The sequence below is a fragment of the Streptomyces sp. CHD11 genome, assembly GCF_018638295.1.
GTDB lineage: Bacteria > Actinomycetota > Actinomycetes > Streptomycetales > Streptomycetaceae > Streptomyces.
Genome location: NZ_JABTTS010000011.1, coordinates 1 through 56547 on the forward strand (window position 1 = coordinate 1; position 56547 = coordinate 56547).

Consider the following 56547-nt stretch of genomic DNA (forward strand, 5'->3'; position numbering starts at 1 on the left):
GGGCCCGGCGGAAGACCGCCGGGCCCACCCGTATCTGTCCAGCGGATCACGCCGGTACGCGCTCGCTCTCGTCGTCCCGCGACCGCGGCGGCGCCTGCGCCGCCGCTTCCGGCGACTCGTCGTGGGTCAGGTCCGGCATCCGGTCAAGCCACTTCGGCAGGTACCAGTTGCGCTCGCCGAGCAGGGCCATCACCGCCGGCAGCAGCACACCCCGGATGATCGTGGCGTCGATCAGCACCGCCGCCGCCAGGCCGACGCCCATCTGCTTCATGGACTGCATGGACAGCGTCCCGAAGATGGCGAACACGGCGACCATGATGACCGCGGCGCTGGTGACCACTCCGGCGGTGGTGACCACACCGTGCTGGATCGCGTCCCGTGTCGTACGGCCCCGCATCCGGGCCTCGCGGATCCGGGAGACCACGAAGACGTGGTAGTCCATCGACAGACCGAAGAGGATCACGAACAGGAACAGCGGCAGCCAGGTGATGATCGCGCCGACCCCCTCCGCGCCGACCAGGGACGCGCCCCAGCCGTGCTGGAAGACCGCCACGAGGATGCCGTACGCGGCGCCCACCGACAGCAGGTTCAGCACGATCGAGGTGATCGCGATGGTGACCGAGCGGAACGACAGCAGCATGAGCAGGAAGGCGAAGACCACCACGAAGAGGAAGACCGGCACCACGGAGCCGACCAGCTGGTCGTTGAAGTCCTTGTTCCCGGCGACCTGCCCGGTGATGGGCGCCTCGACCCCCTCCACCTTGCCCAGCGTGGCGGGCCGTACCTCGTCGCGCAGCTTGTCCAGGCTCTCGCCCGCCCTGTCCTGGTCGGAGCCGCCCACCAGCGGCACATGGACGAGGGCGACGTTCTGCCGGTCGTGCAGCGTGATCTCGACCGGGCCGCGCGAGGCACCCGAATCGACCGCCTGCTCACGGAAGTCGGCGAGCGCGGCCTGCACCTCGGGCGCGCTGATGTCGTCCGCCCTGACGACCACCTCGGCCGGATCGGAGCCGCCCGGGAACGCCTCGTTGACGCGGTTGTACGTCTGCACGATCGGCAGCGAGTCGCCGAACTCCTGGTTCAGCGTGAGGTTCTCCGTCTTCATCCCGACCGCGGGAGCGGCCACGGCGAGCAGCGCGCCGGTCGCCACCACGGCGGCCAGGAGCGGCTTGGCGAGCACCCGCTTCAGTACGGCGGTCCAGAACCGGCTGTCGTTGCCACCGCTCGTGCGACGCTTGCGCAGGAACGGCAGACGGCCCTTGTCGACCCGCTCGCCCAGCAGCGAGAGGAGCGCGGGCAGGACGGTGACGGAGCCGACCATGGCGACCGCCACGACCATCAGCGAGGCCAGGCCCATCGCCTCGAACTCGGCGATCCCGGTGAACAGCATGCCGGCCATGGCCACGCACACCGTGACACCGGAGACGACGATCGCCCGGCCGCTGGTCGCCGAGGCGATCCGCAGCGCCGTCTGCGCGTCCCGTCCGGCCGCCCGCTCCTCGCGCTCGCGGCGCAGATAGAACAGGCAGTAGTCGACACCGACGGCCAGACCCACCAGCAGCATCACCGAGTTCGCGGTCTCGCTCATCGGCTGGAGGTGGCTGACCAGGCCCATCAGACCCAGCGTCGCCATGATCGCGGTGATCGCCAGCGCCACCGGCAGCAGCGCCGCCACCAGCGCGCCGAACGCGATCAGCAGGATGCCGAGGGCCACCGGCACCGCGGAGTACTCGGCCTTCTTGAAGTCGTCGCCGAACGCGTCGTCGAACGTCTTCGTGATGCTGGCGCCGCCGATCTCCTCGATCCGCAGCGACTCGTGGTCCCGCTGGACCTCCGCGACGGCGTCGAGCACCGGCTCGACCCGCTCACCCGCGGTGGCCGAGTCGCCGCGCATGTCGAACTGGATCAGCGCGCTGCGCCCGTCCTCGGAGATGGTGTCGCTCTCGTACGGCGAGGTCACGTTCGTGATCTCGCCGGTCTTCTCCACCGCCGTGACGACCGCCGTGACCGCCGACCGGAACTCCTGGTCCGTGGCGGTCAGGCCCCCGTCCTTCGCCTGGACGAGTACGGTCTCGCCGGCCGGGTCCTCGATGCCGGCCTCCTCGACGATGTGGGCGGCGGCGTTGGTCTCCCCCTTGAGCTGGTCGCTGTCGCCGACATCGACCCGGCCGGCGGCCGAACCGAGTCCCATCGCCAGAACGACGAACAGCATCCAGATTCCGACGGCCGCCCATCGGTGCCGGGCGCTCCAGCCACCCGCCCGGGCGGCCAGGCCCCGGACCCGCGTATCTCCGTTCCCCATGACGGGCTCGCTCCCTCGTGTGCGGCAGCGACCCCTGCCGCCACCTTCCGCTCTCGAAGGTATGGCCCGGACAAGCGGGTCTCGTCGTGCTGGCCGGTGAAGCTTCGGAGGCCGGAGTCATCCCATCGGCGTTCCGTCCCTCCGCACTGGGGAGGACGGCGGTCCCCTACACGTATCCGGGCGTATAAGGGGCGACGGTCAGGGCGCGGGGTGCCGCCACCGGTTTCACAACCTTGTTGAATAAGTCACAGGTGCGGGGAGCGGTTGATCCGGGCCGCGTCGTTCCGCCAGAGTTTCGCGCAGTCCGCCGTGCGCGGGCCCGGCTGTCGTGCCCACCCCCACGGGGCACGACAGCCGTCCTAGGGTGTGCGGCATGGCGACGAGATACGCGGCGCTGCTGCGCGGGATCAACGTGGGCGGCAGCAGGAAAGTCCCGATGGCCGAACTGCGCACGCTCATGGAGGACTTGGGGTATGAGGGCGTACGCACCCATCTGCAGAGCGGCCAGGCGGTGTTCACTCCCGACCACGGCGACGAGGAGTCACTGGCCGCGGAGCTCTCCGCGGCGATCGAAGCGCACTTCGGCTTCGCCGTGGACGTGATCGTGCGCGACCACGCCTACCTGAAGGCTGTCGTCGAGGCCTGCCCGTACCCGGCCGGCGAGCTGGAGCCCAGGCAGCTCCACGTCACCTACTTCTCCGCACCCGTCACTCCCGACCGCTTCTCCGGCATCGACCAGGTGGCCCACCGGCCCGAGGAGTTCCGCCTCGGTGACCGTGCCCTCTACCTGTACGCCCCGAACGGGCTGGGCCGCTCCGGACTCGCCGAGCAGTTGTCCAGGCCTCGCGTCACCAAGGACGTCGTCGTCACCACCCGCAACTGGAACACGGTGACGAAACTCGTGGAACTCACGGGGGACTGAGGCTTGCGGACGGCGCACCTGTCAACGCATGCACTCCTGCCCGTCCGTCCGTCCGCCCGCCGTCACCCGTCGAGCGCACGCGTCAGGCGCCGACCGCCGTGAGCAGGGGCACCCGCGCCTCGTCGTACCGCTGCAGCAGCACCCGCGCCACCTCCGGCGCCGGACCGAGCACATCGGCCAGGACCTCCGCCTCCGCCGCGCCGAGGGCGATCCGGTCCGGCAGGCGGCCGGGAGCCAGGACATACGGCGCGACGGCGACGCGAGCGCAGCCGAGGGCGCGCAGCTCGCGGACCGCCTGCTCGGTGCGGGGGAGGGATGCGGAGGCGAACGCAGGCCGCACGGCGCACCAACCGGTGTGCCGCCACTCCCGCGCGATTTCTGCGATCACTGCGATCGCCTCCGGGTCGGAGGACCCCGCCGAGGCCAGCACGACCCCGGTCGAGGACTTGTCGGCGGGCGTGAGGCCCGCCTCGTACAGCCGGCGCTCCAGGGCCGAGAGCAGCAGCGGGGACGGGCCGAGCACCCCGGCCTGCCGGATCCGCAGCCGCGGAGGGGCCTGTGCCAGCACCGCCGGGATGTCCGACTTGGCGTGGAAGGCGCGGGTCAGCAGCAGCGGAAGGGCCACCACGTCACGGACTCCTTCCGCGTCCAGGGACTCCAGCACCCCATTCACCGAGGGAAGGGTGAAGTCCAGGAACCCGGTCTCCACCCGCAGCCCCGGCCGCAGCGACCGCACCCGCCGCACCAGGTCGTGCACGGTCGCGGCGTGCCGCGGATCGCGGCTGCCGTGGGCGATGACGAGAAGTACCGGACGACGCATGAGGTGCCTCAGCTCTTCACCAGCAGGCCGCGGCTGCGGAGCACCCAGCGTTCCAGGGGGCTGAAGATGAGCAGGTCGATGGCGATGCCGACGGTCAGGATGAGCAGGATGGCTTCGAAGACCATGGCCATGTCGCTGGCGTTGCGGCCGTTCTCCAGGAGTTGTCCGAGGCCGATGCCGAGGTCGGGGAAGGAGGCGATGATCTCGGCGGCCATGAGGGAGCGCCAGGAGAAGGCCCAGCCCTGTTTGAGGCCGGCGACGTAGCCGGGGAGCGCGGCGGGCAGGACGATGTGCCAGGTGCCCTTGAGTCCGGTCGCGCCGAGGGTGCGGCCGGCGCGCAGGAACAGCGGGGGTACCTGGGAGACGCCGGAGACCAGGCCGTTGGCGATGGAGGGGACGGCGCCGAGGAGGATGACGGCGTACATCATGGAGTTGTTCAGGCCCAGCCAGATCACCGCGGGCGGTACCCATGCCACCGAGGGCAGGGACTGCAGGCCGGACAGGATCGGGCCGATCGCGGCGCGGATCACCTTCACCCGTGCGACCAGCAGCCCCAGTGGGGTGCCGATCAGCAGGGCGAAGAAGAAGCCGAGCAGGCCGCGCGAGACGCTGGTCCAGATGTAGCCGAGCAACTCGCCCTGCAGCCAGGCCTGGTGGAGGACGTCCCACACCGCACCGGGCGAGGGCAGCTTGGTCGGATCGTCGACGATCTCGAAGGAGACCAGGGCCTGCCACACCGCCAGCACCAGCGCGACGGCGACGAACGGCGGCAGGACCTTCTCCCTCAAGGTCTGCCGCAGCGGCCGGCGGCCGGTGTGCACCGTCTCCAGGGCGTCGAGGCCCGCCTCCAGACCGGCGAGGTCGCCCCCGTCGCTGTCCTTGGCGGTCGTCTCAGTGCTGGCCATGACGGCGGATCTCCCCACGGAGTTCTTCGGTGATCTCTACGGACAGCTCCGCCACGGCGGTGTCCTCGATGCGGCGCGGATGCGGGATGCCGACCGTCCACTGACGGGCGATCCGGCCCGGACGGGAGGACAGCAGCACCACCCGCTGTGCCAGCCGGACCGCCTCGCGCACGTTGTGCGTCACGAACAGCACCGACAGGTGCGTCTCGCGCCAGATGCGGGTCAGTTCGTCGTGCAGCACGTCGCGTGTGATGGCGTCCAGGGCCGCGAACGGCTCGTCCATCAGCAGCAGGTTGCTCTCCTGGGCGAGCGCGCGGGCCAGCGCGACCCGCTGGCGCATACCGCCGGACAGCTCGTGCACCCGCTTGCCGTACGCGCCCTTCAGCCGGACGAGCTCCAGCAGCTCCTCGGTCCGCCCTCGCCGCTCGCCCTTCGGCACGCCCCGCAGTTTCAGCGCGAGTTCGATGTTCTTGCCCGCGGTCAGCCACGGGAAGAGGGCGTGCTCCTGGAACATCAGGGCGGGGCGGCCGTCCGTGGTGATCGTGCCGGTGCTGGGCTTGTCGAGGCCCGCGACCAGGTTCAGCAGTGTCGATTTGCCGCAGCCGGAGGCACCCAGGAGGGTGACGAACTCACCGGGTGCGACATCGAGGGTGATGTCGTCCAGCACGAGCTGCTGTCCGGCCGGGCCTGCGAACGACTTCGAGACATGCCCGATCCGGGCGGCGTGGGTGGCCGCCTCGGTGCCGTCGGCGGCCTTGGCGAGAGTCGTGGCCATGGTCGTCACCTCCTGGGAACTCTTCGTGATCCGGACTCAGCCGACGCCGAGGCCGGCGTCGTCGACGGCGGGCTCACCGGCGGCCTCGAGGACCTTGTTGAGCAGGGTGAGGTCGTAGATACCGTCGAGGTCGGGCTCTTCCAGCAGGCCCGCCTTGACGGCGTGTTCGGCCTGGACGTCGAGCGTCGACGCCAGGGGGTCGTCGGTGAACCGGATCGACTTCCACGCCGGGTCGAGTTCCTCGGCCGGCAGTGCCTTGCCGGAGTCGGCCTCCAGCTGCTTGTTGGCGGCCGCCTTCGCCTCCTCCGGGTGGGCGTTGATCCACTGGTTGGCCTCGACGGACGCCTTCAACACCGCCTCGACCGCCTTCGGATGCTCCTCGAGGAACTGTTGGCGCACGATGATGTTCGTGATCACGAACTTCTCGTCCGGCCACAGGGAGGCCTCGTCCAGCAGCACCTTGCCGCCCTGCGAGACCAGCTTCGACGCGGTCGGCTCCGGCACCCAGGCACCGTCGACCGATCCGGCCCTGAAGGCGTCGGGGGTGACCTTGTTGGCGCTGCGGACCACCGTGACGTCGCCCGTGCCGCTCTGGGCGTCGACCTTCCAGCCCTGCTCGGCCGCCCAGTTGAGGAACGCGACGTCCTGGGTGTTGCCGAGCTGCGGGGTCGCGATCCGCTTGCCCCTGACGTCCTTCAGCGACTTCACCTTGTCCGGGTTCACCACCAGGCTCACCCCGCCGGACGCCGAACCGCCGATGATCCGCAGGTTCTTGCCGCCGGACTTGGCGTAGCCGTTCACGGACGGGGAGGGGCCGATGAAGCCGATGTCGATGGAGCCGGAGTTCAGCGCCTCGATCTCCGACGGACCCGCGTTGAAGACGGCGTACTTCGCCTCCGTGCCGCCCAGTTCCTTCTGGAAGAGGCCCGTCTGCTTGCCCACCAGGGCGGTGCCGTGGGTGAGGTTGCCGAAGTAGCCGATCCGGACGGAGTCGAGTCCGTCGATCTTCTTCGCTCCGGCGGCGACCTTCACGGAGTCGTCGTCCTTCGCCTCGGACCCGTAGCCGCAGGCGGCCAGGGTGAGCAGCGGTAGCGCGGCCATCACCGCGAGGATGCGGCGCAGGGCGGTTGTGGCAGGCACGGGAGGTGTTCCTCTCGGAGGCCCGGCGGTCACGTCCGGTCAGATCGTGGCCGGGAGGTCGGCGGGTTTTCGTCTACGGCGGCGGGGGGTGAGGGCGCGCGAGCGGTGCGCGTACGTCATCGCACACATCGGCCCACCCCGCCCGTCCCGCTGCCGAGGGCCCCGCTGCCGACGCGGCCGCCCTCCTTCGCGAACGTGGAGTAGATATCGGGGGAGTTCATGCTCAGAAGTCCCATCCGTCGTCCTCTGCCTCGTCCTTGACCGGTTCGGGTGCGGCGAAGGATTCGCCGGCCATGCCGGCGGTGAGGGTGGTGCCGTCGTCGGGGTCGATGAGGATGAAGGATCCGGTGCGGCGTGAGTCGGCGTAGGAGTCGGCGGGGAGGGGTTCGGCGGTGCGGATCTTGACCCGGCCGATGTCGTTGGCGGTCAGCCGGCCGGGGTGGGGGTGCAGGGAGAGGTCGGCGAGGGTGAGGCGGGAGGGGATGTCCTTCACGAGGGCTTTGACGGTGCGGGTGCCGTGTTTGAGCAGGACCCGGTGGCCGATGGTGAGGGGGGCGTCGGCGACGTGGCAGACGGTGGCTTCGATGTCCTGGGTGGTGGTGGGTGCGTCCTGGGTGGGGACGATGAGGTCGCCGCGGGAGATGTCGATGTCGTCGGCGAGCAGGAGGGTCACCGATTGCAGTGTCCAGGCCGCTTCGACGGGCCGGCCGAGCAGGTCGATGCCGGTGACCGTGGTCGTCCGTCCGGAGGGCAGGACGGTGACGTCGTCGCCGATGCGGAAGGTGCCGGCGGCGATCTGGCCGGCGTAGCCGCGGTAGTCGGGGTGTTCGGCGCTCTGCGGGCGGATGACGTACTGCACGGGCAGCCGGGCGTGGCAGTGTGCGAGGTCGTGGCTGACCGGGACGGTCTCGAGGTGTTCCAGGACGGTGGGGCCGCCGTACCAGTCCATGTGCGCGGAGGGTTCGACGACGTTGTCGCCGGCGAGGGCGGAGATGGGGATGGCGGTGACCTCGGGGATGCCGAGTTCGGTGGCGTAGGCGGTGAATTCCTCGGCGATGGCGGCGAAGACGGGCTCGTGGTAGTCGACGAGGTCCATCTTGTTGACGGCGAGGACGACGTGGGGGACGCGCAGCAGGGCGGCGATGGCGGCGTGCCGGCGGGTCTGTTCGACGACGCCGTTGCGGGCGTCGACGAGGATCACGGTCAGTTCGGCGGTGGAGGCGCCGGTGACCATGTTCCGCGTGTACTGCACATGGCCGGGGGTGTCGGCGAGGATGAAGCGGCGCCGGGGGGTGGCGAAGTAGCGGTAGGCGACGTCGATGGTGATGCCCTGTTCGCGTTCGGCGCGCAGGCCGTCGGTGAGCAGCGCGAGGTCGGGGACGTCCTGGCCCCGGGAGGCGGAGGCGCGTTCCACGGCCTCCAGCTGGTCGGTCAGGACCGACTTGGAGTCGTGCAGCAGCCGGCCCACCAGGGTGGACTTGCCGTCGTCGACCGAACCGGCGGTCGCGAACCGCAGCAGCGTGGTGGCCGCGAGTTCCTCGGTGGTGATGGTGCTCATGGCTAGAAGTACCCCTCGCGCTTGCGGTCTTCCATCGCGGCCTCGGACATCCGGTCGTCGGCGCGGGTGGCACCGCGTTCGGTGAGCCGGGAGGCGGCGATCTCGGTGATCACCTTCTCGATGGTGTCGGCGTCGGAGTCGACCGCGCCGGTGCAGGACATGTCACCGACGGTGCGGTAGCGCACCCGCCGCTTCTCGACGCTCTCGCCGTCCCTGGGGCCGCCCCACTCACCGGCGGTCAGCCACATGCCACCGCGGGCGAACACCTCACGCTCGTGGGCGTAGTAGATCCGGGGCAGTTCGATGTTCTCGCGGGCGATGTACTGCCACACGTCCAGCTCGGTCCAGTTCGACAGCGGGAACACACGGACGTGTTCACCGGGGGCGTGCCGGCCGTTGTAGAGGTTCCACAGCTCGGGGCGCTGGCGGCGCGGGTCCCACTGGGAGAACTCGTCCCGCAGCGAGAACACCCGCTCCTTCGCCCGCGCCTTCTCCTCGTCCCGCCGCCCGCCGCCGAACACGGCGTCGAACCCCTCGCTCTGGATCTTCTCGGTGAGCGGCACGGTCTGCAGCGGGTTACGGGTGCCGTCCGGGCGCTCCCGGAGCTCCCCGCGGTCGATGTAGTCCTGCACGGAGGCGACATGCAGCCGCAGCCCGTGCCGGGCGACGGTGCGGTCCCGGTAGGCGAGGACCTCGGGGAAGTTGTGCCCGGTGTCCACGTGCAGCAGCGAGAACGGCACCGGCGCGGGCGTGAACGCCTTCAGCGCCAGGTGCAGCATCAGGATGGAGTCCTTGCCGCCGGAGAACAGGATCACCGGCTTCTCGAACTCACCCGCCACCTCACGGAAGATGTGCACCGCCTCGGACTCCAGGGCGTCCAGGTGGGAGAGGGCGTACGGGCTGGCCGTGCCCTCCTCGGCAGTGGCGACGGTTGTCATGCCAGTCCCCTTTCGCTGAGCAGGGCGTACACCGACGCCGCGGACTCCTGCACGGTCTGGTTCTGCGACTCGATCCGCAGGTCGGGCGTCTCGGGCTCCTCGTAGGGGTCGTCCACACCGGTGAGCCCGGTGAGTTCACCCGCTGCCTGCTTGGCGTACAGGCCCTTCACATCGCGTACCGAGCACACCTCGACCGGGGTCGCCACATGCACCTCGGCATACGGAGTGCCGTTCGCCGCGTGCCGCCCCCGCACCGCTTCCCGGCTGTCGGCGTACGGCGCGATCACCGGGACCAGCGCGGTGACGCCGTTGCGGGCGAGCAGTTCGGCGACGAAGCCGATGCGCTGCACGTTGGTGTGCCGGTCCTCGCGGGTGAAGCCGAGGCCCGCCGAGAGGAACTCGCGGATCTCGTCGCCGTCGAGCACCTCGACCCGCCCGCCCCGCTCGCGCAGCCGGGCGGCCAGTTCGTGGGCGATGGTGGTCTTGCCCGCACTCGGCAGACCCGTGAGCCAGACGGTGGCTCCGGTCGTCACGTCGCTCTCCTGAATCCGGGGGTTCGTCATCCGTGCAGTCCGCACTCGGTCTTGGAGCGGCCCGCCCAGCGGCCGGCGCGGGCGTCCTCGCCCTCCAGCACCCGGCGGGTGCAGGGCGCGCAGCCCACGGAGGCGTAGCCGTCCGTCAGCAGCGGGTTGGTGAGCACTCCGTGCTCGGCGACGTAGGAATCCACGTCGTCCTGGGTCCAGCGGGCGATGGGGGAGACCTTCACCTTGCGCCGCTTCTCGTCCCAGCCGACGACCGGGGTGTTCGCCCGGGTGGGGGACTCGTCGCGGCGCAGTCCGGTCGCCCAGGCCTGATAGCCCTTCAGGCCCTCCTCCAGCGGCCGCACCTTGCGCAGCGCGCAGCACAGGTCGGGGTCGCGGTCGTGCAGCTTCGGGCCGTACTCCGCGTCCTGTTCGGCGACCGTCTGCCGCGGCGTCAGCGTGATGAGGTTGACGTCCATCACGGCCTCGACCGCGTCCCGGGTACCGATGGTCTCCGGGAAGTGGTAGCCGGTGTCGAGGAACACCACGTCGACGCCGGGCAGCGCGCGGGAGGCGAGATGGGCGACCACCGCGTCCTCCATCGAGGAGGTCACGCAGAAGCGGCCGGCGAAGGTCGCCGCGGCCCACCGGAGGACGTGCAGGGCGGAGGCGTCCTCCAGATCCCGGCCCGCCTGCTCGGCGAGCTCCTTCAACTCCTGTGCCGTCCGCTCGTTCTGAACGGTCGTCATGTCCGGTCCTCTCCCGTGTCGGGGCGCCGCAGTCCACGGGCCAGCAGCCCGAGGAACTTCAGCTGGAAGGCTCGGTTGCACCCGCCGCATTCCCAGGTCCCGTGGCTTTGCTCCCCGGGACGCAGGTCCTCGTCGCCGCAGTAGGGGCAGTGGAACGGCGCGGCACGCTCGCTCACGACAGCGCCTCTTCCGGGGCGCGTCCGACCCAGGCCGCGAACCGCTCGCCGTCCTCACGCTCGGCCTGGAAACGCTTGAGGACCCGTTCGATGTAGTCGGGCAGGTCGTCGGCGGTGACCTTCAGCCCGCGCACCTTGCGGCCGAAGCCGGCCTCCAGGCCGAGCGCACCGCCGAGGTGCACCTGGTAACCCTCGACCTGCTCGCCCTCGTCGTCGAGCATCAGCTGGCCCTTGAGACCGATGTCCGCCACCTGGATGCGGGCGCAGGCGTTCGGGCATCCGTTGAGGTTGATGGTGATGGGTTCGTCGAAGTCCGGGATGCGGCGCTCGAGTTCGTCGATCAGCGAGGCGCCGCGCGCCTTGGTCTCGACGATGGCGAGCTTGCAGAACTCGATGCCGGTGCAGGCCATGGTCCCGCGCCGGAAGGGGGAGGGACTGGCGCTGAGGTCCAGCGCCTCCAGGGACTCGACGAGGGAGTCGACCTGGCCCTCCCCGACGTCGAGAATGATCATCTTCTGTTCGACGGTGGTCCGCACCCGGCCCGAGCCGTGGGCCTCCGCGAGGTCCGCGATCTTCGTGAGGGTGGTGCCGTCCACGCGGCCGACGCGCGGGGCGAAGCCGACGTAGTAACGGCCGTCCTTCTGGCGGTGCACACCGATGTGGTCGCGCCACAGCTGCGACGGCTGTTCGGGCGCGGGTCCGTCGGTCAGCTTGCGCTTCAGGTACTCGTCCTCCAGTACCTGCCGGAACTTCTCCGCGCCCCAGTCGGCGACCAGGAACTTCAGCCGGGCACGGTTGCGCAGCCGGCGGTAGCCGTAGTCGCGGAAGATCGACAGGACGCCCTCGTAGACGTCGGGCACATCCTCGCCGGCCACCCAGGTGCCCAGCCGCACGCCCAGCTTGGGGTTGGTGGACAGACCGCCGCCGACCCACAGGTCGAAACCCGGCCCGTGCTCGGGGTGGACCACGCCGACGAACGCGACGTCGTTGATCTCGTGCACCACGTCGAGGACGGGCGAACCGGAGATGGCCGTCTTGAACTTCCGCGGCAGATTCGAGTACGCCTTGTTGCCCAGGACGCGGCGCTTGATCTCGTCCAGCGCGGGGGTGCCGTCGATGATCTCGTCCTCGGCGATGCCGGCGACGGGCGAGCCGATCATCACGCGGGGGGTGTCGCCGCAGGCGGTGACCGTGGACAGGCCGACGCCCTCCAGACGGTTCCAGATCTCCGGCACGTCCTCGATGCGGATCCAGTGGTACTGGACGTTCTGCCGGTCGGTGATGTCGGCGGTGCCGCGCGCGAACTCCTGCGAGACCTCGCCGATCACCCGGAGCTGGCGGGTCGTCAGCGCTCCGCCGTCGATCCGCACCCGCAGCATGAAGTACTTGTCGTCCAGCTCCTCCGGCTCCAGGACCGCGGTCTTGCCGCCGTCGATCCCGGGCTTGCGCTGGGTGTACAGACCCCACCACCGCATCCGGCCACGCAGGTCGTTGGGGTCGATCGAGTCGAAACCGCGCTTGGAGTAGATCGTCTCAATACGTGTCCGCACATTGAGACCGTCGTCGTCCTTCTTGACCTGCTCGTTGCCGTTGAGTGGCGTCAGATGCCCCACGGCCCACTGTCCCTCTCCGCGGTGACGGCTCACCTTGCGGCGGGGAGTCGCGGCGGCAGGCTTCTGCGCGGCGGCAGGGTTCTGCGGGGTGGCGGCCATGGTTGATACGTCCTTCGGGACAGGCGTGAATGCGTCTCTGACCTGCGCATGCAGGCGCACGGTGGGAGTGCGCGTCTTTGCGCGGGGAGTGAGTGAAGAAGGAAATGCCGGGCGGTGCTGGGTGTTCTCAGCGCGCCGGACAGATGGCGCTGGACATGCGGCCGAGGTCGACGTGCCGCCGACTCACCAAGGCGATTCCAGTTCCAGGCATGGCGGAAGCCTGGCACGGCCGTCTGGACACAGTCCACCGTTATCCGAAATGTGGACACCCTGGTCTCGAAATGAGAGACGAGGGTGTCCTTGGTCACACGAGCCGTCCGCGGTCTTGCCGATGCCGGTCAGGCCGGGTAGGCCCCCGGCCACGGGCCCGGAGCCGGCACCGCCGGCTCGTTCTCGACCTTGGTGTCGAACAGGGTGAAACCCCGGCGCCGGTAGTTGCCCAGGGCGAACTCGCCGTCCTTGCTGCAGGTATGCAGCCACACCCGGGTGGTCGGTTTCAGCCCGGGCCGGCGGTCCGCCAGGTCCCAGGCGCGGGCCGTGCCGTACGACAGCAGATGGCCGCCGATGCGGCGCCCGCGGAAGGCGGGGAGGAGACCGAAGTAGACGATCTCGACGACCCCCTCCTCCTGCGCCTGAAGCTCCACGTACCCCGCCGGCGTGCCGCGGTCGAGGGCGACCCACGTCTCCACCCCGGGCCGGTCCAGATGCTCCAGCCACTGCGCGTACGTCCAGCCCAGCCGGTCGGTCCAGCGGATGTCACCGCCGACCGACGCGTACAGGAAACGGCTGAACTCGGGGGAGGGCACCTCGGAGCGGACCACCCGTACATCCCCCTCGGGCACTGCGGCCGGACGGAGATCGGTGGGCGCGGTCTGCTCCAGGGACCAGGTGGTCACGGAGAGGGTCGTCATGTCCGGAAGGTAACCACCCGGGCCCCGTCCCTGTCGAACGCCTGCTCAGGCCCCGGACGGGCACCTCATGGGCTGCCCCGGCCGCAGCCGGGGCAGTCCGGCCCTGAGCAGTCACCGGCAGAAGGATCAGGGCGGTCCGACGCCGGCGGCCGGACCGCGGTGCGGAACGCGGACGAGGGTGTCCGGCCGGCCCTCCGGGGGACCTCCCGGGGGATGGAGGCAGCTTGCTTCCCGGTACTGCTTTCCCGTGGTTCCCGTGGTTCCCGTGGTTCCCGTGGGTCTCTAGTCGTCGTCCAGGGACCGGTCCACCGACGTCAGGGGCAGCGCGAAGAGCATCCGTCCGGACTGGGACCACACCTCGCCCGTCTCCTGCCAGTAGGACAGGGATGTCGCCTCGCCGCTCCAGCAGCGGTGCGTCTCGTCCGCCCCGCAGCGGGTGGGACGGGCCCCGTCGGTGTCCTGCCGCCACAGGGTGCCGCGCTCGTCCGGCGTCCCGGTCATCCGGCCCAGATACCAGCCCGACCGGTACGACAGCACGCTGCGTACATGGGTCAGCTCCGTCTCGTACACCGCGACCGGGTCCGGTTCCAGGAGTCCGGCGCGCTCCGGGCCGGCGCCGAAGGAGTACCGCCACAGCCGGGTCGGCCCGTCCTCGTCCGCGGGCGCCGCCTCGTGGGCGACCAGGCTGTCGGGTGCGGTGCTGCGGTCCAGCGAGATGCCGCCCGGCTGCGGGGCTCCGGCGCCGGCCGTCCGGTAGGAGGCGACCGCCGGGAGGACGTACCGCGCCCCGGCCGCCGACCAGCCGCCGGGCACCCGGCCGACGGGCGTGCCCTCCACGGTCGCCCGCAGTACGCGGTCCAGGTCGTACACGTACAGTGCGCCGCCCTCGCCCCGGCCCGTGGTCACCAGCAGTTTGTCCTGGTACCAGACCATGCCGGACACGGTGGAACCCAGCCCGCGGTAGTCACGGCCCCCGTCCACCGGAACGGCGAGCAGCGCCCAGGTGTAGCGGGGTTCGCCGGTGTCACCGGCGTTCACGAAGGCGACCCGGGCGAGCCCCTGCTCCGCCGCCGAGCCCGAACTCCGGCTCCACCCGGAGAGGATGACCCGGTGCGCTCCCCAGCGGCCGTCCTCCTCCGCGTCCCCGGAGGTGGTGACCGCACCGGGCCGCCAGCCGTCGGTGTCCTCGCCGGGCCAGCAGTACGCCTGTGTGGCGGACGGTTCGACGGGCAGGGCGCGCCGGTCGTCGTCCGTGCAGTCCTCCGCGTCACTCAGTGCGCCGTCCGGGTCGGCGAGCACGGCGGAGACCCCGACGGGCCGGCCCATGCCCCGGGCGAGGCGGTCGAGCGCCGCACCCGGAACGTCGTGCCCGGTCAGCCGCAGCGGCGTGGTCTCGGTGGACGCGGTCAGCGGCTTCAGCGCACCGGGATCGTCGGCGTCGGTGGCCTGGGAAGCGCTGATCATGGTCGCCGCCGCGGTCAGCGCGAGGGCGGTTCCGGCCAGCCCGGCGCGCAGGGCCCTGCCCTGCCTGCGCCGGCGGTGCCTGCCGCGATGCCTCATATCGTCCTCCCGGGGCGAGCCGACTGCGTCCGCTGATCCGTGGGTTGACCGTGGAGCAGTTGGGGTGCCCGTACCGGGATGCTACGGCAGCCGGCCGCCCCGGGTGACGAGGACCCCACAAATATGCGAACCGACCGCCCCAAGAAGCACGGCCACGTCACATACCCGCCCACACGGCAGCGTCCTGGCCCACAGGGGCGCGGAGAACCGCGCAAAAGGGAGAGCTGGGGGCGCAGTCCCCGGGGACGGTGGGGGCGCCTCCCGCTCGAGCGAAGCCGAGGGTGGGGGAGGGAAGGGGCGGGGGTGAAATCCCCACGCCCGCTACGGCCTTCGGCCCCGCAGGTCTCAGTGCCCCCGCGCCGCCGTGAGGCGGTCGTGCGAGTGAGGGAACAGGGGGTCGGGCTGCTCGGGGAGAAGGATGTCCACCTCGGCCGACTCGGTGAAGCGGTACGGGCGGTGGTCCAGCAGCGGGCCCAGATAGCGGCGCACGCGGGACATCTCCGCGCGTACCGTCACCGTGCGCCCGGGATCGCCGAAGACCGCCTCGGCGAGGGCCGCCGCGCTGCGCCCGGCAGGGCGCACGGCCAGCAGATACAGCAACTCGGCGTGCCGTGGGCTCAGTTCGCGGGCCCAGGAGCCGGCTCCGCCGGACACCTCGACCGACCAGCGGCGCGGCTCCCGCAGGTCCAGCACGATCCTCGTCCCGGCACGTGCCACCGGTTCGTCCGCCGCCCGCACCAGCCAGCCCCCGGCCAGCGGCTCCACCGAGCACCGTCCCAGGACGGGCAGCCATCGCATGCCCGCCGACACCGACTTGGGCAGTGCCAGCCGCTCCGTGTACGGCATCCCCGTCACCGCCGCCGTCCACCCGTGCCGGTCCACCACCAGCGCACGCCCGCCCGCCCGGGCCAGCAGCGGTGCCGCCACCGTGCGCAGCCGCTCCAGCGACCGCACATGCGTCTCCCGCAGCCGCGCCTCGGCGAGCTTCGCCACCGAGTCGACCCAGGCCAGCGTGGCCGGGTGCATCGTCTCCAGCGGACCGCTCACATCCACCACGCCGATCAGCCGGCCGTCCCGGGGATCCGTGATCGGTGCCCCCGCACACGTCCAGGTGGCGTGCGACCGTACGAAATGCTCGGAAGCGAACACCTGTACGGGGCGCCCCGTGACCGCCGGTGTGCCCACGCCGTTGGTGCCGACGACCTCCTCACGCCAGTCCGCGCCGACCTCCAAGCCCAGCCCGTCCGCCTTGCGCAGCACCGGCGCACTGCCCTCCCGCCACAGCACCCGCCCCTCCTCGTCGGCCACCACCACGATGTGACGGGCGACGTCGGCGACCGACAGCAGCCCTTCCCGCAGCACCGGCAGCACCTGCCGCAGCGTCGACGTCTCCCGGCGCCGCCGCACCTCCTCGCGGGACAGCAGCCCACTGCGGAAATCACGCTCGGGGTCCACACCGCCGCGCAGCATCCGCTCCCAGGACTGCCCGATCACCGGCCGGGGAGCCATGGGCATGCGCTGCCCGGACAGTGCGGCGGAACGGACCTCGTCGAGCACCCGCGCCGCACGCGCCGTGTCGACGGCGGCCAGCTGCGACACGTCCATCGGCGAGAGCGCCACCGGACCTCCCGGAAGAAAGCTGTCGGACCCAGAACCCCATACTGCCGTCTGCCCGCGGTGAAGACGCTCAGTACAGGGACGGGAACAGTAAGTTGCAACCCCTTGCAACCCTGGTGGACCGCCGGGGACTGTTTGAAGATTGATCGACGCCGTCCCGAGCGGCGTCCACGGCTCTCAAGGGGCCCGTGCGGCGGGGGTGGTGCCGTGTCGGCGCAGCACCACCCCCGCGTTCGCCTGTCGGCCGGACCTGCGCGCGCGGCTTGCCGCGCGGCGGAAGCCGCGGGCAGCGGGTGGCTGGTCGCGCAGTTCCCCGCGCCCCTCGGATCAGGAGACGGGCCGGGCCCGCTCCACCACCGATGCCAGGTCCAGTGTGTGCGGCAGCGTCCCGAAGGCCGCGCCCGCGTCGCCGCCCAGCCGGGACGCGCAGAACGCGTCCGCCACCTCGGGCGGCGCGTACCGCACCAGCAGCGATCCCTGGAGCACCAGCGCGAGCCGTTCCACCAGCCGCCGCGCCCGGCCCTCGACGCCCTCCAGATCGGCCATCTCCGTCAGCAGGTCCTTGACCGCCGCGTCCAGCCGGTGATCGGCCCCCCGTGCCTGTCCGACCTCCCGCAGATACGCGTCCAGCGCCGCCGGCTCCCGGCGCAGCGCCCGCAGCACGTCCAGCGCCTGGACATTGCCCGCGCCCTCCCAGACGGAGTTCAGCGGCGACTCCCGCACCAGCCGGGGCATGCCCGACTCCTCCACGTACCCGTTGCCGCCCAGGCACTCCGCCGCCTCCACCGCGAGCGGCGCACACCGCTTGGTCACCCAGTACTTCGCGGCCGGCACCGCGATCCGCAGCAGCGCCCGCTCCTGCTCACCGCCGTCGTCGTACGCCGCCGCCAGCCGCAGCGCCAGCGTGGTGGCCGCCTCCGACTCCAGCGCCAGATCGGCCAGTACGTTGCGCATCAGCGGCTTGTCGGCGAGCTTGCCGCCGAACGCCTCCCGGTAGGTGCAGTGGTGCACCGCCTGCGCCACCGCCTGCCGCATCAGCCCCGCCGAGCCCAGCACACAGTCGAGCCGGGTCGCCGCCACCATCCCGATGATGGTGGGCACCCCGCGCCCTTCCTCGCCGACCCGGCGCGCCCACGTCCCGGCGAACTCGACCTCGGCCGACGCGTTGGACCGGTTGCCCAGCTTGTCCTTCAGCCGCTGGATCAGGAACACGTTGCGCGTGCCGTCCTCCAGCACCCGCGGCACCAGGAAACACGTCAGCCCCCCGGGCGCCCGCGCCAGCACCAGGAAGGCGTCCGACATCGGTGCCGAGCAGAACCACTTGTGCCCGGTCAGCTCGTACGCGCCGTCCTCGGCCAGCGGCCGCGCGGCCGTCGTGTTCGCCCGTACGTCGCTGCCGCCCTGTTTCTCCGTCATGCCCATCCCGAACAGCGCGCCGGGCTTCTGCCCGGGGGGCCGCAGCGCACGGTCGTAGACCGTCGACATCAGCCGGGGCTCCCACTCCGCCGCCAGCGCCGGATCCGTGCGCAGCGCCGGCACCGCCGCGTGGGTCATCGACAGCGGGCACCCGTTGCCCGCCTCCGCCTGCGTCCACATCAGGAACGCCGCCGCCCGCCGCACGTGCCCGCCCGGCCGCCCCCACGCCCCCGTCAGCCCCGCCGAGACCCCCTTGCCGAGCAGCCGGTGCCAGGCGGGATGGAAGTCGACCTCGTCGATCCGGTGACCGTAGCGGTCGTGGGTGCGCAGCCGCGGCGGATACTCGTTGGCCTGCACCCCCCACTCCTGTACCTGAGCGGACCCGACCGCCCGCCCGAGCCCCGACAGCTCGCCGAGGCCCTCGTCCAGCACGTCGGCCGCCAGATGCCGCTCGACCGCCTCCGTCAGAGCCCGGTCGGCGCCGAAGACGTCGTACTGCACGAGTGGGGGAGCCTGGTTGGTCACGGTGTGCGTGGTGCCTGCCATGCCCCGAACGTACCCCGCGGCGGGCCGGCCTCACCCCGCGATCCCGCCTCCGGGTGAGTGCGACCAGGCACGACGGATACCTTTGGTTCGTGCAGCCAGCAAGTGAATCCCCAGACGAGCCCTCCGGCCGCCTCCACCGGGCCAGGGCCCTCTACCGCAATGTCTCCAAGCGCAGGACCGCCTGGCTGCTGCTCAAGGACACCGTCAACTCCTGCATGGAGTACCGCATCCTCGGCCTGGCGGCGGAGGCGGCGTTCTTCACCCTGCTGTCGGTGCCCCCGCTGCTGCTCAGCATGATCGGCCTGCTCGGCTACGTCGACGCCTGGACCGGCGCCGACACCATCCAGAGTCTGCAGCGCAACCTCCTGGACGCCTCCCGCACGGTCCTCTCCGACCGGGGCGTGAGCCAGATCGCGGAGCCGATCCTGCGGGACGTGACCAAGGGCGGCCGGCCCGATGTGATCTCCCTCGGCTTCCTGATCGCCGTGTGGTCGGGCTCCCGCGCGGTGAACGTCTTCATCGAGACCATCACCGTCATGTACGGCCTCGACGGCGTCCGGGGCATCGTGAAGACCCGGCTGCTGGCCTTCCTGCTGTTCATCGTGGCCCTGCTGATCGGATCGATCGCGCTGCCGCTGATGGTCGCGGGACCGGACGCGGTCGTGGAGATCGTGCCCTGGTCGACGACGCTCGTCCAGATCCTGTACTGGCCGGTCGTGATCCTGCTGTCCGTCGCCTTCCTGACCACGCTCTACCACGTCTCCGTACCCGTGCGCTCGCCCTGGATCGAGGACGTGCCCGGCGCGCTGGTCGCCCTCGGCATGTGGGTGTTCGGCAGCTTCCTGCTGCGGATCTACCTGACCAACACCGTCGAGGGCCCGACCATCTACGGTTCCCTCGCCGCCCCCGTCGCCGTCCTGCTGTGGATCGGGGTCTCCGCGTTCGCCGTGCTCGTCGGCGCCGCGGTCAACGCGGCGATCGACCGGGTCTGGCCGGCCGCCGCGACGGCGGCGGCCCGCGAGGCGAACGAGCGGATGCGGCAGGCGCAGGTCGCCGAGTACGTCGCCCGCACCGCCGTCACGGCCGGCGAGGCCGACCCCGACATGCCGTCCGAGTTCCCCGAACGCTGGTCCCGCTTCCTTCCCCCGGAGGACGTCACCGCCCGCCTGCGCGCCCACCCGAAGCCGATCCACCCGGGAAACCGCGACACCCCGCCGCCCCCGGAAGGGAAGTGAGCCTTCCCGACCGGCCAGACCTGCCCAGCCCCTCCGGCGATTCCTGCCCCAGCCCTTCCGGCGATCGAGGAGCGGGGTCCGGGGCGGAGCCCCAGGTGGGGACGGGAAGCGGCGGCGGCTGCGAATCAACCAGCCGCCCGTCTCACGCCGCCCACGCCCCGGCCACCACCCCCTCCGCCACAAAGTCCCCGAAGTCCCGCGCCCCGCGCCCCAGCACCTGCCGCACCCCGTCCTCCACGTGCGCGTTACGACCGTCGAGCAGGGTCTCGAACACCCCGGTGAGGAACGCGGCCTCCCTGGGCGGCACCCCGAAGCCCACCAGCGCCTCCCCGTAGTCCCGCGCCGGCACCGCCCGGTACGCCAGCGCCCGCCCCGTCGCCGCCGCGATCTCCGCGACCGCCTCCCGCCAGGTCAGCAGCCGGGGCCCGGTCACCGTGAGCGTCCGCCCCGCATACCGCTCCCCGCCCGTCAGCGCGGCCACCACCACCTCCCCGACGTCCCGCACGTCCACGAAGGGCTCCGCCACCTCCCCCGCGGGGAACACCAGCTCCCCGCGCAGCAACTCCCCCCGCAAGGGCCCCTCGCTGAAGTTCTGCGCGAACCAGGCGGCCCGTACGACCGTCCAGTCCGCACCCGACGCACGCAGCGCCTCCTCGGTGGGCAGCGCCTGGTCCTCGCCCCGCGCGGACAGCAGCACCAGCCGCCGCACCCCGAGGCCCAGCGCCACCCCGGCGAGTTCACCGACCGCCTCCGCGATCCCCGGGGCGCCGACATCGGCGGGGTGCGCCAGATACGCCGCGTCCGCCCCGCGCAGGGTGTCCGCCCAGGTCGACCGGTCCTCCCAGTCGAAGCCGGTCGTCCGCGACGCCGCCCGTACCGTCAGCCCCGCCGCCTCGGCGGAGCGCGCCACCCGGCTCCCGGTACGCCCCGAGGCACCGGTGACGACCAGGGTCATGTCCTTCGCGTTCTTCGTGTTCTTCGCAATGTCCGTCATGCCACCGAGTCAACTCCGCTGCGGCGCACGCGACCATCGTCGAACGGCTCATCCCCATAAGCCCGCGTCTACGCTGAGCCCATGGACGCACTCACCGGCCTGCTCGAAGGCCCCCGGGCCCGCGGCGCGTTCATGATCCGCGCGTGTTTCGACCCGCCGTGGGCGGTCCGCGTGGAGGACCGCGCCCCGCTGACGGTGATGCTCCTCGTCCGTGGCCGGGCGTGGATCGTGCCGGACGAGGGCGAACGCCTCCTGATGAGCCCCGGCGACCTCGTCATCGCGCGCGGCCCGGCCCCGTACACCTGCGCCGACGCCCCGGGGACGGCCCCGCAGGCGCTGATCCTGCCCGGCGGCGAGTGTCACTACCCCGACGGACGGCCCCTGAACGGCGTCATGGACCTCGGCGTCCGCACCTGGGGCGACCGCCCGGACGGCGCGACGGTGATGCTGATCGGCACCTACCAGATGCGCGGCGAGATCGGCGGACGGCTGCTGGACGCGCTGCCACCGCTGCTCTCCCTCACCGCCGAGGTGTGGGACTGCCCGCTCACCCCCTTCCTCATGGACGAGATCGTCCGCGAGGCACCCGGTCAGGAGGTCGTCCTGGACCGGCTGCTCGACCTGCTGGTCATCGCGGCGCTGCGGACCTGGTTCGACCGGCCCGAGGCGGAACCGCCCGCCTGGTACCGGGCGCGGGCCGACCCGGTCGTCGGTCCGGTCGTACGGCTGCTCCAGGACGACCCCGCCCACCCGTGGACGGTCGCCGGACTCGCCGCGAAGGCCGGTGTCTCCCGCGCCGCGCTGGCCCGCCGCTTCACGCGGCTCGTCGGCGAACCCCCGATGACGTACCTCACCGGGTGGCGCCTGGCCCTCGCCGCGGACCGCCTCCGCGACACCGACGACACCATCGGCGCGATCGCCCGCCAGGTCGGTTACGGCAGCGCCTTCGCCCTGTCCACCGCCTTCAAACGGGCCTACGACGTCAGCCCGCAGGAGTGGCGGACCCGCCCGGCGTAACCTGGGTGAGGTGTACAGGGAGCGGGCGTCACGGCTGACGGGCGCGGTCGTGTGGACCAACTCGCCCTCCGCCAGCGGCGTGGAGGGCAGGGTGCTGCCCGACGGCTGCATGGACCTGCTCTGGAAGGACGGCCGGCTGCTGGTCGCCGGCCCCGACACCCGGGCGCACGTCACCGGGGGGCCGCCGGCCACCTGGGCGGGCATCCGCTTTCCTCCCGGCACGGCACCGGCCCTGCTGGGCGTCCCCGCCCACGAACTGCGCGACCGCCGTGTCGACCTGGCCGACCTGTGGCCCGCGGCGGACGTACGCCGCCTCACCGCCCGGGTCGACGCGGCGGACGACCCGGTACACGGCCTGGAGGATCTGGCCCTGCGCCTGGCAGCGGGGGTCGCCCCGCCCGACCCCCTGCTCGGCCGTCTCGTGGCGGCCCTCGCCGAGGGCCGCCCGGTCGCCGCGACCGCCGACGAACTGGGCGTCAGTGCACGCCAGTTGCACCGCCGTTCCCTGACGGCGTTCGGCTACGGCCCGAAGACCCTGGCCCGCATCCTCCGTATGCGCCGCGCCCTGGAACTGGCCCTGGCGGGTGTCCCCTTCGCGGAGACGGCGATCCGCGGCGGGTACGCGGACCAGCCGCATCTCGCGCGTGACGTACGGACTCTGACGGGCCTGTCGCTGAGCGAGCTACTCGTCCGCCGGTAGCGGGGCGAACAGGTCCACGCCGTTGCCGTCCGGGTCGAGGAGGACGGCGTAGCGCTGTCCCCACACCGCGTCCCACGGCTTGAGTTCGAAGCGGCTGCCGGCGGCGACCATCTCCCCGAAGAGTGAGTCGACCTCCGCGGGACCGTCGCAGCGCAGTGCCAGCGAGGTCCTGCCCCCGCCCCTCGGCGGCTCGAACCCCGTGTGGAAGGACCGGACCACCTCCTCCGTGTCCATCATGAACCGCAGTCCGCCCGGCAGTTCCGCTTCCGTGTGTCCCTGTGTCTCGGCCCCGTCGGGGAAGGCGAACCCGAGCCGCCGGTAGAAGGCGACGGAGGCGGCCATGTCCGGGACGACCATTCCGATGGCATCGAATCGTGCGCTCATGCGGCCGACGGTAGGGCCGGCCCGCCGGACGGGTCTTGAAGGAATCGGACATCGGCCGGACCGGACCCGCGGGGGTATCCGACCGACCGGGTGAAGGACGCGCTCGGCACGGCCGACGGCATGTTCGTCAACGCCGCCGTCACACGCCCGCCCTTCGTGCCGACCACCGAGAACGAGTACGACGAGCTGTTCGACAGCAAGGGGGACACGGCGCCGGGGCCGCGACGCCCGGCGCACGCCCGGGTCCGGACCCCTCACGTAGGCTCCGGCGCATGACCGCCCCCGCCCTCCTGGTCTACACGCGCACGACCGACTACCGGCACGATTCCATTCCGGCCGGTGTCGCCGCCCTGCGCGGCCCGGGCGGCTTCGACGTCGATGCCACCGAGGACCCCCGGGCCCTCGAGGCGCCGCTCGGCCGCTACGCCGCCGTCGTCTTCCTCTCCACCAGCGGCGAGGTGCTCACCCCGGCCGGGCGCGAGCGGCTGGCCGGGTACGTGGAGGCGGGCGGCGGGTTCGTGGGCGTACACGCCGCAGCCTGCACGGAGTACGACTGGCCGTACTACGGCGAGCTCCTCGGCGCCCGCTTCCACCGGCACCCGGCCCTCCAGCCGGGACGCGCCGTCGTCGAGGACCACGGCCATCCGGCGACCCGGCACCTGCCCCCCGTCTGGGAGTTCACCGACGAGTGGTACGACTTCCGCACCAGCCCGCGGGCCACCGCCCGGATCCTCGTCTCGGCCGACGAGTCGTCGTACGAGGGAGGCGGAATGGGCCCCGACCACCCCCTGGCGTGGTGCCGCGGGCAGGGGGCCGGCCGGGTCTTCTACACCGCGCTCGGGCATGCCGCCGAGGCCTACGGCGACCCCGCGTTCCGCGCCCACCTGCGCGGCGGGACCGGCTGGGCGGCGGCCGGGGCGGGGGAGCGCGTCAGTCCGGGAGACGGGCGGCCTTGACGACGGGGCCGGCTTCCGCCGGGGTCCCGGTGCCGGACGTGGTGATCACCTCGGAGCGGCGGCCGTCCCGGTTCAGCATGCCGCCCGTGACGGCGAGACCGAGGCCGGCCACGGCGAGGACGGCGCCGACCAGGGCGGGCGAGGTCCAGCCCCAGCCCGCCGACAGGGCCAGACCACCGAGCCAGGCGCCGCCCGCGTTGGCCAGGTTGAAGGCGGAGTGGTTGGAGGCCGCCGCCATCGTCGGGGCGTCCTTCGCCTTGGCCATGAGCAGCATCTGGACGGGCGTGGTGATGAGGGAGCCCAGCGCGCCGATGAAGGTGATCGTCACCAGGGCGGGCCAGAGGCTGTGGACGGTGAAGGAGAACGTCACCAGTGCCGCGGCGAGCAGAGCCAGGCCGGCGTAGAGCGTCGGGCGCAGGGCGCGGTCGGTGAGCGGGCCCGCGATCAGCGTGCCGAGGGTCATGCCGACGCCGTAGAGGGCGAGGACCAGGGTGGTCGAGGCGTCGGAGATGCCCGTGACGTTCGTCAGGATGGGCACCAGGTAGCTGTAGACGGCGAAGAAGCCGCCGAATCCCACCACGGCGACGGCCAGGCCGATCGCGACCTGCCGGTTGCCCATCGCCCGCAGCTCGTGCCGGATGCCGGACTGCCCGCCGCGGGGCTGGTGGGGGACGAACAGGGCCAGTGCGGCGAGCGCGACGAGGCCGATGACGGCGATCGCGACGAAGGCGGACCGCCAGCCCAGCTGCTGTCCCAGGGCGGTGCCGGCGGGGACGCCGACGATGTTCGCCACGGTGAGTCCGAGGAACATCCTCGAGACGGCGCGCGCGGCCCGGTCGGGGGCGACCAGCCGGGACGCCACGACGGCGCCCACCCCGAACAGCGCCCCGTGCGGCAGCCCCGTCAGGAAACGCGCGCCGAAGAGCGAGCCGTAGGTGGGGGCGAGCGCGGACGCGACGTTGCCGACGACGAACAGCCCGGTCAGGAGCAGCAGCAGCCGCTTGTGGGGCATGCGCGCGCCGATGCCCGTCAGCACGGGGGCGCCGACGACGACGCCGAGCGCGTAGGCCGACACGAGGTTGCCGGCGTCCGGCACGGAGACGCCGACCCCGTCGGCGATCTGGGGCAGCAGCCCCATGGTGGCGAACTCGGTGGTGCCGAGACCGAACGCGACGACGGCCAGGGCCAGCAGAGCCAGGGGCATGGTGCGGGAGAACCTTTCGAAGACAGCGGGCCGGGATCGAGGGGGGAATGACCGAGGCCTTCGGTCGTCCCCGGCTCTCGTTCCCGGTCGCGCTGAGCACCATTGCCCGGCGCACCCCGGGACAGGGCAGGCCCATGGACAGAGTGAGCCCATAAGGAGTGCAGCAAGAAGGGAGGGGCGCGCATTCCGAGACCGGGGCGCACACCGCCGTGAGCTGTGTCACGGGGAATCGGCCGGGGACGTATCCGGCGGCGCAGGCACGGGCCATCGGGAACCCGCGTACCACCGGACGGAAAACCACCGGGGACCCGCGTACCACCGGACGGAGAACTGAGGGAAAGTGCTCCTGGCCGGAGGTCCGGCACACCGGGCTGGGAAGAACTCTCACACGGGACAGGAATACCGACGGGCGTTGGGGTGCTCTGAAGTGTCACCGGTGGGTTCGGGCCGATGGCCCGAGCGCGGGGCCGGTGCGTGAGCACGGCGCGGTGAAGGGCTGGTGGGCACATGACAGCAGGCCGGGAGAACCCCGTGATCAGGACTCCGTACGGCGCCGTACGCGGCCGCTGGGAACGCGACGTCGCCGTGTTCCGGGGCATTCCCTACGCGGCACCCCCCTTCGGTCCCCGCCGCTTCCGCCCGCCCGTCCCCCCGGAGCCCTGGGACGGCGTACGCGACGCCGGTGCCTTCGGTCCGACGGCCCCGAAACCCCCGTACTCCGAGGCCTTCGCCCAGTACCTCTCCGACCCGGAGATCCCCGGCGACGACTGCCTCAGCCTCAACGTGTGGACCCCGGACCCGTCCCCGGACGCCCGGCTCCCCGTGCTCGTATGGCTGCACGGCGGCGCCCTGATCAGGGGCTCCTCCGCCGTCCCCGTCTACGACGGCCGCGCCTTCGCCCGCGACGGTGTGGTGTTCGTGTCGCTCAACCACCGGCTGGGCGTCGAGGGCTACGGCCTCTTCCCGGACGCCCCAGCCAACCCCGGCCTGCGCGACCAGCTCGCCGCCCTCCACTGGGTCCACGCCTCGATAGCCGCCTTCGGTGGTGACCCCGCCCGCGTCACCCTCGGCGGCCAGTCCGCCGGAGCGATCAGCGCGGGCGTGCTCCTCGCCGCCCCGCAGGCGCGGGGCCTGGTCCGCCGGGCGGTCCTGCAGAGCGGCCCGCCCGAGGTGACGGACCGCGACAAGGTACGCCGCATGGTCCGCCGTATGGCCCATCGCCTGAAAATCCCCGCCACCGCCGAGGCCTTCGCCGCCGCCGGCCGCGGGCGCCTGCTCCGCGCCCAGGCCGACATCGGCCGCCTCGGCAGCCCGGTACTGGGCGGCCCCGCCTTCGGCATCGTCGTCGACGGCGACCTCGTCCCCCGCGACCCCCTGGAAGCCCTCACGGACGGCGCGGCCCCCGGCGTCGACCTGCTGACCGGCTGGACCCGCGACGAGTACCGCCTCTGGCTGGTCCCCGGCGGCCTGCTGGAACGCGTCGACCGCCTCGGCACGGTCGCCCTGGCCGGCGCGATGGCCCGCTGCCACTGCGGCAGCGAGGTCCCGCGCGGCTACCGCACCCTGCACCCCGACGCCGGCACCGCCGAGACGGTCGGCCAGATGGTCACCGACCACCTGCTGCGCGCCCCCCTGCACCGCCTGGCGGACGGCCGCACGGAGCCCGCCCACGTCTACGAGTTCGCGTGGCCCTCCCGCCGCCCCGGCATGGGCGCCTGCCATGCCCTCGAGCTGGGCTTCGTCTTCGACAGCGGCGACGAACCCGCCGCCCGCAAGCTCGCCGGCGAGGGTGCGCCGCAGGACCTCTCCGACGCGATGCACGGTGCCTGGGTACGGTTCGTCACCGACGGTTCCCCCGGGTGGGAACAGTGGGGGACCGACCACCCGGTGCGGGTCTTCGGCGACGGCCCCCCGCACACCGTCCACGGCCCGCGCGACCGCGAACTCGCGCTGTGGACCGCCCCGGAGACCCCGGACGTCACCCCGCCGCCCCCCGAACTCCGCTCGGTCATCCGACGCCTGCGCCGCACGGGCGCCCTCCGCCGCGACTGAGCGGCCCGGCCCACCCGTTACTGCCCCACACGCCCGTCGACACACTCACGCAACAGGTCCGCGTGCCCGCAGTGACGGGCGTACTCCTCGACCCGGTGCACCAACAGCTCCCGCACCGCGACGCCTTCCTTTCCCAGGCGTTCGCCCGGATCCGTGTGAGGGGCGAGCGCGGCGTCGGTCGCGGCCTGCTCCCGCTCCAGATCCGCGTAAGCGGCCTCGACCATGCCCGGATCGCCCACGGCGTCGTCGAAGTCCCCGTCCCGCCTGCCGTACAGCTTCGGCAGCGGCTCCCCGTCGCTGATCCAGTTGCGCCAGTCCCGCTCCGCCTCGGCGAGATGACGCACCAGTCCCAGCAGCGACATCGTCGACGGCGGCACCGACCGCCGCGCCAACTGCTCCGCGTCCAGCCCTTCGCACTTCATCCGCAGGGTCAGCCGGTAGTTCGTCAGCACATCCACCAGCGTCGCCAACTCCCCGTCCGGCGCGGGGCCGTCGTTGTTACGGGGATCGGCGTCCGGGTCGGCCCACATGTCGGGGTAGACGGTCGCCCGGGTCCATCGCGCGGGTTCATCGGTCATGGCCCCATGCTCGACGCCACGCGCCCGGCCCCGCCAGCCCATTGTTACGGACCCGGCTGATCAGGTCCCCTCCCGCCGTCCCACCATCTCGCTGATCCACACCGGAGCGAACGGAGACGTGCACCCCGGGGACGTCGGATAGTCCTTGAGCACCTCCAGCCGCTCACCGATTCCGATCGCACGGGCGTCCCCCGTCTTCCAGAGCCGACGCGCCAGTTCCTGCTGCGTCTTCAACCGCTTCGCGACCGCCCGCAGCTTGGCGAGGTTCACCCCGTGGTCGTCACCGTGTTTCTCGTTCACCGCGCGGATCTTCGGGTCCTGGAGCGCGGCCAGTTCGGCCGTCACCTCGGTGAGTGTCGTCGTCCCGGCCACCTCGGCATCCTCTCTCACATGCGAGTCCCAGCGTATGACGCCGGCCTGGCCGGATGCCGCGGTAGTCGCCGGGTGACGTCCTCAGGACCACGCCATGTCGCGGGTCGTCGGCGGTGCGCGCCCCGAAGGCGCGATGTCCCTCGGGGCGCGCGGGGGGTCGGGTTCAGGCGTTGTATCCGCCGTGGGCGTCCAGCACCGCGCCCGTGACGTACGACGCGGCGGGGCTCGCCAGGAAGGCGATCGCCGCGGCGATCTCGTCGGGGTGCCCCATGCGTTGCATGGACAGCGAGCTGACCAGGGCATTGAGGGTCTCGGGGTCCGGCGGTCGCATGCCGCCCTCCATCATTCCCGCCTCCACGACGTTGGCCGTGATGTTCCGGGATCCGAGGTCGCGTGCGACGCCCATGGTGTACCTCTCGATCCCGGACTTGGTCGCCGCGTAGTCGGCAAGACCGGGGGCGCCGACCCGGGAGCCCAGCCCGGAACTCACCGTGATGACGCGGCCGCCCGTGCGCAGGACTCGGGAGGCGGCCCGGATGACGGCGATCACGCCGAGATAGTTGGTGGCGTGCATCCGGTCCAGGGCGGCTGTGTCGGCGTCCGGGTCGTCCACCGTGCCGGCCACGGAGACCGCCGCGTTGTTGACGAGGATGTCCAGGCCGCCGAAGTGCGCCACCACGTCGTCGATCAGCGCCGGCGCCCGGCTCGTGTCCGCCTGGTCGGACTGGAAGGCGACGGCCTTGGCTCCCTTGCCGTGCACCTCGTCGACGACGGCCTGCGCCTGCTTCTCGGAGCTGACGTAGGTGAAGGCGACGTCTGCGCCCTGCTCGGCCAGCAGGCGTACGGTCGCGGCTCCCAGTCCGCGCGACCCCCCGGTGACCAGGGCGACCTTGCCCATGAGTGGCTTGCTCATTCTTCCCACCTCGTTGAATCGACCTTCCCCCCGACAGTCGCAACGTTAGTTGTTACGACAGCTTGTCGCAACCATCTCTGTTACGACTGTGCCGTCGTAGCATGAGGCATTGCGACCGGGAGGAAGGGCTCATGAGCGCCAACAGCAGGCTGACCATCGCCGCCCACGCGCTGGCCTGGATCGGTCTCTACCAGCGCCAGGGCCATGAGATCGCCACCTCCGAGCAGATCGCGGCCAGCGCCAACACCAACCCCGTGGTGATCAGGCGGCTGCTCGGCGAGCTGCGCAGGGCCGGGCTCGTGGAGTCCCGGCGGGGCGCGGGCGCGGGCTGGTCGCTGGCGCGTGAGCTGGAGTCGATGACCCTGCTCGACGTGTACGAGGCAGTGGAACCCGGCCCGCTGTTCGCGATGCACCGCACCACCCCGGACCAGGAATGCGTAGTGGGTCACGGCATCCAGCCGGCGATGCAGGGCATCTACGAGGGCATCGAGGAGACCCTGAGGCACCAACTGGCCCGGGTCACGCTCGAGAACGTACTCCGGGACGTACTCGCGGCACCTCGCTAGCCTCCCTGTTGCGCCCTGCCGCGGGGACCGTAGCCGTTCGATGCACACGTCATCTCCGCCGATGACCGGGATACGGCTGCGGAACGGGGGCCCGGCAGGGTCGTTCGGTGTGCGTTCGCTACGGCGCCCGGAGCGTGCCCGCGATCGACGAGATCGCCTCCGGGCCGACTCGGCAGCAGCCCCCGATCAGCCGGGCCCCCGACTCCCGCCATCCCGTGACGCGTGAGGCGGTGAAGGTCGGACTGCCGGTCCAGGCCCGCGCCCCCGCGTCCCACTCCTCCCCGCTGTTGGGATAGACCACGACCGGTTTACCGGTGACCCGGGCGGCGAGCGCGACCGCGTGATCCGCGTCCTTTGGCGTGCAGCAGTTCACGCCGACCGCGATCACCTCGTCCGCCCGCGCGGCCGCCGCGAACGCGTCCTCCAGCGGCTGGCCCGCGCGGGTGCGGCCGTCGGCCGCCGAGTACGACAGCCAGGCCGGTACGCCGAGGCCGCGCAGGGCACGGAGCAGGGCTTCGGCCTCGTCGGTGTCGGGGATGGTCTCCAGGGCCAGGACGTCGGGGCGCGCGGCGGCCAGGACCTCCATGCGGGGGCGGTGGAAGCGTTCCAGCTCCGTGACCGACAGCCCGTAGCGGCCCCGGTACTCCGAGCCGTCCGCGAGCATCGCCCCGTACGGGCCGACCGAGGCCGCGACCCAGAGGGGGCGGGAGGCGCGGGAGCGCCGGGCCGCCTCCCGGGCGCACCCGACGCTCAGCGAGAGCAGCGCGGCCGCCTCCTCCCGGCCGGTCCCGCGCCGGGCGAAGCCCCCGAACGTCGCCTGGTAGCTCGCCGTGATCGCGACGTCCGCGCCCGCGTCGAAGTACGCGAGGTGGGCCGCCGTCACCGCCTCCGGGTCCTCGGCGAGCAGCCGGGCCGACCACAGCTCGTCGCTCAGGTCGTGCCCCGCCGACGCCAGCTGGTTCGACATGCCGCCGTCGAGGACGACCGTGCCGTCCGCCAGGGCCTGGACGAGGGAGGGTGCGGTGCCGGTGCTCATGGCGCCGACGGTAATCGGTGCACGGCTCACCGGTCACATGCTCTCGGCGCACCCTGCCGGAGCGGACGGCGGCCGTGAGCGCCTCGAGGTCGCGCTCGTTGCGGTCGGCGTAGTCCTGGGCGAACCCGGTGAGCGCCCGGTCGAAGCGGTCGCCCCGGCCCAGGTAGGCGGCGATGGCGATGGGGTCACCGGAACGGGCGTGGGCCCGCGCCAGGCTCGCCCCGCAGAGGCGGGCGAAGAGCGACAGCATGGCCGGGTCCATGGTGTCCGGGCGGGCGATGCCCTTCCAGTCGCGCAGCTGACGGACGTAGAAGTCGCGGGGGCGTCCGTCGAGACCCACGGCGTGGGTCCAGCCGAGCAGGATGTCGCTGGTCGTCTGGATCAGCCGCTGGCCGGCGACCACGCGGCGGCCCTGGTTGTCGTAGCGCTCGCCGTCCGTGTGCGGGGCGAGCACCGACTCCTGCGCCTCCTTGGCCTGGAGCAGCAGGGGGTCGTCGTCGTCCCGGCCGAGGAGGAGGACGATCCAGCAGCGGGTGCCGACGCTGCCGACGCCGACCACCTTCCGGGCCATGTCGACCAGGTGGTAGCGCCGCAGCAGGTGCCGCCGCTCCGACGACAGCGACCGTGCGTATCCGTCCAGGACCTCCCGCAGGGCCCGCTCCTCGGCCGAGGGGCCGTCCAGCAGGTCGTCCAGCGGTGTGATCAGGGGTGGGTCGGGGGTGATGCGGCGCCCGTCGGCGGTGGACCGGGTGAGTTTCGCGAAGGCGCGGAGGTGGGTGCGGGACCGGGCGCGGGCGGTCGCCCTGGCCGTACGGCGCCGGGTCTCGCGGTCCATCGACGAGGCCATCAGGTCCCGTAGCCGGTCGGCGTCGTCCTGGGCGTACCAGATGTCGAGGGTGCGCATCCCGGCGAATGCGCGCATCCGGCCGCGGTACGCCGCCACGCAGGCGCGCACCGTGTCGTCCTGCACGCCGGTCGCGAAGCCGTTCGCCCGGCCGGCGATGGCGAGGCTGGCCGCCAGCCGTTTCACGTCCCATTCGAAGGGGCCGGCGAGCGTTTCGTCGAAGTCGTTGATGTCGAACACCAGGCGACGTTCCGGTGAGGCCAGCAGCCGGAAGTTCAGCAGATGGGCGTCTCCGCAGAGCTGCACGGTCAGCCCGGTGTCCGGGGCCGGCCCGAGGTCCGCCGCCATGATCGCGGCCGCTCCCCGGTAGAACCGAAAGGGGGATTCGAGCATCCGGCCGTAGCGGACCGGCACCAGCCCGGGCAGCCGGGTCGCCGACTGCCGCTCGATGATCCCCACGGGGTCGCGCCGTCCGGGGGCGGGTTCGAGCCGACCGTGGGACGAGCGGGACGTCCGGCGTCGCGCGTCCTTGCCACGGGCGGCCCGCTCGGCCGGGGAAGGGGCGCCGCCGAACGGACCCGGTACGGGCATCGCCGCCTCCCGCCTGCGCCGTGAGCCGCGCTTCCGCGGGGCTGCCGCGCCTTCTCGTCCTTCATCCCATCGTGCATGGTCTCCGGCGTGATCACCCGCCGTGGGGGAGGCGATGGACGTGCGCCGGGGGGGCAGGCGCACAGGCCGGGGACGGCAGCCGGCGGTGTGCCGGGGCCGGCGGCCCGGAACGGAGCAGGGGGGTCGCCCGGCTCGCGTCCCACCCGGCCGGATGGGTACCCGGCGGGGCAGCGGTGCCTCGCCCGAGCCGTGGCGGCGGGGCCGGGAAGGCGGTGGACATGTGCCGGTGGCTCGCCTATTCGGGCACTCCGATCCTGATCGACAGCATCCTCTACAGGCCGGCCCACTCACTGATCGACCAGAGCCTGCACGCCAAGATGGGCGTCGAGACCACCAACGGCGACGGGTTCGGTGTCGGCTGGTACGGGGAGGACACCGGCAGCCCCGCCGTCGTCCGGGACATCGGACCGGCCTGGAGCGACCGCAATCTGCGGGAGATCGCCCGGCACGTGGTCTCGCCGCTGTTCTTCGGCCACATCCGCGCCTCCACCGGTACGGCGGTGCAGCAGACCAACTGCCATCCGTTCCGCCACGGCCCCTGGATGTGGATGCACAACGGCGCCATCGACGGGTTCCACCTCATGCGGCGCGATCTCGCGATGGCCGTCGACCCCGGCCTGTTCGCCGACATCGAGGGGTCCACGGACTCCGAGATGATGTTCTATCTGGCGCTCACCCTGGGCCTGGAGGAGGACCCGCCGGGCGCGGTGGCCCGGATGGCCGGTCTGGTGGAGCGCACCGGCCGTGCGCACGGTGTGGAGTTCCCGGTGCAGATGACGGTCGCGGTGACCGACGGGGCGCGCCTGTGGGCGTTCCGCTACTCCAGCCAGCGGCGGTCCCGTTCGCTCTTCTACAGCAGCCGGGTGGAGACCCTGCGCTCCCTCCACCCCGACCTGGCCTTCCTGCGCGAGCTCTCCGACGACGCGCGTCTCATCGTCTCCGAGCCCCTGGGGGACCTCCCCGGCGCCTGGAACGCGGTCCCGGAGGGGTCGTACGGCGTCGTCCAGCCGGAGGGCGACCGGATGGCCGACTTCGCGCCCGTGTAGAAGTACGGGTCCGGTCACGGCTGCTTCACCGTCGCCGAGCAGTCCAGGAACACCGGTACTCCACCGACCACCAGTCGTCATCGACGCCGACGCCCGGCTGGCGGTGGCGGTCGGCCGCCCGCTGCCCGGCAACCGCGACTCCGGCGGCCGGCCGGTCCGAGCGCCGTTCTAACAGTCGTCTCAGGTTCGCTCGGTATGAAATGTGCATCGCCGGGCGACGCGGGTCTCGGCCTTGTCGCCCTGTCCGACCGTGCCGCGCTCCACGGCGGCACGGTCGGCGTCGTCCCCGCATCGGACGGTGGCTGGACCGTCTACGCGACCCTGAAGGCAGCCATTCATGATCTCTGTGCTCGTAGTGGACGCCCAGCCGCTGCAGCGCTTCGGGTTTCGCATGCTGCTGGAGAGCACCCCCGACATCAAAATGGTCGGCGAGGCCGAGAACGGCGCCGAGGCCGTTCGGTGGACCACCGAACTGCATCCCGACGTGGTGCTGATGGACATCCGCATGCCGGGCGTCGACGGGATCGAGGCCACCCGGCGCATCGTCGCCGCCGGTGGGCGCTCGCGGATCCTGCTGCTGACGACGTTCGACGTGGACCGGTACGCGCTCGCCGCGCTGCGGGCCGGGGCGAGCGGTTTCCTGCTGAAGGACATCCGCCCGGAGGAGCTGCTCGCCGGCATCCGGGCCGTCGCCGCCGGGGAGGCGGTGATCGCGCCGGCGCTGACCCGGCGACTGCTCGACGCGTTCACCGACCGGCTCGGCGAAGACCTCTGCGGGACCGTGCGGAAGGACCCCCGGCTGGACTCCCTGACCGGCCGCGAGCGCGAGATCCTCGTCGCCATCGGCCACGGCCTCACCAACGGCGAGATAGCGCAACGGTTCACGCTGGCGGAGTCGACGGTGAAGACTCACGTCGGGCGGGTCCTCGCCAAGATCGGCGCACGGGACCGGATCCAGGCCGTCATCCTCGCCTACGACCTGAGACTCACCCGGCCGATCTAGCGCTTCGTCTCGCGCGTCCGTCGGGGCGCGGCCGTGCCCGGCCGACTGCCATGACGCCGCACGGGTGTGAGTTCAGAGCTGTCGAGCAGGTTTCGGCGTGCAGCCACCGGAAGATGGCCGGAAGGCTCGCTGCGGTGAAGGCACCGACATCGGTGCTCGGTGGCGCGCAGCACTGTCTGACGGGTGTGCGGCCGGTGAAGGCGCCGGCGAGGCTTCTCCCGAACGGTGGCGTCGCGCTGATCGACCAGTGCGGCCACTGTCCCTGGGCCGGACGGCCCGCCGGGTTCCGGCGGGCCGTCCGACACCTTTCTGGGCGGTCACGACCGAGTCGCCGCTGATCTTCACCGGGATCGGGGTCGGACCGGTGGTCGCCGGCCCCTTCTTCATGTCGCCGGTCCCGGCGTCGAAGACGCTGCCGTGGCCGGGGCATGTGACGGTGCCGCCCGCCGGTCGGGACACGGTGACGCCCGCGTGGGGGCAGAGCGGGTCGAGCCCTTTGACTTCGTTCTCCGATGGCCGGACGATCAGGACTTTGCCTGACGGTCCGTCCACGATCGCCCCGCTCCCGACCGGGACGTCGGCCGGCTTGGCCAACGGCGTGCCACCGGAGCCGGAGGATCCTCCGGCGGGCGGATCGGCGGCGGGTGTCCCGGACGAGCAGGCGGCCAGGGAGACCGGTGCGACCAGACCGGCCGGCAGGCCGCAGACAACCGTGCGGCGTGTCGGAACTGGCAGGACGATGCCTCCTGAGCGCAAACAGTGGTGTTCTCCCGGCTTGTCGACCTCAGTGAGCTCACACATCTCCGACGCTTCGTCAGGACGTGCGGGGGGAGACCGTCATGATGCCGATGCACATCTCGTCGCCGGTGCCGTCGCCCCAGACAACGTAGCGCGGCGGCAGCTTCTTCAGCTGCGGCAGCTGTTTGCGCAGCCCCGCGTCGTGCGTACACGTCACCCGCAGCGTGTCCCCCGGACCGACCTCCACCGGCGACGGCAGCTTCACCATCCGCTGGTTGTCGAAGTCGAACTGCGGCACGTCCAGCAGGACCTTGGCCTTCGGTGTGCCCGGGTTGAGTTCGACCTTCATGGACCGCCCGAGCATGTGCATGTGACCGAAACCGGCGAACACCGTCACCGGCGCCTCCACCTCGTGGTCGCAGGACTGGGTGTCACCGGGCTTCGGCGCGCCGCCCTCGTTGCACTCCTCCGCCTGACGGTCCGCGAATTCGCCGACATCCGGCCCGAACCGCTTCGTCACGTCCGCGATCGACGCCTCCCGGTCACAGAGCGGACCCGACTCGTCGGCGGCGCAGGGCAGGTCGGTGGGCGCGTCGAGCGACCAGGTCTCGAGTTCCCGGGTCTGCGGCGTGCCGTCCGTCAGCCGCAGCCGCACCGCCGAGCGGTCCGACCCGCTTGGCTTGCCGTCGGTCGCGAGCAGGTTGTAGTGCATCTGGAGGACGAGCAGGCTGCCCGGCTCCAGCTTGTAGCCGGCGTCCTGGTCGAGCAGCGTCTCCGTGGCGCCCGGCGCCCAGGTTTCCACCCACGCCGCGCCCGGGGCGGCGCCCTCGTCGTCGCCCTCCACGTCGGCGCCGTCCACGCCGGTCCCGCCGAAACACTGCCAGCCGAGGCCGGGAGTCTTCGCGTCCTGCTCGCGCACCGCGGCAGCGCCGCCCGGCGGCACCGCGTACACGATGCCGTGGTGCGCGATGGCGACATTCTCCGGCATGACCTGGGTCCCGGTCAGGAACGCCTCCTTGGTCAGGCCCGGATCGAGCACCTGGCACCGGTACTCGTCCACGGCGCCGTCCGGCGGCGCGGGCGTGTAGGCCTTGGCCATCTTCAGATCGACGAACCGCTCGCCGGCGCGCAGTGGCTGCGGTGGAGCCGATGACCCGCCCGCGTGCGCGCCGTGCGAGCTGGGCGCGGCGGGCGCCGCACTGTTGTCGGAGTCCGACCCGCAGGCGCCGACAGCGAACGCCGTTGCCAGCGCCATCATGGCCGCCCCTGACCTCCGCAGTGGAATTCCAGGTTTCGTCATGGCCTGAACGCTAGGCTCGTTTCCCTCCTGTTTCGTCGTACCGCGGTCGTCATCTTCGGGAGGGAGGTGGTACCACGGTACTTCTCTCCGGAGCGCCGTTCGACAGCGCACGGGAATCACGGCCCGTCGCGACTGGGCCCCAAGTCGCGCCCACGGACGTCAGATCATCCACGGGACAGCCCTGACGAGACCAGGAGCTGCTACCGCCAGGGCAAGGAGATCGACGGCGACCCCCTGCACGACCCGGCCGGCACACCCGCGTGCGGCGGCCGGGCCGGAAGGCGGGCCGCGGCCGACTCGGCGTCGGTCAGCGCACCCCTCTGCGGCGGAGATACCAACCAGCGGGTGACGTACGGGACATGAGGTCGTCCCGCTGAGCGACTGAACGGTGTCCACGCGGGAACTCGCCGATCAGCCTCTGGTGTCGAAGGGGGAAGTCGGGGTGGGATGAGCCCCTGGGGCGCTCCGTCCGGAACCGGGGCGTCCCAGGTCCGTGCCGTCCCGTGAGGCCAGGGCGAGAGGGCACGGACGGAGAGGGCACGGACACTCCGGCCGCTGCCGTGCGCCTGGGATCATGCCTCCCCGGGCACTCGGTGGACGGAGCCCGGACCCGTACCAGCGCGGCCGCCAGCCACGCGGCGAGCGCCGTGCCGAACCCGCTCACCGAGGCGATCAGGTACTTCGCCGCCTCGCCGCCCAGGGAACCGGGCAGCACCTGGAACAGGAACTGGAACACTCCGTACCCGGCGGCCAGACATCCGAGCCCGCCCAGCCAGCCCACGAACCGTCCGGGGCGGGACGCCCCGCCGTCCGGTCCGGAGGGCGACGGATCGGTGCGCACGGGCGTCAACGGATGACTCCTCAGGGGCGGTTGGGGCAAGGCGCGATCCCTCCCCCTGGGCTGCGACAGACGACTGCGGCACGATTCCATCCTAGGGAATCCCGGAACGGCTCCAGCTCACCGTCCGTACCGCTGTTTCCGCCGTCTCACACCCGTCACGGGCAGGGGCCGGGCGGACGTGGGCGGCCGCGTCCCAGCCGGGTGCGTCGCGCCGTACCCGCGGTCGGCGCCGGCGAACGCGGCCCCGGCCTCCTCACCGGTCCGGCGCGCGGCCCGGAGGACACTACGGGGTCCGGCGAGCGGGCCTGGCCCGCACCGGGGTGCGGCGAGCCGTCGTGTCCGGGGCATGTGGGGCTCATTCGGCGGTTGTTCCCCGTTCACGCGCCGCGTCGATCCTCCATTCGCGGCGTGCTCACGTCGCGGCATCGAGGAGGCATGTCATGGGTCACGGGCACGCACACGGACCGCACCACCATCACCACGGTCACGACCACCAGGACGAGGCGACGGCGCCCCTGCCCGCCGCCTTCGACACCTCCGTGCCGGACGAGGCGCTGAACCCCGGACAGAGGTCGCGCCGCACGCTGCTGCGCCGGGCCGGGCTGCTCGGTGCGGGCCTCGCGGCCGGTACCGTGCTGCCCGCCGGCGCCGGCGCCGGCGGGGCCACTCCCGCACACGCGGCGGGCGACAGCCGGCGCGGCAAGGGGCCCGGCAAGGGCAGGGGGTTCCTGTGGCTGGCGGGCGACCACCACATCCACACCCAGTACAGCAGCGACGGCAAGTACCGCGTCGTCGACCAGGTCCGCCAGGGCGCCCGGCACGGCATGGACTGGCTGGTCATCACCGACCACGGCAGCACCACGCACGCGAAGATCGGCGTGGAGAAGGTCAACCCGGACATCCGCGAGGCCCGGACCGCCCACGAGGACACCCTCGTCTTCCAGGGCCTGGAGTGGAACATCCCGGCCGCCGAACACGGCACCGTCTTCGTCCACCCCGGCCGCCACGAGGTCTCGGTCCTCAAGCAGTTCGAAACCGACTACGACGGCAGCGTCCGGGGCGCCGGCGACTCCACCCCCGCCAACGAGGCACTCGCCGTCGCCGGCCTCGGCTTCCTCGCCGACCAGGTCAGACGGCGCAAGATCAAGGACGCGCTGATGCTCGCCAACCACCCCGCGCGCAAGGGCATCGACTCCCCGCACGAGATCCGTGCCTGGCGCGACGCCACCGGCACCGGCGACCGGCAGATCGCCGTCGGTTTCGAGGGCGCCCCCGGCCACCAGGCCGCCGGCCTTCCGGAGCCCCTCGGCATGGGCCGCGCCCGCGGCATCTACGACGGCAGCCCCGGCGCCAACTCCTTCCCCGGCTACCCGCTGGAGAGCTACCGCACCTGGGGCGGCTTCGACTGGATGACCGCCACCGTCGGCGGCCTGTGGGACAGCCTCCTCGCCGAGGGCCGGCCCTGGTGGATCACCGCGAACTCCGACTCCCACCAGGTGTACGCCGACACCGGCGCCCGGGGCGGAGGCGACTTCGCGGCCAACGGCCGCTATGACGACCCCGTGTACGCCGGAAAGATCGACGTCACCCAGGGCGACTTCTGGCCCGGACAGTACAGCCGCACCCATGTCGGCGCCGACGGCTTCTCCTACGCCGCCGTCATGGACGGCATCCGGGCCGGCCGCATCTGGGTCGACCACGGACAGCTCATCAGCGGCCTCGACGTCCGGGTCTCCGGCGGCAGCCGCTGGGCCACCCTCGGCGGCGCGCTGCACGTGCGCAAGGGCACCACGGTCACCCTGACCGCCGACATCGCACTCGCCGGCGGGAACAACTGGGCCGGGTTCACACCGGAGCTCGCCCGCGTCGACGTCATCCAGGGCGATGTCACCGGCCCTGTCGCCGACCGGGACACGTTCACCGCCCCCACGGCGAAGGTCGTCCGTTCGTACGAGATCGGCAAGCCGGCCGGCACCGTCCGCGTCACCTTCGACCTCGGCCGCGTGGACCACCCGGTGTACGTCCGGCTGCGGGGCACGGACGGCAACCGGTCCGCCGTCGGCGCGATGGGGGCGAAGACCGACCCGGCGGGCCCGGCCCTCGACGTCGTCGGGGACGCCGACCCGTGGCGCGACCTGTGGTTCTACACCAACCCGGTGTGGGTCCTGCCGTCGTGACGCCGTACGCCCTCACCGTGGACGCGGGCATCAGGGACCTGCTCGACGCGGACCACCTGCTGCACCGGATGGCAGACGAACTCGCCCTGCCCGAGGACGTGTTCGGCTGCACCCACCTGGTGCGCGGCGACCGGCCGCGCGTCGTGGCGTCCCTGCACCTGCCCTCGCGGCCGCTCCCGGACACCCTCCGGCAGCGGCTCGCGGGATACGGTTCCGTCTCCCCGGAACCGGAACCGGAACCGCGACCCGGACCGGGACTGCCCGACGCGGTCGGGCGCGCGGTGCTCTATCCGGGCGCCCGCGCCCTCACCGGCACGATGACGGTCGCGGAGCTGATCGCCGCGTCCGCGATCGTCCGCGTGACGGTGCTGGGCACGTCCGCGCCACCGGACCCTCGGACCCGCGTGGTGACCCGTGACCATGTGCGACCGCAGTGGCAGCGGGGCGAACTCGTCCTCGCCGCCACACCGGCCCTGGGCGGCACCCTCGTGCCGTTCGAGGCCCCGGACCCCACACCCTGCTGCGCGGACCACTGAGCCGGGTGCCGGCCGCGCGTCATCGCCTCAGTCGTGCGGCTGCGAGAAGACGAACGAGAACTCCGCCGGCTCGGGCCACAGGTGGTACCGGGGCAGCGGGCCCGGGCCGCAGGACTGGGAGCCGATACCGTGCAGGCGGTGGTCCAGGTTGACCCAGACCGTGTCCCCGGGGACGAGGTCGGTGCGGTGCCGGGCGGCGTCCAGGTCCTCGGTGGTCCAGGGACGGGCGGTGAACCAGAACTCCGGGTCGCCGTCGGCCCGCAGGCCGCCGATCTCCGCCCAGCGCACGTGCGCGCGGGCGCCGTTCTCCTGCGGGCGGACGTAGGGCGTCTGGAGCTCCCGGACACTCGCGTCCCACAGCAGGTCCTTCGAGGCCGCCCGGGAGTCCGGATACGACTCGTTCCCGCCGCCGAACCAGAAGACGGCGTCCTCGGCGGTGGCCCCGGGGAGGCCGAGACGGATGCCGAGCCGGGGCAGCGGGACCCGCCAGTCGCCCTCCGGCACGACCGAGACGGTCAGCCGGACGCGGGTGCCGTCGGACGTCCAGCGGTACGCCGTCCGCAGGCCCGTCGCCCGGCCGGCGGGCGCCACCCGGGTGCGTACGGTCAGGCCGTCGCCGTCCGGCTCGACGGCCTCGAGGCGGTGCCGCATACGGTGCAGGCCCAGCTCACGCCAGCGGAGCCCGTACCGGGTGTCCGGCTGCCAGGGCGCGCCGTCGTCGTTGTCGGTGGGCGCCCGCCACACGTCCAGGCGCGGACCGGACACCGGCACACCGAGAAGGGTGCGCGGCGCGCCGGTGCGGGCGTCGAAGACCGCAGGGCCCAGGGTGATCCGGTCCCCCTGGACGGCGGGGCTCACGCCGGCCGCCGCGGGCAGCGGAGCCCGGCGGGTCACCGTCCGCTGCGCCCAGGCCACCTCGTGGTTCCGCCCGGCCCAGGGCGTGTCCTCGGCGAGCCGTGCCTCCACCGTCCACTGCACCTCCTCGCCCTGTCCGTCCGGGGCCGCGGGCAGCTTGACCTCGGCCGACCCTCCGGGGGCGAGCGGGGGCACGGTCAGCGGGCGCGTCCCGGCCGGCATGCCGTCCACCTGGTAGGAGACCGAGAACTCCAGATGCGACAGGTCCGCGAAGTCGTACCGGTTGGTCACCCGTACGGTGCCGTCCGTCTCACCCGCGTCGATCCGGACCGGCTCGATCACCTTCTTGTACTCGGTGAGTCCCGGTGAGGGAGTGCGGTCGGGGAAGACCAGTCCGTCGCAGACGAAGTTGCCGTCGTGCAGCTCCTCCCCGAAGTCACCGCCGTAGGCGTAGCCCAGCTGCGGGTGCTCGACGCCGTGGTCGATCCATTCCCAGACGAAACCGCCCTGGAGCCGGCCGTACCGCTCGAACAGCTCCTGGTACTCGGTGAGTCCGCCGGGGCCGTTGCCCATGGCGTGCGCGTACTCGCAGAGGATCAGGGGCAGTTCGCGCCTGCGCCGGGTGCCGCCGTCCAGGCCGCGGGCGGCCCGCTCCACCTCCGCGTGCGGCAGGTACATGCGCGAGTACACATCCGTGTCGCGGCAGTCGGAGTCGCCCTCGTAGTGCACCGGCCGGGACGGGTCCCGGCCGTGGATCCAGTCGGCCATCGCGGTCAGCCCGCGTCCGGTGCCGGCCTCGTTGCCGAGCGACCACATCACCACCGACGGATGGTTCTTGTCCCGCTCGACCATGCGGGCGGCGCGGTCGAGCAGGGCGGGGGTCCAGCGGTCGTCGTCGACGGGATTGTCCCGCCAGTCCTGCTCGACGAACCCGTGGGTCTCCAGGTCGCACTCGTCGATCACCCACAGCCCGTACTCGTCGCACAGGCCGAGGAAGGCGGGGTGCGGCGGATAGTGGGAGGTGCGGACGGCGTTGATGTTGTGCCGCTTCATCAGCAGCACGTCCTCGCGCATGGTGCCGAGGTCCAGGGCGCGGCCGAGGCGCGGATGCCACTCGTGCCGGTTGACGCCCTTGAACAGCAGCGCCGTCCCGTTGACCTTGATCACGCCGTCGTCCAGGGCGACCGTGCGGAAGCCGATGCGCAGCGGCACGCGTTCGCCCGCCGTGGCGAGCACCCCGTCGTACAGGCGGGGTGTCTCAGCCGTCCACGGCCGGACCGGGAGCGTCACCGGTTCGCCGGCGGCGATGTCGATGCCCAGCTCCGGTACGGTCACCCGGCCCGCGGCGTCGGAGTCGACGCGCAGGGTGCCCTCGCCGGTGACATGGTCGTAGCCGGCGTGCACGAAGAAGTCGCCGGCCGCGCCCGCCGGGCGGTGCAGCAGCGTCACGTCACGGAAGATGCCGGGCAGCCACCACTGGTCCTGGTCCTCCAGGTACGAGCCGGCCGACCACTGGTGGACCCGTACCGCGAGGACGTTCCCGGACGGCTTCAGCAGCTGCCCGACGGCGAACTCGTGCGGCAGCCGGGAGCCCTTGAACTCCCCGATGGCGGTGCCGTTCAGCCAGACCCTCGCACAGGACTCGACCCCGTCGAAGCGGAGTGCGGCGTCGCCCCCGCCCGGCCAGTCACCGGGCAGGTCGAAGAGGCGCAGATGGTCGCCGGTGGGGTTCTCGGTGGGGACGTGCGGCGGGTCGACGGGGAAGGGATAGAGGTGGTTGGTGTAGATCGGCACGCCGTGGCCCTGGAGCACCCAGTGGCCGGGCACGGTCACCTCCGCCCAGTCGCCGGCGTCGTAGCCGGGCCGGGCGAAGGAACCGTCCTCGGCGTCGGCGGTCTCCGACACCCGCAGGCGCCAACAGCCGTTCAGGGAGAGGGATGCCGCGTCGGAGGAGGCGTACCAGGCACGCGGGGGCAGGACCCCGCGGCCGGGAGAGACGTCCTCGACATAGCCGCTCGGGCCGCCCGCCGGGGTGCGCGATGACATGGGTCTCCTGTTCAGCCCTTGATCCCGGTCTGTGCGATGCCCTGGACCAGCCAGCGCTGGAGGAACAGGAACACACACACCAGGGGGAGGATGGAAATGGCCGTGGCCATGAAGATCAGGTGGAAGTTGACGGTCTGGTTGGTCATGTAGGACGAGAGGGCCACCTGGACGGTCCAGGCGCTCGGGTCCTGGCCGATGACCAGCGGCCACAGGAAGGAGTTCCACCCGCTGATGAAGGTGATCGTGGCGATGGCGGCGAAGAAGTTCAGCGAGTTCGGCACGACGACCCGCCAGTACGCGCCCCAGTACCCGAGCCCGTCCACCCGCGCCGCCTCCTCCAACTCCCTCGGGAACCCGAGGAAGTACTGCCGGAAGAGGAAGCAGGTGAAACCGCTGAAGAGGCCCGGGATGATCAGACCGCGGTAACTGTCCACCCAGCCGAGCGAGGAGACCAGCACGAAGCTGGGCACGAAGGTGACCGCGGTCGGCACCATCAGGGTCACCAGCACCGCGTAGAACACCTTGTCGGCGTGCCGGTAGGGGATGCGGGCGAGGCCGTAGCCGGCGAGCGAGCAGACCAGCAGGGTGCCGACGGTGTGCGCCACGCCGACGACCGCCGAGTTCCACATCGACCGGGCGAAGTCGACCGTCGGATCGTCGAACGGCTCGGTCAGGTTGCCCCACTGGATGTCGGCGGGGAAGAACGTCCACTCCTCGCCGGTGATCTCGGCGTCCGTGGACAGGGCGCCCCGCACGATCAGGTAGAACGGGACGAGGAACAGCAGCCCGGCGAGGCCCGTCGCGGCGTACAGGCCCGCCGAGCCGATGACGCTCCCGCGGCGGGCCCGGCGCGATGTCCTGGTGGTCACTTGGCTCCCTCCCCCTTGCCGAAGCCCATGATCCGGCCCTGGACCAGCGTCACCAGGCAGATCAGCACCGTCAGGATCAGCGCGCCCGCGCTGCCCGCGCCGTAGTCCTGGCTCTCGCCCAGCGCCTTGTAGTACAGCTCGACCAGGGGTGGCCGCCCCCAGGTGGTCCTGTTGAGCAGGTTGAAGAATTCGTCGAAGGCCTGGTACGCCGCGACGAGCAGCAGCAGGACCACCGCCGTCGAGGTCGCCCGCAGCTGCGGCAGCGTGATGTGCCGGAACGTCTGCCAGCCGGGCTTCGCTCCGTCGATGGCGGCCGCCTCGTACAGCTCCGGCGGGATGTTCTGCAGTGCCGCCAGGAACAGGATCATGTAGAAGCCGGCCTGCAGCCACAGCCGTACGGTGACGATGACCAGCCAGTACCAGGGCGGGTCCGGGCTGGCCAGCCAGGCGGTGTTGTCGACGCCGAACACACCGAGGACGGTGTTGGCGAGCCCGAAGCGCACGCCGTTGAAGATGGACATCTTCCAGACGAGCGAGGCGGCGACGTAACTCACCGCCGTCGGCAGGAAGAACACCGACCGGAAGAACGCGCGCAGGAAGCGCAGCCGGTTCACCGCCAGCGCGAGCGCGAGCGACAGGGCCCAGGTGGTGGGGACGATGATCGCGGCGAAGACGGTGAAGGTGACGAGGGAGCCCGTGAACGCGTCGTCGGTCAGCATGAGGCGGTAGTTCTCGAAGCCGACGAACTCGCTGGGCGTGACGGTGAAGCGGGCCTCGAAGAGCGACAGCCAGGCGCTCCAGAGGATGGGGACGTAGACGAAGACCAGCAGACCGATGAGGAAGGGGCCGGTGAACAGCCAGAAGGCGAGGGTGCTGCCGGCCCGCCGCCTGCGCCGTGACCGGGCGGGGGCGGTGGCCTCGCGCGTGGTGGTGGTCGGCATCGCGTGACTGCCCGTCCGCCGCTCTATCCGAAGAGCTTGTCGAGCTCGCGGTTCACCTTCACGTCCGCCTTGTCCAGCTCGGCCTCCGGGTCACCGCCCTTGCGGACACAGTTGGCGAGGACGTCGTCCAGGGCGGTGATCATCGCCTGGGTCCAGCCGATGTTGTCGAAGTGCCCGAACTCGTTGAACAACTTCACGCCTTCGGCCGGCAGCCCGGTCTTGAGCTTGTCGGCGGACTCGGCGATCGAGGTGCGCGGCGGAATATGGAAGCCGTAGGAGAGCGCCCAGTCCTCCTGGTACTCCTTCTGGTCGATCCACAGCCACTTCACGTACTCCTTGGCCGCTTCCACGTCCTTGCCCTTGGCATTGACGAACATCGACCAGCCGCCGTTGTAGACGGCCTGCTTGCCGGAGCCGGTGACCTGGGGGAAGGGGAAGATCCCGAGGTCGTCGCCGAGCGCCTCCTGCATCTGCGGCATGGCCCACATGCCGCACCACTGGATCGCGGTGAGCCCCTGGTTGAGCGCCGAGGGGTCCCAGAAGTCGGTCGGCGCGTCGAGCAGCAGATCACCGCTGGTGAACAGCTTGCGCAGGGTGCCGAAGCCGCCGGCGACGCCGTCCGTGTGGTACGCGATCTCGTTGTTCTCGTCCAGGGTGTCGGCGCCGGACGCCCAGATCAGCGGGTTGACCATCGAGTGCAGGGTGTTGCCGAGGTAGATGCCCTTGATCTTGTCGGTGGTCAACTCGGCTGCGGCGGCCAGAAGTTCGTCGAGTGTGCGGGGGATGCCGACGCCCGCCGCGTCGAAGAGCGACTTGCGGTAGAAGAAGAACTGCGGGTCGTCGATCATCCGTACGCCGTAGATCTTGCCGTCGACGGTGTGCGACTGGATGTCGGCCGGGTTGAAGTCGTCCTTCACCGGGTCGATCAGCTCGGTCAGATCGGCCACCTGGCCGCTCTTGACGAGCTGGATCTGCGGGTGGAACTCGAAGACGTCCGGTGCCTTGTCGGTGAGCAGCGAGGCGAACAGCTTGCTCTCGAAGTTGGAGCCCGTGATCCACTGCGTGGACACGTTCGCTTCCCCGTAGGCCTTGGCGTACCGCTTGATCGCCTGCTCGGTGCCGGCCTCGCCGTAGGCGTGGAAGTACTGGACCAGGGAGGGGCCCGAACCCGAGCCGCCCCCGCGCCCGTTGTTGCCGCCGCACGCGGTGAGCCCGGCGGCGGCGGTGAGTCCCAGGGCGGCGCGGAGCACGGTGCGGCGGTCCCATGTGCTGTAGCTCGATCCCGGCATGGCGGACGTCCTTGTCTCTTGGGCGGCTCTGGCTGCGCTGCGGCTGTCGGCGGGGTGGCGCTCAAGGACTTGCGGTGCGCGGGACGTTAACCTTCGGCCAATACTTCGGCAAGGGGTTGGACAAAGCCCGTCCGAAGTCCTGTGCGTCGTTCGTGATGGCGAACGGGTCGTGGGCCGGGAGCTACCGGCGGCCGGTCGTGGCGCGGTCCGCGCCGCCCCTTCCGGCGGACCGCAACGCGCCCTCCAGCGCGAACGTCGCCGCTCCCAGGCACACCGGGTCGGTCGGGATCGGCGAGAGGACGATCCGGGTGGCCGCCAGCGGACGGCGCAACGCGTGCCGGGTGACGGCGGCCCGCACCTCGTCGAGCAGCGGTTCGCCGAACGCGGCGGCGACCCAGCTGCTGAGCACGACCACCTCCGGATTGAAGAGGTTGACCAGATCGGCGACACCGGCGCCCAGATACCGGGCGGTGTGCCGGAGCACCCCCAGCGCCACCGGATCGCCCGCGCGCACCGCTCCGGCCAGCGCGTCGACGGTGGCCGTCTGGTCCCCGTCGTGCAACAGCGGGCTGTCCGGACTCAGTTCCCGCAGATTCAGCATGATCCCGGGCGCGCCCGTGTACGTCTCCACACACCCGCGGTTGCCGCAGTGGCACGCGCGGCCGTCCAGGACCAGCGTGGTGTGACCCCATTCCCCGGCGCTGTTGCTCACGCCCCGGTGCACCCCGCCGCCCAGCACCAGCCCGGCACCCACCCCGGTCCCGAGGTTGACCACCACCGCGTCCCCGTGTCCGCGCGCCGCCCCGAACCACAGCTCGGCCACCGCGCAGGCGCGCAGCGGATTGTCCAGGTACAGGGGACAGGAGATGTGGCCGGAGAGCAGCTCGAGCAGTGGGACGTCGTGCCAGTCCCAGTTCGGCGCGTACTCGGCGACACCGGTGTCCCGGTCCACCTGACCCGGCACGCTCACCCCCGCCCCGAGCACCCGCGCGCCCTCCACCCCGGCCCGCGCCAGCACCGCCCCGACCGCCGTGGCCACATGCCCCACGACCTGCTCGGGCCGGCTGTCCCCGGGGCGCGTGCTCTCCTGCGCGCGGGCGAGTACGTTCAGCGCGAGGTCGAACAGTTCGACCCGTACGTAGGTCTCGGCCAGGTCGACGCCGATCAGCGTGCCTCCGGACGCGTTGACGGCGACCAGGCCCCGGGGGCGGCCCCCGGCCGAGTCCTCGAAACCGACCTCGGTGATCAGAGCGAGATCGAGCAGCTCACCGACGAGCGTGGCGACCGTGGCGACGCTCAGACCGGTGGCGGCCGCCAGCTCCTGCCGGGAGGTGGGCGACGCGGCGATGATCTGCCGCAGGACCTGATAACGGTTGGCCGTACGGATGTCCCGTGATGTGCGCTTCACCGTCAGCCGCCCCCGTCCCTGCCCGGCCGGGCCCGCCCGGCCCCGGCGAGCGGCAAGGCTACGCAGGACACGGAACGTTCGACAAGGCCTTAGGAAAGGGGCTTGACGAAGTGCGGACCCCGGTGCCGGGGCTCAGTCGCCCAGGACCTCCCGCACGAAGGCGTTGGTGAACTTCCCCCGCGGGTCCAGCTCGCGCACCAGCGCCCGGAAGTCGTGCAGGCGCGGATAGCCGGCGTGCAGCTGGGCCGCCGGTGTGGTGAACACCTTTCCCCAGTGCGGCCGTGCGCCGAACGCGGCCAGCGCCTCCTCCACCCGCGTCACCACGGGCAGCACCGTCCGGGTGTCCTCGGTCCAGGTGAAGTGGGCGGCCACCGTGTCCCGCCCGTAGGCCGGGCTCAGCCACTGGCCGTCGGCGGCGACGGTGCGCACCTCGCAGGTCTGCAGCACCGGCGCGACGGTCTCCCGGATCCCGTCCAGCGCCCGCAGCATGCCGACGGCCGACCCGCGCGGCATCAGGTACTCGGACTGGAGTTCCGCCCCGCTGCTCGGCGTGAACTCCGCCCGGAAGTGCGGCAGCCGCTCGTGCCAGGGCCCCGGCACCCCGAACTGCTCGGTGCAGTTCACCGCCGGCATTCCCGGCACCGGGTGCATCTTCTCGGTCGCCGCCGGGGCCCAGGGGAAGTCCGCCATCGGCCGGTCGGTGCGCCGCTTCACCCAGACCTGGCGGAAGCCCGGCGCCCGCCAGTCGGTGAACAGGCTCACGCTGTACGCCGCCGACATCACCGTCTCGAACGTGGCGTCGTCCAGCCCGTCCAGCGGCAGCTCGGTGAACACATGCTGTTCGACCTCGAAGGACGGCTCCAGGTCCAGGGTGAGGGCGATGACCACACCGAGCGCGCCCAGTGAGGTGACCGCGCCGCCGAACCGCTCGTCGCCGCGCGCCACGGTCACCACCGAGCCGTCCGCCGTGACCAGCTCCACCGCGCGCACCGACGAGGCCAGCGGGCCGTTGCCGACCCCGGACCCGTGGGTACCGGTGGCGACCGAGCCGGCCACCGAGATGTGCGGCAGCGACGCCATGTTCGCCAGCGCCAGCCCCTGCCGGTGCACCTCGCGGGCCAGCTCCGCGTACCGCACCCCGCCCCCGACCCGTACCGTCCGGGCCGCCGTGTCCACGTCGATGCGCGCGGGCAGGGCGTCGAGGGAGAGCAGGACGCCGCCCGCACCGGCCTCGGCGATCTCGTTGAAGGAGTGCCCGCTGCCCAGGGCCCGCACCCGGGGGCTTGCGGCGACCAGCGCGCGCAGCGCGTCCACGGTCCGCGGACGGTGCGGCTGCGCGGCGTACGTGATGTTGCCCGCCCAGTTGGTGACGTTCTCGGCCATCCCTCGTCCTTCCCGACCTCCGGGGCCGGAAAGACCCCGGTCGGAACCTATCCCGGGCGTGACCCACGCCATGTGGGGGGACCCGCCACCCCGGATGTCGGGCCGGGGGCATACCGTGAGGAGTCGTACGTCCGAACCGGGAGGAGAAAACTTCGATGGGCAGCCGCACCGCGCTGGTCGAGGATCTGATGGAGCGGTTCCCGCACGTGCCGCGTGAGGCCGTCTTCAAGGAGGACCTGCTGCGCGGCGGTGTGGCCTTCGACCCGTCCGCGCTCAGTGACAACGAGGGCGGCGAGGTCAAACCCAAGTCGTACTTCATCTTCTCCTTCGACCACGGCACCCTGCCCGAGCTGGGCGAGGCCGCGCTGCGGCGCCCGCCGGAGGAGATCATCCTCACGGGCGGCCCGTACGACCTGCGCCGCACGGTGGTGTCGGTGCGCGTGAACCCGGCCTCCCCCTACCGGGTCGCCGCCGACGAGCACGGCGTGCTCGGTCTCTACCTCGACGGCAAGCGCATCTCGGACGTCGGGGTGCCGCCCATGCCCGAGTACTACCGGCACACCCTCGCCAGCGGGAAGTCGGTCATGGAGGTCGCCCCCACCATCCAGTGGGGCTATCTGATCTATCTGACCGTCTTCCGGGTCTGCCAGTACTTCGGCGCCAAGGAGGAGTGCCAGTACTGCGACATCAACCACAACTGGCGCCAGCACAAGGCGGCCGGCCGGCCCTACACCGGGGTGAAGGACGTCGAGGAGGTCCTCGAGGCCCTGGAGATCATCGACCGGTACGACACGGCGAAGGTCTCCACCGCCTACACCCTCACCGGCGGCGCCATCACCAGCACCGTCTCGGGCCGGGACGAGGCGGACTTCTACGGTCACTACGCCAAGGCCATCGAGGAGCGCTTCCCCGGCCGCTGGATCGGCAAGGTCGTCGCCCAGGCGCTGCCCAAGGACGACGTGCAGCGCTTCAAGGACTACGGCGTGCAGATCTACCACCCCAACTACGAGGTGTGGGACGAGTACCTCTTCAAGAGGTACTGCCCCGGCAAGGAGCGCTACGTCGGCCGTGACGTGTGGCACGAGCGGATCCTCGACTCGGCCGAGATCTTCGGCGCGCGCAATGTGATCCCCAACTTCGTGGCGGGCGTCGAGATGGCCGAGCCCTTCGGATTCAAGACGGTCGACGAGGCGATCGACTCCACCACCGAGGGCCTGCGCTTCTTCATGTCGCACGGCATCACGCCGCGCTTCACCACCTGGTGCCCGGAGCCGACCACCCCGCTCGGCAAGGCCAACCCGCAGGGCGCGCCGCTGGAGTACCACATCCGGCTGCTCCAGGCGTACCGGCAGACCATGGAGGACTTCGGTCTCTCCTCGCCCCCCGGCTACGGCCCGCCCGGACCGGGCAACGCGGTGTTCTCCGTCAGTTCCTTCATGGACAGCCTTCCCGCTCAGGAGCCCGCGGAGACCGTCTGAGAGACCCAGGGCGTCTCGCGTACGCCCGCCGAAAAGAGATCGCCGAAGGCCGGAACGGAGACGTTCCGGCCTTCCTTGCGTAGGGTCCACGCGAGGGGTTGCCGAGCGGCCACCGAAGGTGAAGGCGGCGCTTGTCAGTTGTGTCGAGGACGTGAAAAGCTCGGCCACTGCCGCGAGGTTCCCCCAACTACACCGCCGGAATGGCGAGTTGACCTCGCTCGTGGATGCAGGAGTCTTATGCCCGACCTGCCGAGCAGCCCCCGGGACGCCACCGAGGCGGCGCTCTTCTCCGAATGCTGGGACGCGGTGCTCTCCTACGCCGATCTGTGCGCGGCGGGATCCACCGCCGCGGCCGAACTGGCCCGCGAGGCCTTCGACCAGGGGATAGGGGAGCTGCGTGCCGCCGAGACGGACGCCGTACGGGGCACCGGCAGACGCTCCACCCGGCTGCCCCGGATACCCCTGCTGCTGGCCGCCGTTCGCACCACCGCGACCGCCTGGGAGGAATCGGGACAGGGGCACAAACTCGACCCGGACCTCCGGCTGTGGCTCCACTCCGACCAGGCCGCCCGCTACACCGGCCCGCCACTGGGGCGCCCGGTCGCCGTACGCGGACTGCGCGACCTGCAGCAGACGGACGCCGAACTGCTGTGGCTGGCCGAGGCGGAGGCACTGCCGCTGCCCCTGACCGCCCGCCGGCTCGGCCTCGACCCCGGCACGGCGGCCGGCGAACTGGCCCAGGTGCGGGACCGGTTCAGGGAGCGCTGCCACCGCAACCACATCGACTCCCCGATGGACGCCGAGTGCCGCAGCTACGCCCGGCTCCTCGACGCCGTCACCCGCTCGCCCGCCGCGGACACCCCCGGTGACCTCTCCCGGCACCTCGCCACCTGCCACCCGTGCGCCGAGGCGGCCGCCTGTCTGCGGCTGCACGGCGGGGGACTGCCCGGGGCGCTGGCCGGCGGGGTGATCGGCTGGGGTGGCCTCGCCTATCTGGAGCGCCGCCGCCGCGCCGCCGAGGTACGGCTCGGGGCCGGACGTCCGGACCGGGCCGACGCCGACCCCGGCGATCCGGTCGGCGGGAGCGGCAGGTCGCGCGTCGCCCGGCACGGACTGCTGGCCGCCGCTGCCCTCGTCTCCCTGCTGGCGCTGGCCGTCTCGCTGATGCCCTTCGGGGACGGCGCCGCCGAGAGCGCCGTCCGGCCCGACACCGACCGCCCGCCGGTGGCCGACCCCGGCCCTTCCCTGCCGCCGGCCCCCACCGTCCCGCCCGGCGACGCCACCTCCACCACCCCGCGGCCGACCGCCGCGCACACACCGGAGCGCGAGGACCCCGACCCCGGCCCCGAACCGGAACCCCAGGGTGCCTCCTCCGGCACCGCCGCCCCCCGGACCACCGCCGCCCGCAGCGGGCCGGCCCCCTGCCAGGCCGACTACGACCTGGTCAACCAGTGGCCCGACGGCTTCCAGGCCGACGTCACGGTGACCGCGCAGCACCCGCTCGACTCCTGGAACGTCGGCTTCACCTTCGGGGAGGGCCAGCGGGTCACCCAGATGTGGGACGCCTCGGCCGGCCAGGACGGCCCCCGCGTCACCGCCACCGCCGCCGACTACAACAAGACGGTCGCAGCCGGCGGGAAAATCGCCTTCGGTTTCATCGCCTCCTGGAGCGGAACCAACTCCCCGCCCACCGGCATCACTCTCAACGGCCGTGCCTGCGCGAGCAGATGACCCACGCCGGCCGTCGCGGGGGCGAGTGCTGACCGCGTGACAGAACAGCGGGTGGTGCACGGCCCCGGGGGATGCGCGGGACCCGGCGGTGTCCGGCACCTGCGACGGATGGGCGGCCTGCTCGGCCGTCCCAGTCTGCCCCCAGGACGCCGGGACGCGCCGCGCTCCCGGCTTCGCCTGCCGGGCGGGTACGAGGGCAGAAGCGCCGGGAGGGGGCAGGCCGGCGCGGGCCCGGATGCTGGTCGTCGAAAAAACAGTGGTGCCCGTCTCCGTACCGCTCTATGGTGACCGGGAGGTTGTGCGGCGGCCATGCCGGCCGCCGCGTCCGAGCGGGAGAACGGGAGGTGTGACCGATGACTGTCATTGCGATGGGTGCTGCCCGCATCCGGACGATCGTTCATCCCACCTCCGTGGCCCTCGGCTGACACCTCCTTCTCTGCCGCGCCTGTGACGCGCGGTGCCGGGGCCGCCCTTCGAAGGGTTTCCCTTGAACCTCTCCTCTTCTCTGTCGGCTTCCCCGCATCCTCTCGCTCCCCTCGGCTGGGACGAGGAGTGGGAAGCCGTGTTCTCCCCGTACGGCGCGCAGGGGCTGCTGCCCGGCCGCGTGGTGCGGGTCGACCGCGGGCAGTGCGATGTCGTCACCGCCGACGGGACCGTCCGGGCCGACACCGCGTTCGTCACGCCGCACGACCCCCTGCGGGTCGTGTGCACCGGGGACTGGGTCGCCGTCGACCCGGCCGGGGGCGTGCCGAGGTATGTGCGGGCGTACCTGCCGCGCCGTACCGCCTTCGTGCGCTCCACCTCCTCCAAGCGGTCCGAGGGACAGATCCTCGCCGCCAACGTCGACCACGCCGTCGTCGCCGTGTCGCTCGCCGTCGAGCTCGACCTGGCCCGGATCGAACGGTTCCTGGCGCTCGCCTGGGAGTCCGGGGCGCAGCCGGTGGTCGTGCTCACCAAGGCCGACCTCGTACCGGACGCCGCGACCCGGGCACATCTCGTCCGCGACGTCGAGACCAGCGCACCGGGCGTGCCGGTCGTCACCGTCAGCGCGCTGAACGGCGGGGAGGGACTGGACGTGCTCGCCGCCATCGCGTCAGGCGGTACGTCGGTGCTGCTCGGACAGTCCGGCGCCGGCAAGTCCACCCTGGCCAACGCCCTCCTCGGCGAGGACGTCATGGACGTACGGGCCACCCGGGACGCCGACGGCAAGGGCCGCCACACCACGACCACCCGCAACCTGCTGGTATTGCCCGGCGGGGGAGTCCTGATCGACACCCCCGGCCTCAGGGGGGTCGGCCTGTGGGACGCCGGAACCGGCGTCGGCCAGGTCTTCGCCGAGATCGAGGAGTTCTCCGAGGGCTGCCGGTTCCACGACTGCGCCCACGAGAGCGAGCCGGGCTGCGCGGTTCTCGAAGCCGTCGAGACCGGTGAGCTGCCGCAGCGCCGCCTGGACAGCTACCGCAAGCTGCTCCGGGAGAACCAGTACATCGTGGCCAAGACCGACGCCAGGCTCCGCGCGGAGATGCGCAGGGACTGGAAGCGCAAGGGTGCCATCGGCAGGGCGGCGATGGAGGCCAAACGGGGTCGGCTGCGCTAGCGCACGGTGATGTCCGATTTCCGCCAGCCGGGACTCCACGGCGGGCGGAGACTGGACGGTGTGATGGACGACGACAGCAGGTACGAGGCGGTGCGCAGCCGGGACGGCCGGTTCGACGGCGTGTTCTTCTTCGCCGTGGCGACGACCGGCATCTACTGCCGGCCCAGCTGCCCCGCCGTCACCCCGAAGCGGCCCAACGTACGGTTCTTCGCGACCGCGGCCGCCGCGCAGGGGGCCGGGTTCCGGGCCTGCCGGCGGTGCCGTCCGGACGCGGTGCCCGGCTCCGCCGAGTGGAACGTACGGTCCGACGCCGTCGGCCGGGCCATGCGGCTGATCGCCGACGGCGTCGTCGACCGTGAGGGCGTCGCCGGACTCGCCGCCCGGCTCGGCTACAGCGCCCGCCAGGTGCAGCGACAGCTCACCGGCGAGCTCGGCGCCGGGCCCGTCGCCCTCGCCCGGGCCCAGCGGGCGCACACCGCGCGCCTGCTCCTGCAGACCACCGGCCTGCCGGTCACCGAGATCGCCTTCGCCGCCGGCTTCGCCAGCGTGCGGCAGTTCAACGACACCGTGCGGACCGTGTACGCCACCACCCCCAGCGGGCTGCGGGCCTCCGCGCCGCGCGGCGGCCGGGCCGGCGCGCCCACCGCCGGCATCCCGCTGCGGCTCGCCCACCGCGGCCCCTACCGGGCGGGCCCCGTCTTCGACCTGCTGGAACGCGAGGCCGTCCCCGGCGTGGAGGAGGTGAGCGGTGCCCCGGGCCACCGCACCTACCGGCGCACCCTGCGACTGCCCCACGGCACCGGCATCGCGGCCGTCGGCGAACGGGCGCACACCGGCACGGGAGCCCGCCCCGGCGGCTGGCTCGACGCCCGGGTGCACCTCACCGACCTCCGCGACCTGACCACCGCCGTGCACCGGCTGCGGCGGCTGTTCGACCTGGACGCCGACCCGTACGCCGTCGACGAACGGCTCGGTGCCGATGCCCGGCTCGCCCCGCTGGTCGCCGCGCGTCCCGGGCTGCGCTCTCCGGGCGCCGCCGACCCGGACGAAGTGGCGGTGCGCGCGCTGACGGGCCGCGAGGAGGCCGCCGGACTGGTCCGGCGCTACGGCAAGCGGCTGGACGCCCCCTGCGGAAGCCTCACCCACCTCTTCCCCGAACCCGCCGTCCTCGCCGGAGCCGAACCCCACGGCACCCTGGGCGCGCTCACCTCCGCCCTGGCCGACGGCACCGTGTGCCTCGGTCCCGGCGCCGACCGGGACACCGCCGGGGCCGCCCTCGCCACCGTCCCCGGCCTGGACGCGCGGACCGTCGCGGCGATCCGCACCCGCGCCCTCGGCGATCCGGACGTGGCCGCGCCCGGCCCGGAAACCCCCGACAGCTGGCGCCCCTGGCGCTCGTACGCCCTGAACCACCTGCGTGCCGCAGGTACATTGGAGTGATCAAATGATCATGGACACCGTGACGTACTGGACGAGTGTCGGCAGCCCCGTCGGGCCGCTGCTGCTCACCGCCGCCCCGACCGGCGAGCTGACCTCGCTCTCCGTGCCCGGCCAGAAGGGCGGGCGCGCCGTGCTCGACGACTGGCGGCGCGATCCGGGGCCGTTCCGCGAGGCGGAGCGGCAGCTCGCGGCGTACTTCGCCGGTGAGCTGAAGGAGTTCCGGCTGGCCGTGAGCGCCGTGGGCACACCGTTCCGCGAGAAGGTGTGGGCCGCGCTCGACGACGTCCCTTACGGGGCGACCGTCTCCTACGGTGAGATCGCGGCGCGGATCGGCGCGTCCCGGCCAGCCGTACGCGCGGTGGGCGGCGCGATCGGCGCCAATCCTCTGCTCATCGTGCGCCCGTGTCACCGGGTGATCGGCTCCGACGGCTCGCTCACCGGGTACGCGGGCGGGCTGGAGCGGAAGGTGCGGCTGCTGACCCACGAGGGGGTGCTGCGGCCGTGAGGAGCCGGGCCCGGCCGCCCGCCGTCAGCCCCAGAACACCGCGCCGAGCCATGCCGCCGCGATCAGCTGGCAGGCGAAGAGTTCCGCCAGCAGGCTCCAGCCCCCCGAGCGCATCGCCGTGCGCGTCGCGGCGGCCGCCTCGCCCCGGCGGCCGAGCCGGAGCCGCGCATGGAGGTACATCCCGCCGACGAAACCGGGCAGCGCGCCGAGTACCGGCAGCAGGACGAAACCGAGGAACGACCCGCACCCCGCGTACGCCAGCATCCGGGCGTCGGCGCCCCCCGCGCGCAGTCTCCGGGGCGGCAGGGACCAGCGCACCACCTGGGCCAGGAACAGCACGACGGTCGCGCCCACGCACACCCACCACGCGACGGGCTGCGGATCCTTCAGCGCCCACCACAGGACCGCGGCCCACACCAGCCATGACCCGGGCACCCCTGGCAGCAGCACTCCGCACAGGCCGAGCAGGAGCACCAGCCCGGCCATGAGGAGGTCCCACGCTCCCATATGTCTCCCCGCGAGGTGACCACCGACTTCAGCCGATGGGGAGAGTTGCTGCCTTGGCCCGCGGTAACTTCCTTTCGTCCCGTGAGGGACTGGTTCGGGCTGGACCGCAACCCTCGGGTTGGAAGCCCCCTTACCTTCAGGTGGGGGGAGCGGAGTCACCTGTCCAGAGTGCAGGAGGTCTGGACACGGCGCAGGGCGGGCACAGTGGGCCCGCCGGCGCGATGCGGACCCGCAGCCGGACCGGCTGCGGTGCTCCGGTCGCACAGCCGTCCCCACGTTCACCCGACAGGTCGTCCCGGCTGCCGCGCGAGACGGACATTTTCCGGATGCCCCGTTTTCTTCGCGCCCCCGCGGGCGACAATTGGGGGCATGAGTCAGCAGGGGGGAAGGCCCACCGGCCCCGAGGACGACTGGTGGGAGCGGCTGTACGGCGACACAACCGACGACACGGGCCCCGCACCGGCGCCCGATTCCCTGGACGACCGTTTCGCCTCGGCGTCCGACGCGCTGGACACCGGACGGCCGGGTCCGGCGCCCGCGACGCGACTCCCCGCGCCCCGTCCGGCCCCCGCCCGGCCCACCCGCGCCCCGTGGGAACCTCCGCCCGCCGCGTCGGCGGGCCCGGTGACCTTCCCGCCGCCGCCCCGCCGGCCTCCCGCGCCGGAGCCCCGCGAGGACACGGACGGGGGCGCACCGGGGACCGCGGGGTCGCAGACCCCGGAGGACAGGGGGCGCGGGGTCCCCGGGGACGACCGGGGGCGTGAGGGGG

50 protein-coding genes and 1 pseudogene (1 of these 51 only partly in view) are annotated in these 56547 nt (G+C 72.3%); 18 read left to right on the forward strand and 33 right to left on the reverse strand.

The window, feature by feature from the left end:
- Positions 1-46: 46 nt before the first annotated feature.
- On the reverse strand, positions 47-2302 hold the full coding sequence (locus HTV45_RS14685) for an MMPL family transporter (RefSeq protein ID WP_215206202.1): 2256 nt from the start codon (positions 2300-2302) through the stop codon (positions 47-49).
- Positions 2303-2675: 373 nt separating this feature from the next.
- On the opposite strand from HTV45_RS14685, the gene HTV45_RS14690 reads away from it, so the two are divergent.
- The gene (locus tag HTV45_RS14690; RefSeq protein WP_215206203.1) at positions 2676-3224 is read left to right on the forward strand and encodes a DUF1697 domain-containing protein; all 549 of its coding nucleotides are present in this window, start codon (positions 2676-2678) and stop codon (positions 3222-3224) included.
- 82 nt (positions 3225-3306) lie between these two features.
- On the opposite strand, the gene HTV45_RS14695 is transcribed toward HTV45_RS14690, so the two are convergent.
- From HTV45_RS14695 to HTV45_RS14760, 15 genes are all read right to left on the reverse strand, one after another.
- Positions 3307-4044, reverse strand: a complete 738-nt coding sequence (locus tag HTV45_RS14695) for a sirohydrochlorin chelatase (protein ID WP_215206204.1) — start codon at positions 4042-4044, stop codon at positions 3307-3309.
- An 8-nt stretch (positions 4045-4052) separates the two neighbouring features.
- A complete protein-coding gene (locus HTV45_RS14700) occupies positions 4053-4949 on the reverse strand; it encodes an ABC transporter permease (protein ID WP_215206205.1) in 897 nt (298 codons plus the stop codon).
- Positions 4936-5724 (reverse strand): ABC transporter ATP-binding protein, encoded by a 789-nt coding sequence (locus HTV45_RS14705; RefSeq protein ID WP_215206206.1) that lies wholly within the window; start codon positions 5722-5724, stop codon positions 4936-4938. Before HTV45_RS14705 ends, HTV45_RS14700 begins: the two co-directional genes overlap by 14 nt.
- A 36-nt stretch (positions 5725-5760) precedes the next feature.
- A complete protein-coding gene (locus HTV45_RS14710; RefSeq protein WP_215206207.1) occupies positions 5761-6864 on the reverse strand; it encodes an aliphatic sulfonate ABC transporter substrate-binding protein in 1104 nt (367 codons plus the stop codon).
- Between the two features lie 223 nt (positions 6865-7087).
- Complete coding sequence (locus HTV45_RS14715; protein ID WP_215206208.1) at positions 7088-8422, reverse strand: sulfate adenylyltransferase subunit 1; 1335 nt, start codon at positions 8420-8422, stop codon at positions 7088-7090.
- Positions 8423-8424: 2 nt separating this feature from the next.
- A complete protein-coding gene (gene cysD / locus HTV45_RS14720) occupies positions 8425-9360 on the reverse strand; it encodes a sulfate adenylyltransferase subunit CysD (RefSeq protein ID WP_215206209.1) in 936 nt (311 codons plus the stop codon).
- On the reverse strand, positions 9357-9923 hold the full coding sequence (cysC, locus tag HTV45_RS14725) for an adenylyl-sulfate kinase (protein WP_251692112.1): 567 nt from the start codon (positions 9921-9923) through the stop codon (positions 9357-9359). The genes cysD and cysC overlap by 4 nt, the downstream gene beginning before the upstream one ends.
- Entirely contained in the window at positions 9920-10630 is a 711-nt protein-coding gene (locus HTV45_RS14730; RefSeq protein WP_215206211.1) for a phosphoadenylyl-sulfate reductase, read from the reverse strand. The genes cysC and HTV45_RS14730 overlap by 4 nt, the downstream gene beginning before the upstream one ends.
- On the reverse strand, positions 10627-10806 hold the full coding sequence (locus tag HTV45_RS14735; RefSeq protein ID WP_215206212.1) for a hypothetical protein: 180 nt from the start codon (positions 10804-10806) through the stop codon (positions 10627-10629). The genes HTV45_RS14730 and HTV45_RS14735 overlap by 4 nt, the downstream gene beginning before the upstream one ends.
- Positions 10803-12518: a nitrite/sulfite reductase gene (locus tag HTV45_RS14740; protein WP_215206213.1), complete on the reverse strand. Its 1716-nt coding sequence runs from the start codon at positions 12516-12518 to the stop codon at positions 10803-10805. The genes HTV45_RS14735 and HTV45_RS14740 overlap by 4 nt, the downstream gene beginning before the upstream one ends.
- A 127-nt stretch (positions 12519-12645) precedes the next feature.
- Positions 12646-12729 carry a putative leader peptide gene (locus HTV45_RS35215; protein WP_310887545.1) on the reverse strand — a complete coding sequence of 28 codons (84 nt, stop codon included), beginning with the start codon at positions 12727-12729 and terminating at the stop codon, positions 12646-12648.
- Between the two features lie 127 nt (positions 12730-12856).
- Positions 12857-13429 (reverse strand): GNAT family N-acetyltransferase, encoded by a 573-nt coding sequence (locus tag HTV45_RS14745; RefSeq protein WP_215206214.1) that lies wholly within the window; start codon positions 13427-13429, stop codon positions 12857-12859.
- A 282-nt stretch (positions 13430-13711) separates the two neighbouring features.
- On the reverse strand, positions 13712-14989 hold the full coding sequence (locus HTV45_RS14750; protein ID WP_215206215.1) for a hypothetical protein: 1278 nt from the start codon (positions 14987-14989) through the stop codon (positions 13712-13714).
- 345 nt (positions 14990-15334) lie between these two features.
- Positions 15335-16594 (reverse strand): helix-turn-helix domain-containing protein, encoded by a 1260-nt coding sequence (locus HTV45_RS14755; RefSeq protein ID WP_215206314.1) that lies wholly within the window; start codon positions 16592-16594, stop codon positions 15335-15337.
- 339 nt (positions 16595-16933) lie between these two features.
- Entirely contained in the window at positions 16934-18568 is a 1635-nt protein-coding gene (locus HTV45_RS14760) for an acyl-CoA dehydrogenase family protein (protein WP_215206216.1), read from the reverse strand.
- 89 nt (positions 18569-18657) lie between these two features.
- On the opposite strand from HTV45_RS14760, the gene HTV45_RS14765 reads away from it, so the two are divergent.
- Complete coding sequence (locus HTV45_RS14765) at positions 18658-19803, forward strand: YihY/virulence factor BrkB family protein (protein ID WP_215206217.1); 1146 nt, start codon at positions 18658-18660, stop codon at positions 19801-19803.
- Positions 19804-19945: 142 nt separating this feature from the next.
- Here HTV45_RS14765 and HTV45_RS14770 read toward each other — a convergent pair whose 3' ends face one another.
- Positions 19946-20797 carry an NAD(P)H-binding protein gene (locus HTV45_RS14770; protein ID WP_215206218.1) on the reverse strand — a complete coding sequence of 284 codons (852 nt, stop codon included), beginning with the start codon at positions 20795-20797 and terminating at the stop codon, positions 19946-19948.
- Between the two features lie 81 nt (positions 20798-20878).
- On the opposite strand from HTV45_RS14770, the gene HTV45_RS14775 reads away from it, so the two are divergent.
- A complete protein-coding gene (locus tag HTV45_RS14775) occupies positions 20879-21814 on the forward strand; it encodes an AraC family transcriptional regulator (RefSeq protein ID WP_215206219.1) in 936 nt (311 codons plus the stop codon).
- 10 nt (positions 21815-21824) lie between these two features.
- On the forward strand, positions 21825-22514 hold the full coding sequence (locus HTV45_RS14780; protein ID WP_215206220.1) for a helix-turn-helix domain-containing protein: 690 nt from the start codon (positions 21825-21827) through the stop codon (positions 22512-22514).
- Here the strand turns inward: HTV45_RS14780 and HTV45_RS14785 are convergent.
- A complete protein-coding gene (locus tag HTV45_RS14785; RefSeq protein ID WP_215206221.1) occupies positions 22497-22898 on the reverse strand; it encodes a VOC family protein in 402 nt (133 codons plus the stop codon). The two genes, HTV45_RS14780 and HTV45_RS14785, sit on opposite strands and share 18 nt — an antisense overlap.
- Positions 22899-22988: 90 nt before the next feature.
- On the opposite strand from HTV45_RS14785, the gene HTV45_RS14790 reads away from it, so the two are divergent.
- Both HTV45_RS14790 and HTV45_RS14795 read left to right on the forward strand, forming a co-directional pair.
- Positions 22989-23174: a hypothetical protein gene (locus HTV45_RS14790; protein ID WP_215206222.1), complete on the forward strand. Its 186-nt coding sequence runs from the start codon at positions 22989-22991 to the stop codon at positions 23172-23174.
- The gene (locus HTV45_RS14795; RefSeq protein ID WP_215206223.1) at positions 23171-23854 is read left to right on the forward strand and encodes a ThuA domain-containing protein; all 684 of its coding nucleotides are present in this window, start codon (positions 23171-23173) and stop codon (positions 23852-23854) included. Before HTV45_RS14790 ends, HTV45_RS14795 begins: the two co-directional genes overlap by 4 nt.
- On the opposite strand, the gene HTV45_RS14800 is transcribed toward HTV45_RS14795, so the two are convergent.
- A complete protein-coding gene (locus HTV45_RS14800) occupies positions 23829-25058 on the reverse strand; it encodes an MFS transporter (protein WP_215206224.1) in 1230 nt (409 codons plus the stop codon). The genes HTV45_RS14795 and HTV45_RS14800 overlap by 26 nt on opposite strands.
- A gap of 507 nt (positions 25059-25565) precedes the next feature.
- Between HTV45_RS14800 and HTV45_RS14805 the strand changes: the two genes are divergently transcribed.
- Positions 25566-27110 (forward strand): carboxylesterase/lipase family protein, encoded by a 1545-nt coding sequence (locus tag HTV45_RS14805; protein WP_215206225.1) that lies wholly within the window; start codon positions 25566-25568, stop codon positions 27108-27110.
- 17 nt (positions 27111-27127) lie between these two features.
- Here the strand turns inward: HTV45_RS14805 and HTV45_RS14810 are convergent, their stop codons facing one another.
- The 3 genes from HTV45_RS14810 to HTV45_RS14820 all read right to left on the reverse strand — a co-directional run bounded on the left by HTV45_RS14810 (position 27128) and on the right by HTV45_RS14820 (position 28973).
- Positions 27128-27688, reverse strand: a complete 561-nt coding sequence (locus HTV45_RS14810) for a DinB family protein (protein ID WP_215206226.1) — start codon at positions 27686-27688, stop codon at positions 27128-27130.
- 60 nt (positions 27689-27748) lie between these two features.
- The gene (locus tag HTV45_RS14815) at positions 27749-28060 is read right to left on the reverse strand and encodes a DNA alkylation repair protein (RefSeq protein WP_215206315.1); all 312 of its coding nucleotides are present in this window, start codon (positions 28058-28060) and stop codon (positions 27749-27751) included.
- Positions 28061-28223: 163 nt separating this feature from the next.
- Positions 28224-28973, reverse strand: coding sequence for an SDR family NAD(P)-dependent oxidoreductase (locus HTV45_RS14820; RefSeq protein WP_215206227.1), 750 nt, complete (start codon positions 28971-28973; stop codon positions 28224-28226).
- Between the two features lie 131 nt (positions 28974-29104).
- Between HTV45_RS14820 and HTV45_RS14825 the strand changes: the two genes are divergently transcribed.
- A complete protein-coding gene (locus HTV45_RS14825; RefSeq protein WP_215206228.1) occupies positions 29105-29539 on the forward strand; it encodes an Rrf2 family transcriptional regulator in 435 nt (144 codons plus the stop codon).
- Between the two features lie 118 nt (positions 29540-29657).
- Here the strand turns inward: HTV45_RS14825 and mmuM are convergent, their stop codons facing one another.
- Together mmuM and HTV45_RS14835 are read right to left on the reverse strand one after the other, a co-directional pair.
- Positions 29658-30575: a homocysteine S-methyltransferase gene (gene mmuM / locus HTV45_RS14830; RefSeq protein ID WP_215206229.1), complete on the reverse strand. Its 918-nt coding sequence runs from the start codon at positions 30573-30575 to the stop codon at positions 29658-29660.
- Positions 30576-30615: 40 nt separating this feature from the next.
- A pseudogene (locus tag HTV45_RS14835) lies at positions 30616-32010 on the reverse strand (DUF2252 domain-containing protein); the annotation flags it as partial.
- A gap of 296 nt (positions 32011-32306) precedes the next feature.
- Between HTV45_RS14835 and HTV45_RS14840 the strand changes: the two are divergent.
- Together HTV45_RS14840 and HTV45_RS14845 are read left to right on the forward strand one after the other, a co-directional pair.
- Positions 32307-33134: a class II glutamine amidotransferase gene (locus tag HTV45_RS14840; RefSeq protein ID WP_215206230.1), complete on the forward strand. Its 828-nt coding sequence runs from the start codon at positions 32307-32309 to the stop codon at positions 33132-33134.
- A 337-nt stretch (positions 33135-33471) separates the two neighbouring features.
- On the forward strand, positions 33472-34137 hold the full coding sequence (locus HTV45_RS14845) for a response regulator transcription factor (protein WP_215206231.1): 666 nt from the start codon (positions 33472-33474) through the stop codon (positions 34135-34137).
- Between the two features lie 72 nt (positions 34138-34209).
- Here HTV45_RS14845 and HTV45_RS14850 read toward each other — a convergent pair whose 3' ends face one another.
- Together HTV45_RS14850 and HTV45_RS14855 are read right to left on the reverse strand one after the other, a co-directional pair.
- Positions 34210-34938, reverse strand: coding sequence for a Rieske (2Fe-2S) protein (locus HTV45_RS14850; protein ID WP_215206232.1), 729 nt, complete (start codon positions 34936-34938; stop codon positions 34210-34212).
- 13 nt (positions 34939-34951) lie between these two features.
- The gene (locus tag HTV45_RS14855) at positions 34952-36133 is read right to left on the reverse strand and encodes a hypothetical protein (protein ID WP_215206233.1); all 1182 of its coding nucleotides are present in this window, start codon (positions 36131-36133) and stop codon (positions 34952-34954) included.
- Between the two features lie 1323 nt (positions 36134-37456).
- Between HTV45_RS14855 and HTV45_RS14860 the strand changes: the two genes are divergently transcribed.
- Positions 37457-39193, forward strand: coding sequence for a PHP domain-containing protein (locus tag HTV45_RS14860; RefSeq protein ID WP_215206234.1), 1737 nt, complete (start codon positions 37457-37459; stop codon positions 39191-39193).
- Positions 39175-39729 carry a hypothetical protein gene (locus HTV45_RS14865; protein WP_308309612.1) on the forward strand — a complete coding sequence of 185 codons (555 nt, stop codon included), beginning with the start codon at positions 39175-39177 and terminating at the stop codon, positions 39727-39729. The genes HTV45_RS14860 and HTV45_RS14865 overlap by 19 nt, the downstream gene beginning before the upstream one ends.
- A 27-nt stretch (positions 39730-39756) precedes the next feature.
- Here HTV45_RS14865 and HTV45_RS14870 read toward each other — a convergent pair whose 3' ends face one another.
- The 6 genes from HTV45_RS14870 to HTV45_RS14895 form a co-directional block, all read right to left on the reverse strand.
- Positions 39757-42630: a glycoside hydrolase family 2 TIM barrel-domain containing protein gene (locus tag HTV45_RS14870; protein WP_215206235.1), complete on the reverse strand. Its 2874-nt coding sequence runs from the start codon at positions 42628-42630 to the stop codon at positions 39757-39759.
- Positions 42631-42641: 11 nt separating this feature from the next.
- A complete protein-coding gene (locus HTV45_RS14875) occupies positions 42642-43499 on the reverse strand; it encodes a carbohydrate ABC transporter permease (protein ID WP_215206236.1) in 858 nt (285 codons plus the stop codon).
- Positions 43496-44440 carry a carbohydrate ABC transporter permease gene (locus HTV45_RS14880; RefSeq protein WP_215206237.1) on the reverse strand — a complete coding sequence of 315 codons (945 nt, stop codon included), beginning with the start codon at positions 44438-44440 and terminating at the stop codon, positions 43496-43498. The genes HTV45_RS14875 and HTV45_RS14880 overlap by 4 nt, the downstream gene beginning before the upstream one ends.
- A 23-nt stretch (positions 44441-44463) precedes the next feature.
- Positions 44464-45729, reverse strand: coding sequence for an ABC transporter substrate-binding protein (locus HTV45_RS14885; protein ID WP_215206238.1), 1266 nt, complete (start codon positions 45727-45729; stop codon positions 44464-44466).
- A gap of 181 nt (positions 45730-45910) precedes the next feature.
- Positions 45911-47137: an ROK family transcriptional regulator gene (locus tag HTV45_RS14890; RefSeq protein WP_215206239.1), complete on the reverse strand. Its 1227-nt coding sequence runs from the start codon at positions 47135-47137 to the stop codon at positions 45911-45913.
- A 132-nt stretch (positions 47138-47269) separates the two neighbouring features.
- The gene (locus HTV45_RS14895) at positions 47270-48520 is read right to left on the reverse strand and encodes an FAD-binding protein (protein ID WP_215206240.1); all 1251 of its coding nucleotides are present in this window, start codon (positions 48518-48520) and stop codon (positions 47270-47272) included.
- 155 nt (positions 48521-48675) lie between these two features.
- On the opposite strand from HTV45_RS14895, the gene HTV45_RS14900 reads away from it, so the two are divergent.
- From HTV45_RS14900 to HTV45_RS14920, 5 genes are all read left to right on the forward strand, one after another.
- Positions 48676-49998 (forward strand): radical SAM protein, encoded by a 1323-nt coding sequence (locus tag HTV45_RS14900; protein WP_215206241.1) that lies wholly within the window; start codon positions 48676-48678, stop codon positions 49996-49998.
- A 237-nt stretch (positions 49999-50235) separates the two neighbouring features.
- Positions 50236-51729 carry a cellulose-binding domain-containing protein gene (locus HTV45_RS14905; protein ID WP_215206242.1) on the forward strand — a complete coding sequence of 498 codons (1494 nt, stop codon included), beginning with the start codon at positions 50236-50238 and terminating at the stop codon, positions 51727-51729.
- Between the two features lie 487 nt (positions 51730-52216).
- Positions 52217-53326 (forward strand): ribosome small subunit-dependent GTPase A, encoded by a 1110-nt coding sequence (gene rsgA / locus HTV45_RS14910; RefSeq protein WP_215206243.1) that lies wholly within the window; start codon positions 52217-52219, stop codon positions 53324-53326.
- A gap of 63 nt (positions 53327-53389) precedes the next feature.
- Positions 53390-54766, forward strand: coding sequence for an AlkA N-terminal domain-containing protein (locus tag HTV45_RS14915; RefSeq protein ID WP_215206317.1), 1377 nt, complete (start codon positions 53390-53392; stop codon positions 54764-54766).
- A gap of 10 nt (positions 54767-54776) precedes the next feature.
- Complete coding sequence (locus tag HTV45_RS14920) at positions 54777-55271, forward strand: methylated-DNA--[protein]-cysteine S-methyltransferase (protein ID WP_215206318.1); 495 nt, start codon at positions 54777-54779, stop codon at positions 55269-55271.
- A gap of 24 nt (positions 55272-55295) precedes the next feature.
- Here the strand turns inward: HTV45_RS14920 and HTV45_RS14925 are convergent, their stop codons facing one another.
- Positions 55296-55778 (reverse strand): DUF456 domain-containing protein, encoded by a 483-nt coding sequence (locus HTV45_RS14925; RefSeq protein WP_215206244.1) that lies wholly within the window; start codon positions 55776-55778, stop codon positions 55296-55298.
- 369 nt (positions 55779-56147) lie between these two features.
- On the opposite strand from HTV45_RS14925, the gene HTV45_RS14930 reads away from it, so the two are divergent.
- On the forward strand, positions 56148-56547 hold the 5' end (the start) of the coding sequence (locus HTV45_RS14930; RefSeq protein ID WP_215206245.1) for a protein phosphatase 2C domain-containing protein. It continues 1301 nt past the right edge of the window; 400 of the gene's 1701 nt are visible here — the first part of the coding sequence; its start codon is at positions 56148-56150; the stop codon falls past the right edge of the window.

What these genes read in the sequence shown, in the direction of transcription:
- cysD (WP_215206209.1), bottom strand. Translation starts at nt 9,360, where the DNA reads ATGACAACCGTCGCCACTGCCGAGGAGGGCACGGCCAGCCCGTACGCC.
- HTV45_RS14855 (WP_215206233.1), bottom strand. Translation starts at nt 36,133, where the DNA reads ATGATGGCGCTGGCAACGGCGTTCGCTGTCGGCGCCTGCGGGTCGGAC.
- HTV45_RS14705 (WP_215206206.1), bottom strand. Translation starts at nt 5,724, where the DNA reads ATGGCCACGACTCTCGCCAAGGCCGCCGACGGCACCGAGGCGGCCACC.
- HTV45_RS14730 (WP_215206211.1), bottom strand. Translation starts at nt 10,630, where the DNA reads ATGACGACCGTTCAGAACGAGCGGACGGCACAGGAGTTGAAGGAGCTC.
- HTV45_RS14690 (WP_215206203.1), top strand. Translation starts at nt 2,676, where the DNA reads ATGGCGACGAGATACGCGGCGCTGCTGCGCGGGATCAACGTGGGCGGC.
- HTV45_RS14785 (WP_215206221.1), bottom strand. Translation starts at nt 22,898, where the DNA reads ATGAGCGCACGATTCGATGCCATCGGAATGGTCGTCCCGGACATGGCC.
- HTV45_RS14895 (WP_215206240.1), bottom strand. Translation starts at nt 48,520, where the DNA reads ATGGCCGAGAACGTCACCAACTGGGCGGGCAACATCACGTACGCCGCG.
- HTV45_RS14825 (WP_215206228.1), top strand. Translation starts at nt 29,105, where the DNA reads ATGAGCGCCAACAGCAGGCTGACCATCGCCGCCCACGCGCTGGCCTGG.
- HTV45_RS35215 (WP_310887545.1), bottom strand. Translation starts at nt 12,729, where the DNA reads ATGCCTGGAACTGGAATCGCCTTGGTGAGTCGGCGGCACGTCGACCTC.
- HTV45_RS14915 (WP_215206317.1), top strand. Translation starts at nt 53,390, where the DNA reads ATGGACGACGACAGCAGGTACGAGGCGGTGCGCAGCCGGGACGGCCGG.
- cysC (WP_251692112.1), bottom strand. Translation starts at nt 9,923, where the DNA reads ATGACGAACCCCCGGATTCAGGAGAGCGACGTGACGACCGGAGCCACC.
- HTV45_RS14700 (WP_215206205.1), bottom strand. Translation starts at nt 4,949, where the DNA reads ATGGCCAGCACTGAGACGACCGCCAAGGACAGCGACGGGGGCGACCTC.
- HTV45_RS14800 (WP_215206224.1), bottom strand. Translation starts at nt 25,058, where the DNA reads ATGCCCCTGGCTCTGCTGGCCCTGGCCGTCGTCGCGTTCGGTCTCGGC.
- HTV45_RS14880 (WP_215206237.1), bottom strand. Translation starts at nt 44,440, where the DNA reads ATGCCGACCACCACCACGCGCGAGGCCACCGCCCCCGCCCGGTCACGG.
- HTV45_RS14845 (WP_215206231.1), top strand. Translation starts at nt 33,472, where the DNA reads ATGATCTCTGTGCTCGTAGTGGACGCCCAGCCGCTGCAGCGCTTCGGG.
- HTV45_RS14840 (WP_215206230.1), top strand. Translation starts at nt 32,307, where the DNA reads ATGTGCCGGTGGCTCGCCTATTCGGGCACTCCGATCCTGATCGACAGC.
- HTV45_RS14805 (WP_215206225.1), top strand. Translation starts at nt 25,566, where the DNA reads ATGACAGCAGGCCGGGAGAACCCCGTGATCAGGACTCCGTACGGCGCC.
- HTV45_RS14775 (WP_215206219.1), top strand. Translation starts at nt 20,879, where the DNA reads ATGGACGCACTCACCGGCCTGCTCGAAGGCCCCCGGGCCCGCGGCGCG.
- HTV45_RS14740 (WP_215206213.1), bottom strand. Translation starts at nt 12,518, where the DNA reads ATGGCCGCCACCCCGCAGAACCCTGCCGCCGCGCAGAAGCCTGCCGCC.
- HTV45_RS14770 (WP_215206218.1), bottom strand. Translation starts at nt 20,797, where the DNA reads ATGACGGACATTGCGAAGAACACGAAGAACGCGAAGGACATGACCCTG.
- HTV45_RS14750 (WP_215206215.1), bottom strand. Translation starts at nt 14,989, where the DNA reads ATGAGGCATCGCGGCAGGCACCGCCGGCGCAGGCAGGGCAGGGCCCTG.
- HTV45_RS14820 (WP_215206227.1), bottom strand. Translation starts at nt 28,973, where the DNA reads ATGAGCAAGCCACTCATGGGCAAGGTCGCCCTGGTCACCGGGGGGTCG.
- HTV45_RS14795 (WP_215206223.1), top strand. Translation starts at nt 23,171, where the DNA reads ATGACCGCCCCCGCCCTCCTGGTCTACACGCGCACGACCGACTACCGG.
- HTV45_RS14715 (WP_215206208.1), bottom strand. Translation starts at nt 8,422, where the DNA reads ATGAGCACCATCACCACCGAGGAACTCGCGGCCACCACGCTGCTGCGG.
- HTV45_RS14850 (WP_215206232.1), bottom strand. Translation starts at nt 34,938, where the DNA reads ATGTGTGAGCTCACTGAGGTCGACAAGCCGGGAGAACACCACTGTTTG.
- HTV45_RS14755 (WP_215206314.1), bottom strand. Translation starts at nt 16,594, where the DNA reads ATGGACGTGTCGCAGCTGGCCGCCGTCGACACGGCGCGTGCGGCGCGG.
- HTV45_RS14810 (WP_215206226.1), bottom strand. Translation starts at nt 27,688, where the DNA reads ATGACCGATGAACCCGCGCGATGGACCCGGGCGACCGTCTACCCCGAC.
- mmuM (WP_215206229.1), bottom strand. Translation starts at nt 30,575, where the DNA reads ATGAGCACCGGCACCGCACCCTCCCTCGTCCAGGCCCTGGCGGACGGC.
- HTV45_RS14900 (WP_215206241.1), top strand. Translation starts at nt 48,676, where the DNA reads ATGGGCAGCCGCACCGCGCTGGTCGAGGATCTGATGGAGCGGTTCCCG.
- HTV45_RS14695 (WP_215206204.1), bottom strand. Translation starts at nt 4,044, where the DNA reads ATGCGTCGTCCGGTACTTCTCGTCATCGCCCACGGCAGCCGCGATCCG.
- HTV45_RS14760 (WP_215206216.1), bottom strand. Translation starts at nt 18,568, where the DNA reads ATGGCAGGCACCACGCACACCGTGACCAACCAGGCTCCCCCACTCGTG.
- HTV45_RS14920 (WP_215206318.1), top strand. Translation starts at nt 54,777, where the DNA reads ATGGACACCGTGACGTACTGGACGAGTGTCGGCAGCCCCGTCGGGCCG.
- HTV45_RS14860 (WP_215206234.1), top strand. Translation starts at nt 37,457, where the DNA reads ATGGGTCACGGGCACGCACACGGACCGCACCACCATCACCACGGTCAC.
- HTV45_RS14905 (WP_215206242.1), top strand. Translation starts at nt 50,236, where the DNA reads ATGCCCGACCTGCCGAGCAGCCCCCGGGACGCCACCGAGGCGGCGCTC.
- HTV45_RS14685 (WP_215206202.1), bottom strand. Translation starts at nt 2,302, where the DNA reads ATGGGGAACGGAGATACGCGGGTCCGGGGCCTGGCCGCCCGGGCGGGT.
- HTV45_RS14925 (WP_215206244.1), bottom strand. Translation starts at nt 55,778, where the DNA reads ATGGGAGCGTGGGACCTCCTCATGGCCGGGCTGGTGCTCCTGCTCGGC.
- HTV45_RS14870 (WP_215206235.1), bottom strand. Translation starts at nt 42,630, where the DNA reads ATGTCATCGCGCACCCCGGCGGGCGGCCCGAGCGGCTATGTCGAGGAC.
- HTV45_RS14745 (WP_215206214.1), bottom strand. Translation starts at nt 13,429, where the DNA reads ATGACGACCCTCTCCGTGACCACCTGGTCCCTGGAGCAGACCGCGCCC.
- HTV45_RS14885 (WP_215206238.1), bottom strand. Translation starts at nt 45,729, where the DNA reads ATGCCGGGATCGAGCTACAGCACATGGGACCGCCGCACCGTGCTCCGC.